The organism is Enterovibrio norvegicus (genome assembly GCF_002876705.1).
Taxonomy (GTDB): Bacteria; Pseudomonadota; Gammaproteobacteria; order Enterobacterales; family Vibrionaceae; genus Enterovibrio; species Enterovibrio norvegicus_B.
Genome location: NZ_MDAG01000012.1, coordinates 1 through 57,671 on the forward strand (window position 1 = coordinate 1; position 57,671 = coordinate 57,671).

At 46.2% G+C, this 57,671-nt stretch carries 45 protein-coding genes and 1 tRNA gene (1 of these 46 running past the window's edge); 28 read left to right on the forward strand and 18 right to left on the reverse strand.

Going from position 1 to position 57,671, the window contains the following annotated elements; all coding sequences use genetic code 11:
• Positions 1–88 precede the first annotated feature (88 nt).
• Positions 89–1,585, reverse strand: coding sequence for an aldehyde dehydrogenase (locus tag BCT27_RS07010; RefSeq protein ID WP_102391867.1), 1,497 nt, complete (start codon positions 1,583–1,585; stop codon positions 89–91).
• A 199-nt stretch (positions 1,586–1,784) separates the two neighbouring features.
• Between BCT27_RS07010 and aptA the strand changes: the two genes are divergently transcribed.
• On the forward strand, positions 1,785–3,119 hold the full coding sequence (gene aptA / locus BCT27_RS07015; protein ID WP_102316672.1) for an omega-aminotransferase AptA: 1,335 nt from the start codon (positions 1,785–1,787) through the stop codon (positions 3,117–3,119).
• 29 nt (positions 3,120–3,148) lie between these two features.
• Complete coding sequence (locus BCT27_RS07020; protein WP_102395381.1) at positions 3,149–4,651, forward strand: CoA-acylating methylmalonate-semialdehyde dehydrogenase; 1,503 nt, start codon at positions 3,149–3,151, stop codon at positions 4,649–4,651.
• A gap of 110 nt (positions 4,652–4,761) precedes the next feature.
• Here the strand turns inward: BCT27_RS07020 and BCT27_RS07025 are convergent, their stop codons facing one another.
• The 3 genes from BCT27_RS07025 to BCT27_RS07035 all read right to left on the reverse strand — a co-directional run bounded on the left by BCT27_RS07025 (position 4,762) and on the right by BCT27_RS07035 (position 6,825).
• On the reverse strand, positions 4,762–5,394 hold the full coding sequence (locus BCT27_RS07025; RefSeq protein ID WP_102391864.1) for an EAL and HDOD domain-containing protein: 633 nt from the start codon (positions 5,392–5,394) through the stop codon (positions 4,762–4,764).
• Positions 5,395–5,563: 169 nt separating this feature from the next.
• Complete coding sequence (gene lpxH / locus BCT27_RS07030) at positions 5,564–6,286, reverse strand: UDP-2,3-diacylglucosamine diphosphatase (protein ID WP_102391863.1); 723 nt, start codon at positions 6,284–6,286, stop codon at positions 5,564–5,566.
• 41 nt (positions 6,287–6,327) lie between these two features.
• Positions 6,328–6,825: a peptidylprolyl isomerase gene (locus BCT27_RS07035; RefSeq protein WP_102316676.1), complete on the reverse strand. Its 498-nt coding sequence runs from the start codon at positions 6,823–6,825 to the stop codon at positions 6,328–6,330.
• A 361-nt stretch (positions 6,826–7,186) separates the two neighbouring features.
• Here BCT27_RS07035 and cysS point away from each other — a divergent pair, with 361 nt between their 5' ends.
• Together cysS and BCT27_RS07045 are read left to right on the forward strand one after the other, a co-directional pair.
• A complete protein-coding gene (cysS, locus tag BCT27_RS07040; protein ID WP_102316677.1) occupies positions 7,187–8,575 on the forward strand; it encodes a cysteine--tRNA ligase in 1,389 nt (462 codons plus the stop codon).
• 489 nt (positions 8,576–9,064) lie between these two features.
• The gene (locus BCT27_RS07045) at positions 9,065–10,030 is read left to right on the forward strand and encodes a porin (protein WP_102395382.1); all 966 of its coding nucleotides are present in this window, start codon (positions 9,065–9,067) and stop codon (positions 10,028–10,030) included.
• Positions 10,031–10,125: 95 nt separating this feature from the next.
• Here the strand turns inward: BCT27_RS07045 and BCT27_RS07050 are convergent, their stop codons facing one another.
• Positions 10,126–10,764 (reverse strand): YchE family NAAT transporter, encoded by a 639-nt coding sequence (locus BCT27_RS07050; RefSeq protein WP_102395383.1) that lies wholly within the window; start codon positions 10,762–10,764, stop codon positions 10,126–10,128.
• Positions 10,765–11,368: 604 nt separating this feature from the next.
• Between BCT27_RS07050 and adhE the strand changes: the two genes are divergently transcribed.
• Positions 11,369–14,071, forward strand: coding sequence for a bifunctional acetaldehyde-CoA/alcohol dehydrogenase (gene adhE / locus BCT27_RS07055; RefSeq protein ID WP_102316680.1), 2,703 nt, complete (start codon positions 11,369–11,371; stop codon positions 14,069–14,071).
• 140 nt (positions 14,072–14,211) lie between these two features.
• Here the strand turns inward: adhE and BCT27_RS07060 are convergent, their stop codons facing one another.
• From BCT27_RS07060 to BCT27_RS07080, 5 genes are all read right to left on the reverse strand, one after another.
• Positions 14,212–14,886: an SDR family oxidoreductase gene (locus tag BCT27_RS07060; protein ID WP_102316681.1), complete on the reverse strand. Its 675-nt coding sequence runs from the start codon at positions 14,884–14,886 to the stop codon at positions 14,212–14,214.
• Between the two features lie 267 nt (positions 14,887–15,153).
• Positions 15,154–15,663 (reverse strand): VC2046/SO_2500 family protein, encoded by a 510-nt coding sequence (locus BCT27_RS07065; RefSeq protein WP_102395384.1) that lies wholly within the window; start codon positions 15,661–15,663, stop codon positions 15,154–15,156.
• Positions 15,664–15,858: 195 nt separating this feature from the next.
• The gene (locus tag BCT27_RS07070) at positions 15,859–17,127 is read right to left on the reverse strand and encodes an O-acetylhomoserine aminocarboxypropyltransferase/cysteine synthase family protein (protein WP_102395385.1); all 1,269 of its coding nucleotides are present in this window, start codon (positions 17,125–17,127) and stop codon (positions 15,859–15,861) included.
• Positions 17,128–17,325: 198 nt separating this feature from the next.
• Positions 17,326–18,000 (reverse strand): YoaK family protein, encoded by a 675-nt coding sequence (locus BCT27_RS07075; RefSeq protein WP_102316699.1) that lies wholly within the window; start codon positions 17,998–18,000, stop codon positions 17,326–17,328.
• Positions 18,001–18,147: 147 nt separating this feature from the next.
• The gene (locus BCT27_RS07080; protein ID WP_017010201.1) at positions 18,148–18,432 is read right to left on the reverse strand and encodes a 2Fe-2S iron-sulfur cluster-binding protein; all 285 of its coding nucleotides are present in this window, start codon (positions 18,430–18,432) and stop codon (positions 18,148–18,150) included.
• A 284-nt stretch (positions 18,433–18,716) separates the two neighbouring features.
• On the opposite strand from BCT27_RS07080, the gene BCT27_RS07085 reads away from it, so the two are divergent.
• Both BCT27_RS07085 and BCT27_RS07090 read left to right on the forward strand, forming a co-directional pair.
• Entirely contained in the window at positions 18,717–19,823 is a 1,107-nt protein-coding gene (locus BCT27_RS07085; protein ID WP_102395386.1) for a sensor domain-containing diguanylate cyclase, read from the forward strand.
• A 108-nt stretch (positions 19,824–19,931) separates the two neighbouring features.
• Positions 19,932–21,005: a sensor domain-containing diguanylate cyclase gene (locus tag BCT27_RS07090; RefSeq protein ID WP_102391858.1), complete on the forward strand. Its 1,074-nt coding sequence runs from the start codon at positions 19,932–19,934 to the stop codon at positions 21,003–21,005.
• Between the two features lie 137 nt (positions 21,006–21,142).
• Here the strand turns inward: BCT27_RS07090 and BCT27_RS07095 are convergent, their stop codons facing one another.
• A complete protein-coding gene (locus BCT27_RS07095) occupies positions 21,143–21,658 on the reverse strand; it encodes a hypothetical protein (RefSeq protein ID WP_102395387.1) in 516 nt (171 codons plus the stop codon).
• A 390-nt stretch (positions 21,659–22,048) separates the two neighbouring features.
• Here BCT27_RS07095 and BCT27_RS07100 point away from each other — a divergent pair, with 390 nt between their 5' ends.
• The 5 genes from BCT27_RS07100 to BCT27_RS07120 all read left to right on the forward strand — a co-directional run bounded on the left by BCT27_RS07100 (position 22,049) and on the right by BCT27_RS07120 (position 27,010).
• Positions 22,049–23,089 (forward strand): substrate-binding domain-containing protein, encoded by a 1,041-nt coding sequence (locus BCT27_RS07100; RefSeq protein ID WP_017010196.1) that lies wholly within the window; start codon positions 22,049–22,051, stop codon positions 23,087–23,089.
• A 68-nt stretch (positions 23,090–23,157) separates the two neighbouring features.
• Positions 23,158–24,540: a phosphate ABC transporter permease subunit PstC gene (pstC, locus tag BCT27_RS07105; RefSeq protein ID WP_102395388.1), complete on the forward strand. Its 1,383-nt coding sequence runs from the start codon at positions 23,158–23,160 to the stop codon at positions 24,538–24,540.
• Entirely contained in the window at positions 24,533–25,834 is a 1,302-nt protein-coding gene (gene pstA, locus BCT27_RS07110; RefSeq protein ID WP_102395389.1) for a phosphate ABC transporter permease PstA, read from the forward strand. Before pstC ends, pstA begins: the two co-directional genes overlap by 8 nt.
• A gap of 127 nt (positions 25,835–25,961) precedes the next feature.
• Positions 25,962–26,714: a phosphate ABC transporter ATP-binding protein PstB gene (pstB, locus tag BCT27_RS07115; protein WP_208862545.1), complete on the forward strand. Its 753-nt coding sequence runs from the start codon at positions 25,962–25,964 to the stop codon at positions 26,712–26,714.
• 205 nt (positions 26,715–26,919) lie between these two features.
• Positions 26,920–27,010, forward strand: a tRNA-Ser gene (locus tag BCT27_RS07120).
• Positions 27,011–27,453: 443 nt separating this feature from the next.
• Here the strand turns inward: BCT27_RS07120 and BCT27_RS07125 are convergent.
• Together BCT27_RS07125 and BCT27_RS07130 are read right to left on the reverse strand one after the other, a co-directional pair.
• Entirely contained in the window at positions 27,454–30,672 is a 3,219-nt protein-coding gene (locus BCT27_RS07125) for a thrombospondin type 3 repeat-containing protein (protein ID WP_102395390.1), read from the reverse strand.
• 683 nt (positions 30,673–31,355) lie between these two features.
• Positions 31,356–34,220 carry a hypothetical protein gene (locus BCT27_RS07130; protein WP_102395391.1) on the reverse strand — a complete coding sequence of 955 codons (2,865 nt, stop codon included), beginning with the start codon at positions 34,218–34,220 and terminating at the stop codon, positions 31,356–31,358.
• Positions 34,221–34,407: 187 nt separating this feature from the next.
• Between BCT27_RS07130 and BCT27_RS07135 the strand changes: the two genes are divergently transcribed.
• Entirely contained in the window at positions 34,408–36,252 is a 1,845-nt protein-coding gene (locus BCT27_RS07135) for a sensor histidine kinase (protein ID WP_102395392.1), read from the forward strand.
• Here the strand turns inward: BCT27_RS07135 and BCT27_RS07140 are convergent.
• Complete coding sequence (locus BCT27_RS07140) at positions 36,244–36,882, reverse strand: LuxR C-terminal-related transcriptional regulator (RefSeq protein ID WP_102395393.1); 639 nt, start codon at positions 36,880–36,882, stop codon at positions 36,244–36,246. The two genes, BCT27_RS07135 and BCT27_RS07140, sit on opposite strands and share 9 nt — an antisense overlap.
• A 435-nt stretch (positions 36,883–37,317) precedes the next feature.
• Between BCT27_RS07140 and BCT27_RS07145 the strand changes: the two genes are divergently transcribed.
• Complete coding sequence (locus BCT27_RS07145; RefSeq protein WP_102395394.1) at positions 37,318–38,730, forward strand: MBL fold metallo-hydrolase RNA specificity domain-containing protein; 1,413 nt, start codon at positions 37,318–37,320, stop codon at positions 38,728–38,730.
• A gap of 165 nt (positions 38,731–38,895) precedes the next feature.
• Here BCT27_RS07145 and BCT27_RS07150 read toward each other — a convergent pair whose 3' ends face one another.
• From BCT27_RS07150 to BCT27_RS07165, 4 genes are all read right to left on the reverse strand, one after another.
• Positions 38,896–41,064, reverse strand: a complete 2,169-nt coding sequence (locus BCT27_RS07150; protein ID WP_102395395.1) for a YjbH domain-containing protein — start codon at positions 41,062–41,064, stop codon at positions 38,896–38,898.
• 2 nt (positions 41,065–41,066) lie between these two features.
• Positions 41,067–41,939, reverse strand: a complete 873-nt coding sequence (locus BCT27_RS07155; protein WP_102395396.1) for a capsule biosynthesis GfcC family protein — start codon at positions 41,937–41,939, stop codon at positions 41,067–41,069.
• A gap of 1 nt (position 41,940) precedes the next feature.
• Positions 41,941–42,654: a YjbF family lipoprotein gene (locus BCT27_RS07160; protein ID WP_102395397.1), complete on the reverse strand. Its 714-nt coding sequence runs from the start codon at positions 42,652–42,654 to the stop codon at positions 41,941–41,943.
• A 228-nt stretch (positions 42,655–42,882) separates the two neighbouring features.
• Positions 42,883–43,131, reverse strand: coding sequence for a hypothetical protein (locus BCT27_RS07165; protein WP_102395398.1), 249 nt, complete (start codon positions 43,129–43,131; stop codon positions 42,883–42,885).
• Between the two features lie 227 nt (positions 43,132–43,358).
• On the opposite strand from BCT27_RS07165, the gene BCT27_RS25815 reads away from it, so the two are divergent.
• The 14 genes from BCT27_RS25815 to BCT27_RS07235 all read left to right on the forward strand — a co-directional run.
• A complete protein-coding gene (locus BCT27_RS25815) occupies positions 43,359–43,715 on the forward strand; it encodes a hypothetical protein (protein ID WP_241908524.1) in 357 nt (118 codons plus the stop codon).
• A gap of 556 nt (positions 43,716–44,271) precedes the next feature.
• A complete protein-coding gene (locus tag BCT27_RS07175) occupies positions 44,272–44,793 on the forward strand; it encodes an outer membrane beta-barrel protein (RefSeq protein WP_102395399.1) in 522 nt (173 codons plus the stop codon).
• A gap of 43 nt (positions 44,794–44,836) precedes the next feature.
• Positions 44,837–47,485 (forward strand): SLBB domain-containing protein, encoded by a 2,649-nt coding sequence (locus BCT27_RS07180; RefSeq protein WP_102395400.1) that lies wholly within the window; start codon positions 44,837–44,839, stop codon positions 47,483–47,485.
• Positions 47,486–47,614: 129 nt separating this feature from the next.
• Positions 47,615–47,992, forward strand: coding sequence for a four helix bundle protein (locus tag BCT27_RS07185; RefSeq protein WP_102395401.1), 378 nt, complete (start codon positions 47,615–47,617; stop codon positions 47,990–47,992).
• Between the two features lie 110 nt (positions 47,993–48,102).
• Positions 48,103–49,071, forward strand: coding sequence for a Wzz/FepE/Etk N-terminal domain-containing protein (locus BCT27_RS07190; protein ID WP_102395402.1), 969 nt, complete (start codon positions 48,103–48,105; stop codon positions 49,069–49,071).
• A gap of 72 nt (positions 49,072–49,143) precedes the next feature.
• Positions 49,144–50,184 (forward strand): Gfo/Idh/MocA family protein, encoded by a 1,041-nt coding sequence (locus BCT27_RS07195; RefSeq protein WP_102395403.1) that lies wholly within the window; start codon positions 49,144–49,146, stop codon positions 50,182–50,184.
• Between the two features lie 15 nt (positions 50,185–50,199).
• Positions 50,200–51,474, forward strand: a complete 1,275-nt coding sequence (tviB, locus tag BCT27_RS07200; RefSeq protein WP_102395404.1) for a Vi polysaccharide biosynthesis UDP-N-acetylglucosamine C-6 dehydrogenase TviB — start codon at positions 50,200–50,202, stop codon at positions 51,472–51,474.
• Between the two features lie 45 nt (positions 51,475–51,519).
• Complete coding sequence (locus tag BCT27_RS07205; protein WP_102395405.1) at positions 51,520–52,101, forward strand: acyltransferase; 582 nt, start codon at positions 51,520–51,522, stop codon at positions 52,099–52,101.
• Positions 52,102–52,109: 8 nt separating this feature from the next.
• The gene (locus BCT27_RS07210; RefSeq protein WP_102395406.1) at positions 52,110–53,192 is read left to right on the forward strand and encodes a DegT/DnrJ/EryC1/StrS family aminotransferase; all 1,083 of its coding nucleotides are present in this window, start codon (positions 52,110–52,112) and stop codon (positions 53,190–53,192) included.
• A complete protein-coding gene (locus BCT27_RS07215; RefSeq protein ID WP_102395407.1) occupies positions 53,185–54,429 on the forward strand; it encodes a lipopolysaccharide biosynthesis protein in 1,245 nt (414 codons plus the stop codon). The genes BCT27_RS07210 and BCT27_RS07215 overlap by 8 nt, the downstream gene beginning before the upstream one ends.
• A gap of 21 nt (positions 54,430–54,450) precedes the next feature.
• Positions 54,451–55,617, forward strand: coding sequence for a hypothetical protein (locus tag BCT27_RS07220; RefSeq protein ID WP_102395408.1), 1,167 nt, complete (start codon positions 54,451–54,453; stop codon positions 55,615–55,617).
• Positions 55,602–56,096 (forward strand): DapH/DapD/GlmU-related protein, encoded by a 495-nt coding sequence (locus tag BCT27_RS07225; RefSeq protein ID WP_102395409.1) that lies wholly within the window; start codon positions 55,602–55,604, stop codon positions 56,094–56,096. The genes BCT27_RS07220 and BCT27_RS07225 overlap by 16 nt, the downstream gene beginning before the upstream one ends.
• Positions 56,093–57,436: a polysaccharide deacetylase family protein gene (locus BCT27_RS07230; protein WP_102395410.1), complete on the forward strand. Its 1,344-nt coding sequence runs from the start codon at positions 56,093–56,095 to the stop codon at positions 57,434–57,436. Before BCT27_RS07225 ends, BCT27_RS07230 begins: the two co-directional genes overlap by 4 nt.
• Positions 57,437–57,671, forward strand: partial view of a glycosyltransferase family protein gene (locus BCT27_RS07235; RefSeq protein ID WP_102395411.1) — the start only. The gene runs 848 nt beyond the window's last position; only the first 235 of its 1,083 coding nucleotides appear in the window; its start codon is at positions 57,437–57,439; the stop codon falls past the right edge of the window.

The following is a 57,671-nucleotide window of genomic DNA, read 5'->3' on the forward strand; positions in this document are numbered from 1 at the left end:
TACCTCGTACCTCGTACCTCTTCCCCCCAAACAAAAACGGGCAGTGAATCCACTGCCCGTTTTTATTCCCGTACGATTTCTACTATCGCTACAACGCAATCCACGTTGCTTTCACTTCCGTGTATTTCTCAAACGCATGGAGTGATTTGTCGCGGCCGTTGCCGGATTGTTTATAGCCGCCGAACGGTGCGGTCATGTCGCCGCCGTCGTAGTGGTTGATCCACACCATGCCAGTGCGCAGGGCTTTTGCGGTTTTGTGTGCTTTGCTGATGTCCGACGTCCACACCGCCGAAGCGAGGCCGTAGTCGGTATCGTTGGCGATCGCGATGGCTTGCTCTGGGGTATCGAAGGTAATCACAGACAGCACGGGGCCGAAGATTTCTTCACGCGCGATGCTCATGTCATTGTTCACGTTATCGAACACAGTGGGTTCAACAAACAAGCCGCCAGATGCTTCCATCACTCTCGCACCACCGCAAACAAGGTTTGCGCCTGCGTCTGTGCCTTTGCCGATATAGCCAAGCACCGTATCCAGTTGTTGTTGGTCCACCATGGCACCGACCTGCGTGTCAGGGTCGAGCGGGTGACCGGGTTGCCAGCCTTTTAGTGCCGCAACCACCTTTTCAACAAACACATCTTTAATAGAGGCTTCGACGAGAAGGCGAGATCCTGCGGTGCACACCTCGCCTTGGTTGAAGGCAATGGCTGAGGCGGCGGATTCTGCTGCCGCATCCAAATCCGGCGCATCAGCAAAAACAATGTTCGGGCTTTTACCGCCCGCTTCCAACCACACGCGTTTCATGTTGGATTCGCCCGCATAAATCATCAATTGCTTGGCGATGCGCGTCGAACCTGTAAAGACCAAGGTATCGACATCCATGTGCAGCGCGAGCGCTTTGCCTACGGTGTGCCCAAAGCCCGGCAATACGTTCAACACGCCTTTAGGCATGCCAGCGTCTAAGGCCAATTGGCCCAAACGCAGCGCGGTAAGGGGGGATTTCTCTGACGGTTTAAGGATCACAGAATTGCCAGAGGCAAGGGCAGGGCCGAGTTTCCAACACGCCATGAGCATGGGGAAGTTCCAAGGCACTATGGCCGCGACGACACCAATAGGTTCTCGGGTGATCATACCGATTTCATTGTGTGGCGTGGGCGCAACTTCGTCGTAAATCTTGTCGACCGCTTCCCCTGACCAACGAATAGCACGTGCAGCGCCATACACATCGACAGCTTTGGAATAGCGGATGGGTTTACCCATGTCGAGGGTTTCAAGCAGCGCCAATTCGTCACGGTTTTCTTCAATTAATTCCGCGAATCGAATAACGACTTTCTTTCGTTCAGCAGGGGGGAGTTGAGACCAAGCACCACTCTCAAAAACATGGCGTGCGCTGGCGACCGCATTATTCGCATCGTCAGTGTCACAGCTGGCGACATCAGACAGTAAACGTCCGTCAATGGGACTTAAACAGGGGAAAGTCTCTCCCGATACAGCATTGACGTACTCACCATCGATAAAAGCCTGACCGCGAATTTCAAGACGGTTGGCGTAAGATTCCCAATCATTGCGTGATGATAACGACGACATAATTGCCTCTCTAATCCATGTGTTTAACGCACTCTTCGCTCACTGTGCACCATTTCAAAATATTTTACAATTGGCCTGTTTTGTTCAATTTATAATCGATATGGCGTGTTTACTGTTCGTTATATTTGACATAGTATTGCAAATATTACTCGCCCAGCAACAACTCGTTAACAACGTAAAGCGGAAAGGACACCTGATTATGGCAGAGCAGAACCCGAACAATGCACATGCACAGTTAGATAACTTCTGGATGCCGTTTACGGCTAACCGTCAATTTAAGTCGACGCCCCGATTGTTAGCGAAAGCCGAGGGCATGTATTACACGGATGTAGACGGAAATTCAGTGCTTGATGGGACAGCAGGGCTTTGGTGCTGTAATGCAGGACATAGCCGTCGCGAAATCTCGGAGGCGGTCAGCCGACAAATTTCTGAGCTCGATTACGCCCCTACGTTTCAAATGGGTCATCCCCTTCCTTATGAGCTTGCTCAGCGTCTCGCAGAGATGTCTCCGGGGGATTTGAACCGCGTCTTTTTTACCAATTCGGGATCTGAGTCAGGTGATACGGCGTTAAAAATTGCACTGGCGTATCAGCGTGCAAGAGGGCAAGCAAACCGCACTCTATTTATTGGTCGAGAGCTGGGGTACCACGGCACAGGGTTTGGTGGTATCTCTGTCGGCGGCATGGCCAACAATCGCAATGCATTTAGCAGCCAATTGCTCCCACATGTCGATCACCTTCCGCACACCTTAGATATTGAACGCAACGCTTTCTCAAAAGGATTGCCAACGCACGGCATAGAAAAAGCCGATGTGTTGGAAACCCTCATCGAGAAACATGGTGCTGAAAACATCGCTGCAGTCATGGTTGAACCAATGTCTGGCTCCGGCGGAGTGGTATTGCCGCCTGTGGGTTACCTAAAACGCCTTCGTGAAATCACCACTAAACACGACATCTTGCTGATCTTTGATGAAGTGATCACAGGGTTTGGTCGTGTCGGCGATGCGTTCGCTGCACAGCGCTGGGATGTCACGCCAGACATTATTACGACCGCGAAAGCCCTTACCAACGGTGCGATTCCGATGGGGGCTGTGCTCGTGAGTGAAAAGATTTACCAAACCTGTATGCAAGCCCCTGAAGATACCATCGAGCTTTTCCACGGTTACACGTATTCAGGTCACCCTGTAGCGGCTGCCGCTGCGTTGGCCACACTTGATATTTACCGTGACGAGAAATTGTTCGAACGCTCTCGCCACATGGAGACTGAATGGGAAAGCGCGTTGCATTCTCTTGCTGGGCTAGATCATGTCATTGATGTGCGAAACACAGGGCTTATTGGCTGTGTGCAGTTCTCGCCAAGTGCTAAGGGTGCAGGGAAGCGCGGTTATGAGGTGTTTACTCAATGCTTCCAAGATGGCGTTTTAGTGCGCGCATCGGGCGACATTATTGCGCTGTCACCGCCGCTGATTTTGGAATCTAAACACATTGATCAAATCGTCACTACATTAGAAAAAGCCATTAAATCGGCATCTTGATTGTGCCCATTGCTGAGGGAAAGACGGACATGACATCAGTAACACACTATATCGACGGCAAATACACTGGCGCGAGCGAGAGAAGCCAATCATTGTATAACCCAGCGACCGGACAAGTGTCGGGAAGCGTTTCCCTTGCGTCTGCAAGTGAAACAGCTGCCGCAGTGGCGTCTGCGAAAGCGGCGTTTCCCGCGTGGTCTGAAACGCCGCCACTGCGACGTGCGCGCGTCATGTTCAAATTCAAAGCGCTGGTGGAAGAAAACATTGATGAGCTTGCCGCTTTGATCACCCAAGAGCACGGCAAAGTGATTGATGATGCAAAAGGCGAACTGACCCGTGGGCTAGAAGTGGTGGAGTTTGCCTGTGGTATTCCGCACCTATTAAAAGGCGAAATGACGGAACAAATTGGTGCCGGTATTGATGCATGGTCACTCAATCAATCTTTGGGTGTCGTTGCGGGTATTTCACCGTTTAACTTTCCCATCATGGTACCCATGTGGATGTTTCCTATCGCCATTGCGTGTGGCAACACCTTCGTGATGAAGCCTTCTGAAAAAGATCCGAGCTCGACGTTACGCATTGCGGAACTCCTTACAGAAGCGGGTTTGCCAGATGGTGTGTTTAACGTGGTGAATGGCGACAAAGAAGCGGTGGATGTGCTTTTGACACACCCAGATGTGCACGCTGTCAGCTTTGTCGGTTCAACGCCGATTGCAGAATATATCTACAGCACAGCGTCTGCGCACGGTAAGCGAGTTCAAGCGTTAGGCGGCGCGAAAAACCACATGGTGGTGATGCCCGATGCGGATCTTGACCAAGCGGTTGCTGCCTTAATGGGCGCGGCCTATGGCTCTGCGGGAGAACGTTGCATGGCAATTTCCGTGGCGGTCGCTGTTGGCAATGTTGCTGATGCACTCATTGAAAAACTGACACCGAAAGTTGAAGCGTTACGCGTGGGCAACGGCACTATCGACGGCATGGAAATGGGGCCTTTGGTCACCGCTGAACATTTGAAAAAAGTGGAAGGCTACGTAGCACAGGGTGTTCAAGAAGGCGCGACCTTGGTTGTCGATGGACGTGGCGTTAAGGCGGAAAATGTGGATGAAGATAACGCCGATGGCTTCTTCCTTGGCGGCTGCTTGTTCGATAATGTCACGTCAGACATGACGGTGTATCGTGATGAAATCTTCGGCCCTGTTCTTGCGATCGTGCGTGTGCCGGATTACGCCACAGCCGTAAAACTCATTAATGAACATGAATTTGGTAACGGCACGGCTATTTTCACTCAAAATGGCGATGCTGCGCGACAGTTCTGTCATGAGATTCAAGTCGGTATGGTCGGTGTGAACGTGCCAATTCCTGTGCCCATGGCATTCCATAGCTTTGGCGGTTGGAAGCGCTCCTTGTTTGGCCCACTGCACATGCATGGCCCTGATGGCGTGAGGTTTTATACGAGACGCAAGGCGATCACGGCGCGTTGGCCAACCGGCATTCGTGCCAATGCCGACTTTATTATGCCAACCATGAAGTAGCATTTAATGCGTGAAACAGCGTTTGATACCTGAAACAACGGCATTAAAAAAGGAGCCCATCTGATGTGGCTCCTTTTTTGTGTGTTCATATGGCTAACAGCCTGTGCTGCCTATGCCACGTGTTCTGCAACATGCTCGGCAACGTCGCTAAATGGAATCCGCTCAGGCTTACTCAGTTGGTAACCTTGGAAGAGGTCGAACCCGAGTTTACGCGCGAATAGCAACTCCTCAGCGGTTTCTATTTTTTCCGCAAGAAGCAGCAACTCAGGCGTTGATTTGTACTCTAAGACAAAGCGGCTGATGGTCTCATGGGAGAGCGCACGGAAGTCAATCTTCACAATGTCTGCCAACGGCAGGAAGGGACGCCAGGCATCGCAAGGGTTGAAATCGTCAAAGGCGATGCGATAACCGCGGTTTTTCAAATCAACCAACACATCGAATAGCACAGTATCAGGTACACAATTTTCCAGCACTTCAATCACCAGATCTTTCGGCGGGTAGTTGAGTGCAGTGCCATTGATTAGGCTTTGATAAGAGAAGTTAACGAAACAAGGCTGTCCGTCTGAGACGGTTTTGACGGATTTTTTCCCTGACACAAAGAGGTCGTTGAGCACTATCTCTGTGGCATATTCCGCGGCAACGAGAGGAAACGTATCACAGCGACCATCTCGAAAAAGCAACTCATACCCAATGCGTTGATTTTGTCGATTAAAAATAGCCTGTCGTGCAATGTTAGAACTCATATAAAGCCAAAATGCCTATGAATTAGGGACACCTGATAAGTGTATTTGATGTCTTAAAAGTGAGAGTGCCAATAAAGACTGATATTTCGCGTCGAAAATTAAATGATCAAATTCATACTTTTCTAAACACTATGAATTTGAGGGCATCTAATTTTGAGGGAGTTTTCGGCTAGAACGACCGTGTTTCTAACTTGCAGCCGTCTTTGGTGCAGGCAAGTACCGAGCCCTGAGTATACCAATCGCCTAAAACGATTCGTTGCGCGAGATCATTGCCGATTGAGAAGGTATGAATATCTGGGCGGTGTGTGTGACCATGAATCATTGTCATTACATTTTCTGACGCCATTACGCGTGAGACTTCGTCATGATCAACGTCCATGATGTCTTCGGCTTTTTGCTGGTTGCTCTCTGTGCTGCCTTTACGGATCTTACTGCCAATGTTTTTGCGGTAAGACAGAGGGAGACGCATGAATAGCCACTGCGCAAAAGGGTTATGCACTTTCTTTCGATAGCGCTGATACCCTTCATCCTGAATGCATAAGGTGTCGCCATGCAAAATCAGGGTGGGTTTTCCGAACAAATCAATCACGGTATGTTCAGGCAGTAAGGTCATGCCTGACGCTTTTGCGAAACGTTTACCTATCATGAAATCGCGATTTCCATGAATGAAGTAAATAGCAACGCCTTTGTCAGAAAGCACTTTCAGTGCGGCTGCCACTTCGTGATGAAGCGGAACGTCGTCGTCATCACCTACCCACACTTCAAACAAATCCCCAAGAATATAAAGGGCGGATGCGAGAGGCGCTTCATCGTTTAAAAAACGGTAAAAACAATCGGTGATTTCAGGATGAGAAGGACTGAGATGAAGATCTGATATAAAAAGTACTGTCATAGGAAAGAGGGCAGCAAGTAACCTTGCTGCCCCTCATTGTCTTATTCTTCGATGGTTACGCTGTTGATCAGCACTTCTTCAACAGGCACGTCTTGGTGTACGTAGCCCCATTTACCCGTTGCAACACCTTTGATCTTGTTAACAACGTCCATGCCTTCAACCACTTCACCGAACACACAGTAACCCCAGCCGTCCATAGACTCAGATTTGTGGTCTAGGAAGGTATTGTTACCCACGTTGATGAAGAATTGTGAGCTCGCTGAATGCGGTTCCATCGTACGCGCCATTGCAATGGTACCAATCGCGTTGCTTAGGCCATTGTTTGCTTCGTTCTTGATAGACGCGCCAGTTTCTTTCTCTTCCATGCCAGACGCCATACCGCCGCCTTGGATCATGAAACCGTCGATGACACGGTGGAAAAGCGTGCCGTTGTAGAAACCATCACGGCAGTACTGCAGGAAGTTTTCTGACGTAAGTGGCGCTTTTTCAGTGTTAAGTTGGATTTTGATGTCACCAAAATTGGTATGAAGCGTAACCATGTTTTGTTCCTAATTTAATTAGCTTTTCGCTTAGACGTTTGATTCTATCCCAACGGGCGCGACATTCAACTGATTACGACGAAAAAGCCCTTCCGATGGTGGCGTGGTCTTCATGTTGCTACGTAATTCTGTCTGATTCATCGCCCTTGTATATTTTCGTGAAGGTGTTGAGTACAAAAATAATCATAGACTGTGTTGGATCCTGTTGATTTGACCCTTCAAATCGAACACCTAACCACCTTTTGAAACCCTGTGTCTTGAGGTAATATGTATTCAAGTAACCTGCATTCAGTATCTTCAGGTTGCTTACGTATACATCTCTAGTGTTTAGCTAATAATTGTAATGGGTAACTCGACAACCATGTTAAAAATCTATAACTCTCTCACCAAACAGAAAGAAGAATTCAAACCGATTGAGCCAGGCAAAGTTGGCATGTATGTGTGTGGGGTTACCATTTACGATTTGTGTCATATCGGCCACGGTCGCACGTTCGTGTCTTTTGATGTGGTGTCTCGCTACTTGCGCTTTTTGGGTTATGACCTGAAGTTTGTCCGCAACATTACCGATATTGATGACAAGATCATCAAACGTGCTGCAGAAAACGGTGAAAGCTGTGATTCACTCACCAACCGTTTGATTGGCGAAATGCACGCAGATTTTGATGCATTGAACATGAAACGCCCAGACATCGAACCACGTGCGACTGAATTCATTGCTGAAATCATCGAGTTGGTTGAACGCCTGATTGAGCGTGGCTATGCCTACGTTGCGTCAAATGGTGATGTACTGTTTGAAGTCGCGAAATTTGATGATTACGGCAAGTTGTCTCGTCAAGATTTGGACCAGTTGCAAGCCGGTGCGCGCGTTAATATTGAAGAAGCGAAAAAGAGTCCACTGGATTTCGTGTTGTGGAAAATGTCTAAGCCGGGTGAGCCAACATGGGAATCTCCGTGGGGCGCTGGTCGTCCGGGCTGGCACATCGAATGTTCTGCGATGAACTCAGCAATCCTTGGTAATCATTTTGACATTCACGGTGGCGGCTCAGATTTAACCTTCCCACACCATGAAAACGAAATCGCACAATCTTGCTGCGCCCATGATACCCAGTATGTAAATACCTGGATGCATAGTGGCATGGTGATGGTTGACCGCGAGAAAATGTCAAAATCGCTGGGTAACTTCTTTACCATTCGCGATGTTTTGGGTCATTACGACGCTGAAACCGTGCGCTACTTCTTGATGTCAGGTCACTACCGCAGTCAGTTGAACTACAGCGAAGAAAACCTCAAACAAGCACGTGCTGCCGTTGAGCGTTTATACACCGCGTTACGTGGACTTGATTTGTCTGTTGTTGCCGAAGGCGGCGAGGCATTTGTTGAGCGCTTTAAAGCAGCAATGGATGATGACTTCAATACACCAGAAGCCTATTCCGTGCTGTTTGATATGGCGCGTGAAATCAACCGTCTAAAAGCGGAAGATGAAACTTCTGCTGCGAAACTGGCTGTGCGTATGCGTCAGTTGGCAGACGTGCTTGGTTTGTTGGGTCAAGAACCTGAAGCTTTCCTTCAAGGAAACGCTGCGGGTGGCGATGATGATGAAGTTGCGAAAATTGAAGGTCTAATTAAAGCGCGTAATGATGCGCGTGCAAGCAAAGATTGGGCTGCTGCTGATGCGGCGCGAGATGCACTGACCGACATGGGTATTGTGTTAGAAGATGGTGCCGCTGGCACAACGTGGCGTCGTAAGTAACCACGACCACTAAGTCGAAAAAAAACACGAAACGGAGCTTAGGCTCCGTTTTTTTATGTCCATTTTTTATTTTCATGCTTTTTGGAGGGGGTATGGGTTGTGTAAGAAGAACGGACAGTTGGTTGAGAACGTCGAAAAAGTGAAACATGCTGCATTAATAAATTTAACAATTCATTATCACCATGAATACATCCATTAAATCAGTGAAATCGGATGTATTTTCTAATCTGGTAGTGTTTTCATCTTTAAGTGTATGAATTTCTTGGGTTGACTAAAAAGCCAGATAATTTTCGTATGGAAAACATGTCATTTTCTCAAAGATAGAACAAGAAAAAATCCTGCATATCCCATGATGTCGGTAGTCAACGTGAAAGGTTTTTGAGCCCTGTCTTGTGGTCAGGTGGGGTTCGTCCGATTGAGCGGTACGGAAACTTTTGATGTTGCTCTCTAGGAAAAGAGATTAACGATAAGTCTTTAAGGACAGCAGCAATGAACAAAATTATTTTCTCTACAACACTACTGAGCACGCTCATTTCTACTTCGTCATTTGCCTTTGAGGTGTATTCCAATGACGATTCTTCTCTACTTTTAGGCGGCCGAGTCGAACCGCGTTTTAACGTTTCAGATGCAAACGAAGTTAACCCAGGTGATAGCTCTTTTGAGGATATCAGCCGAGCACGTATCTACATTGATGGCACAACCCGCGTCAATGAAGATGTCTCCGTGTTTGGTTTTTACGAAGGTGAACTTACCTCAGAGTCCAATACATCGGATATCGAAAACCGATACATGTACGCAGGTGTTGCGACAGGTTTCGGTGCGTTTTCCTATGGTAAACAGGACTCTGCTCAGGTCATTCTGACTGACGTGACTGACATCATGGAAACGTTCGGGGGCAGTGCCTCAGATCTTGTGGAAGGCAACCAAGACAAGCGTGAAAACAACTTTGTTTACCAGCTTGAAATTCCTTTTGGTGTGACAGCGACTGCTAACTACATTGCCTCTGATGAAGAGGACAATGACAGCGCGGGTCTTTCACTGATCTATGACGATCCGATTGGCTTTGCCTTTGGTGTAGGTTACGTAGATGGCAAGCAAGCGTTAGGTGTGAACAACGTTGATGCAAACCAAATGAACGTGGTTGCTTCTTACGCTGTGGGTGATTTCTACATGGGCGGTATATACGTCTCGGGCGAAATCGACAACGTGGATGTTGACGGTTATGAAATCGCAGCCGCTTACACGCTAGACGATTTCGTCTTCCGCTATGTCTACAACAACCGTGATGCGGACGATAAAGCGAAGATCTCTGATTACGAAGTTGATTACCATGCGATCGAAGGGGTTTATAACGTAACCAATAACTTCTTGGGTTATGCGGGTTACGAGTTCAATCGTCTTGATGGCAAACAAAACGATGATCAGTTCCAAGCCGGTATTCGTTACAACTTCTAACGGTTAGCTAACGGACAAACCAAATAAAAAAGGAGCCTTTACGGCTCCTTTTTGTGTTTAGAAAGGGAAGAGACGCATTCCGTGCCTGAAGCCGATTAGCTAAGACCGGGGAAGAGCGCTCGCATCCCATTCGCAATAAATTCAATACCCAGCGCACCAAGGATAAGACCCATGATACGGGTGATAACGTTGATGCCAGTTTGACCCAAGAACTTAACAATGGATGGGCCAAGGCGCAGCAGTACCCAAATACCCGCAGAGAAAAAACTAATGGTACCAATTAACCCCAAGGTATCTAACGAGCTCGGATAGCGGGAAGAATACACAATGGTGGAACTGATGGCTCCCGGCCCTGCCAATAGCGGCATTGCGAGGGGAACGACACCAATCTGCTCGCGGCTGATGGACTCTGATTGTTCTTGCTTGTTCTGTTTCACCTCGCCGAGCTTACCGCTCATCATGGTGAAGGCAATGCTGACTAACAGCATGCCGCCAGCAACACGGAACGAATCTAGCGAAATGCTGAAAAGATCCAACAACAATTGTCCCGCTAAAAGAGAAACAATCAAGATGGCGGCAACAGCAAGGCTTGCAGTGTAAGCCGTTTTGTTGCGTTCAGCAGGGTCTTGGTGCGCAGTCAAAGACACAAATATCGGCATGATGCCCAGTGGATTTACAGCGGCAAACAGACCAATGAAAAATTGAAAAAATATTACAAGCTCGATGCTATTCATTCCAATGACTCGATGGGTGACACGATAATCTGATTTCGATCGCAAATATCTCAATCATCGGCGCTAGTATAGCGTCGAATTATTAAATGCCAATTGCTAGATAGCGAGGGATCGTCTAGCAACGAATTTATTGAATAAGATATTCATGGATATAAGCAAAGGAAATAATTTAAATATATTTAAAACAGATAGATAGTGACATTGGAAAGCTGAGCTTACGCGGTTTGGCACTGGAATAAATATGACATTGATCACATTAAAATAACTTATTCAACAAATGTCACTGAAAGTAGTTATACATGTGTATGAGCCACGAAAGCAGTGTGTTACATTCCCGTGGTTTTGTTGTGGGAATTGGCAAATAAAGCCAATGATAGCCTACGATCTGTCTAGTAAACGTACAATAAACGAAAATATTTATGAAAGTTTACTACATATGATCCTGATCAATTTCCTGAGTTTGTGAAAATCTATAATCGGTTTTGAAAGTTATTTACTAAATGCTTGCCAAGGCTCACTGAGGAAGTGTGATGCTTAGGCCTCTAACAAAACGAGCATGTAGTTACTAAATAATTTTCAAACTTTAGGTATGTAGGAGACAACTATGCCTGTAACTAATGTAGCTGAACTCAACGCAATGGTTGAGCGCGTAAAAAAAGCGCAGAAAGAATTCGCAACTTACTCACAAGAGCAAGTTGATAAGATTTTCCGTGCTGCTTCTCTAGCTGCTAACAACGCCCGTATTCCTCTGGCACAACAAGCTGTCGAAGAATCTGGCATGGGTATTGTCGAAGACAAGGTTATTAAAAACCACTTCGCTTCTGAATTTATCTACAACAAATACAAAGACGAAAAAACCTGCGGCATCTTGGAAGAAAACGACGAGTTCGGTACTTTCACTATCGCTGAACCAGTAGGTATCATCTGCGGTATCGTTCCAACCACCAACCCAACCTCAACGGCTATCTTCAAATCTCTTATCTCTTTGAAGACACGTAACGGTATTATCTTCTCGCCACACCCACGTGCTAAAAACTCAACGAACGACGCTGCGAAGCTGGTTCTTGATGCTGCAGTTGCTGCTGGCGCACCAAAAGACATCATCGGTTGGATCGACGAGCCATCTGTAGAATTGTCTAACCTTCTTATGAAGCACGATGACATCAACCTTATCCTTGCAACTGGCGGTCCAGGCATGGTTAAAGCGGCTTACTCTTCAGGTAAACCTGCTATCGGTGTAGGCGCAGGTAACGTGCCAGTTGTTATCGATGAAACGGCTGACGTGAAACGCGCAGTGGCTTCTATTCTGATGTCTAAAACGTTCGATAACGGTGTTGTGTGTGCTTCTGAGCAAGCGGCAATCGTTGTTGATTCTGTTTACGACGAAGTGAAAGCACGTTTTGCTTCTCACAAAGGTCACGTACTAAGCAAAGACGACGCAGCGAAAGTGCGTAAAGTCCTGCTTATCGACGGTGCGCTTAACGCGAAGATCGTTGGCCAACCAGCAGTTAAGATCGCTGAAATGGCAGGCGTAACTGTACCAACTGACACCAAAGTACTTATCGGTGAAGGTCTAGGTAAAGTGTCTTATGACGACGAGTTCGCACATGAGAAACTGTCTCCAACACTGGGTCTGTTCCGCGCTGATGATTTCGAAGATGCTGTTGCTCAAGCAGTGACCATGGTTGAAATCGGCGGTATCGGCCACACGTCTGGTCTTTACACGAACCAAGACGTTAACCAAGACCGTATCCGTTACTTCGGTGACAAGATGAAAACGGCGCGTATCCTTGTCAACATCCCAACCACTCACGGTGGTATCGGTGACCTGTACAACTTTAATGTTGCACCATCACTGACGTTGGGTTGTGGTTCTTGGGGTGGTAACTCTATCTCTGAGAACGTAGGTCCTAAGCACCTTATCAACAAGAAGACTGTAGCGAAGCGAGCTGAAAACATGCTGTGGCACAAACTACCGAAATCAATCTACTTCCGCCGTGGTAGCCTACCAATCGCACTTGGCGATTTGGAAGGCAAGAAACGTGCGATGATCGTGACTGACCGCTTCCTGTTCAACAACGGTTACTCTGACGAAATCGTTGCGTTGCTGAAAGCACAAGGCATGGAAGTGCAGACGTTCTTCGAAGTAGAAGCCGATCCAACATTGTCTGTTGTAGAGAAAGGTGCTGCAGCAATGCAGAGCTTCCAACCTGACGTAATCATCGCATTGGGCGGCGGTTCACCGATGGATGCAGCGAAAATCATGTGGGTAATGTACGAGCACCCAGAAACGCATTTCGAAGAACTAGCAATGCGCTTCATGGACATCCGTAAACGTATCTACAAATTCCCTAAAATGGGTAAAAAAGCAGAATTGGTTTGTATCACAACCACTTCAGGTACGGGTTCAGAAGTCACACCTTTCGCGGTTGTTACTGATGACAAGACTGGCGCAAAATACCCACTGGCTGACTACGAATTGACACCACAAATGGCAATCGTAGATGCAAACCTAGTGATGAACATGCCTAAGTCGCTAACCGCATTCGGTGGTTACGATGCAGTGACTCACGCACTAGAAGCATACGTATCAGTTCTTGCGAACGAGTACTCTGATGGTCAAGCGCTTCAAGCTCTGAAGATGCTGAAAGAATACCTACCATCAAGCTACGCGAACGGCGCAACTGACCCAATCGCTCGTGAGAAAGTACACAATGCAGCGACCATCGCAGGTATCGCGTTTGCTAACGCATTCCTAGGTGTATGTCACTCAATGGCGCACAAAATTGGTGCTGAGTTCCACCTACCACACGGTCTGGCGAACGCACTACTGATTTCTAACGTGGTTCGTTACAACGCGAATGACAACCCAACAAAACAAACAGCATTCTCTCAGTACGACCGCCCACAAGCACGTCGTCGCTACGCAGAAGTTGCTGAGCACTTGGGTCTAGCGCAAATCGGTGACAGCACAGCACAGAAAATCGAGCGCCTACTTGCTTGGTTGGAAGAGTTGAAACTAAACCTAGATATCCCATTGTCTATCCAAGCGGCGGGTGTATCTGAGTCTGACTTCCTAGCGAAATTGGATGGACTAGCGGTAGAAGCGTTCGATGACCAATGTACTGGCGCAAACCCACGCTACCCATTGATCACCGAGCTGAAAGAAGTACTGGTTGCATCTTTCTACGGTAACGCATTTGTTGAAGGTGAGACTTTCGAAGGTACAACTGTTATCAAGAAGAAAGCAGACCAAGAAGCAGCGAAACCAGCAGCAAAAACAAAGAAAGAAGCAGCTAAAGCGTAATTCGCTGACTGACTCTTAGAAAAAAAGCCCGCATGATGCGGGCTTTTTTTATGGGAAACTTTCATTGAAGTGCATCGAATGCATTGAAATGAAGGATGAGACGCGTCTCTTTTATCTTTTCTTCTTACGTTGCGTTGCGTTCAACTGGCGGCTTCGAGAATACGACCTGTAAAGCTGTCGTTTTCTACGATATACGCAGCCCCATCAATCATGTCGTAGTTAATGGCAGGGTGATGATGAATGAGCCCTTTGTCGTTATGACGTAGACGAGGTAATACGCCCCCAACGCGAATATTCGCATGCTCAAGCTCTTGAGCCCAACTTCGTGTAAGCCCTCGGATCACCGCATTTGAACTGTCGAGTGTGATTTCTTCTTCCATGTCTGTCAGCACACCAGGAATATTAACAATCACACCTTTGCGTCCGGTATCGAGCATGTTGAACGCGGCACCGCGACCGAACAGGTATAAATTGGATGCAACATCTGCAATGGTTTGATTGACCGTATCGCTGCTTGCCAAGAGACAAGGTAGACCACCGGCTTGCCAATAGTTGATCAGAACATCAACCGCACCCATTTCGCGGTTTACCTCTTCAAACAGATAAGAAATGTTATCCACATCTCTGCTCTCCAGGAAGAAGGAATAACAACTGCCACCCGCCGTTAAACAGGATTCATAGGTTGCCTGAAGTTTTTGGCAATCCGTATCAACCAACGCCACGCGCGCTCTAAGTTTGCAGAAATGCTCGGCCATTGCGCGGCCTGTTGGTGTTCCTGCTGCTGTAATTACAATGACGGATTTGGCAATATCCATTGTCTGACCTTACTTATCTATTTACGACACATCCATTGTTATACTGCTTTCATTAACAACTTATACCCAGCTTTTTAAGAGGTGGATAACAATCTTGGACCATGATCCGTGAAAGTGGTATGAAGATGTGCAAAAAAGAGTGTGCAAACTGTGTGCAAAGTTGATTTTTTAGGAAGTGATCACAGTTATGTTTTATTTGGGAATCTAGCTTGAGGTGGAGATGGGAACGTGATAGGGCCTGATGCTTAGTGTTTAATAATCAATGCTTTAGGCGTGAGCGCTTAGCTCTTGGTAGCGTTTGGCGATAACGAGTTGATTATAAAGGTTTACCGGATCCAGTTCGGTAGTTGTGCGGTTTTCAGCAGCTAGCTTTCTACGCTGATGACCTGACAAGTTATGGTACACATCTTCGCCCAAATCATGTGTTCCAAATGCAGGAAAATGTAGTGCAGAAGGTGAAACGCAATGGTTAAAACGCGCACTGTCGATCCCTGATTGATGAAAGGCATCTGCTTGTTTTCCACAAAGATCGTAATCAATCTCCTCCGCTGAAAGACGAGCTGGCTCAGGAAGATTGAGCGCTTTTCGTAAATCGGCATCTGTCGATTTTTCTGGATAAGGAGGGTCGATAGGGGTGGTTTCTGTTGCATCCACAGAGAGCAGTGCAAGCATTAAGGCAAAATCCGAACGACGGCCTTGCGTCACAGCATGGCTAAGCTGATCGCCTAACTGAACATCTGTGATTAAATTGGCTTTGTCGAGTGCGTGAATTTGCATAATTCTCTACGGTCATATCGGATACCTTTTTTGTATCGGCATGAATGACCGTTGCTTTAGGCTTTATTTCACTCTTTTTTCATTTGGTTACGGGCGGTTAGAGAATATCCAAAAAACGGAAAAAGCCCGCAATACGGGCTTTTAAGATGCAACACGACAATGAAAGACGCCGTTGCTGATAGTTAAGCTGTCGCGCTACGCGTTCAGCGCTTGCTCTAAATCAGCAAGAATGTCATCAATGTGCTCAATACCCACAGACAAACGAATCATTTCTGGTGAAACACCCGCTTGTGCTTGTTCATCTTCGCTCATCTGACGGTGCGTGGTTGAAGCAGGGTGGCACGCCAGTGATTTAGCATCACCAATGTTAACCAAACGCTTAAACAACGCCAAGGCATCATAGAAACGCACACCCGCTTCATAACCGTCCTTCATGCCAAAGGAAAGAATCGCAGAAGGTTGCCCTTTCATGTATTTCTGCGCAAGTGCATGGTGCTCAGAATCTGGCAAACCTGCATAGCTAACCCAGCTCACTTTCTCGTGACCTTGAAGGTATTCAGCCACTTTCAACGCATTTTCTACATGACGTTCCATACGCAATGACAGCGTTTCCAACCCTTGCATCAACATAAATGCATTCATCGGAGAAAGTGCTGCACCTGTGTTTCGAAGCGGCACGGTACGGGCTCGGCCAATGAACGCGGCATCACCAAATGCTTCGGTATATACCACTCCGTGGTAAGCCGCTTCGGGCTGGTTAAACACAGGGAACCGCGTTTTGTGTTGAGCCCAAGGGAATTTACCGGAATCTACGATGACACCGCCCAGCGTTGTCCCGTGGCCCCCAATGTATTTGGTGAGTGAGTGAACAACGATATCAGCGCCATGTTCGATAGGTTTACATAACACAGGTGTAGCAACCGTGTTATCCACAATCACTGGCACGCCTTGCGCGTGCGCAAGTTCAGCCACTTTCGCTAAATCGACAATGTTACCCGCAGGGTTACCAATACTTTCGCAGTAAACCGCCTTTGTATTTTCATCGATCAAAGCCGCCAGGCTTTCTGGTTTATCGTCTTTTGCAAAGCGCACTTCAATCCCTTGTTTTGGCAGCATGTGTGCAAACAAGGTGTAAGTGCCGCCGTATAGCTGTGGCGTAGAAACGATGTTGTCACCAATTTCAGCCAAGGTTTGGATTGCGTAGTTGATTGCTGCGCTTCCCGCGCTCACAACCAAACCTGCAATGCCACCTTCCAATGCGGCCATACGTTGTTCAAGCACGTCATTGGTTGGGTTCATAATACGGGTATAGATGTTGCCGGGAACGGCGAGGTTAAACAGATCTGCACCGTGTTGGGCGCTGTCGAACTCATAAGCAACGGTCTGATAAATCGGTGTTGCAACAGACTTCGTCGTAGGGTCAGTTTGATATCCAGCGTGAATGGAGAGTGTTTCGTCTTTCATTTTTCGTCCTTGTAAATGGCACCACATCAGCCCTCCACTATGGCACAAAGAAAAAAAATGTAGTTTGTTTGTGCTCAAGTTTCTCATATCGGATAAAAGACAGACGCAATATACCCAAACAACTTGAAGATGCCTTGAATTGAGCACTCTGATGGCTTATGAAATCGAGCACCTTCAGGTTGTTTGGGTATAAACCTATCACGCCTTTGGAACGATGCGTTGTCGCCACATATGAACGCGATACACCCCGGCAAGCGCGACACAAATAAACGCGGGCGCAGCGAAAGAATACGCACCCATCATGGGAAAAATGATGGCGCTGATCGTACCGCCAAGAATGAAGCCTGCCACGATGACGCAAAACAACACCAACTTACGCTGATTTAACGGGTGCCCACGCATTAGCGCGCCAAACATCAAACCCAAATCCGTAATAATGCCGGTGATGTGTGTGGTTCTGACGATCGCGCCGCTGTAGCTGGTGACCAGTGCATTTTGAATCCCACACGCAGCCGCCGCAAAATATAAACCATACGCTGCGCCCTGTTGCATCGGATATATCGCTGCAACCAGCAGCAAAGCTTCAATGATTAACAGAAAATCATACCGACGACCGAGAATCAGCGTGCCGTCTTTTAACACCACGCCAGACAAGAACGCGCCGCCAAAAAAACCTGCCAATACACCCATCAAGTGAACAAACTTCACGGGATTATTATTAATGATGTCGGTGCCAATCAGTGTTGCTGTGCCTGATAGGTGAGAAATGGCTTGATGCTCAAACCCCAATAACCCTATCCCGTTTACACAGCCAGCCGTCATCGCAAGAACGAACGCACCGTACTCAACCCATTTGGGCAGTTTGGAAATCACGTAAAAACCTTTGTAGAAAATGTTAATCAGAAGGAGAGACAGCAAGGATTGCTGAAAGATCGTGAATTCTACACCAATCAAACTCAACGCGGGGGGTTGAGATCAAGACGGGCGTAGAAAGAAGCGAGAGAGGGAAGGCTGAAGGCGCTAACTTTGGGGATCGATGGTCACATCACCGTGGATGACACATTGGCAAGCTAGGCGGCGTTTCTCTCCATCGAGATCGAGCGTATCCAGCAAGTCTTGCTCGTCTTCGTTTTTCGGAGAGACGTTATGCATGCCAGACACCACATCAATCAAGCAGGTTCCACACGCGGCAGAGCGACAGCCAAACGGCACTTCATTGTCGCGGCTATCTTCGAGATCAATCAAAGAGCTGTTCGTCGGAAGATCGACACTGTTTCCGGTTCGAGAGAAGGTCACTCTTGGCATGAATTCGATCCTTACTGTCAAATGAAGAAAAATACAAAAGTGAGTGATGATTTCAAGTTGCTAATAATAAGCATAATTTATTTTTGACGAATTGCGCTTAAGATTATTTGTATAGAAAATTTACACATTATAGTGACAATTTATAGGCATCTTGGTTTCTTATTGTACAGATGATTGCAGCCACTAATTCAGTGGTGGTAACCCAAAAGCAGTACACGGAATAAAAACCGAATCAACACATTGTGCTATTTGTTTAATGAGTAAGAAAAAAGTAAGAGGCCGTTATGTCACAGGAACTCGCGCCACTAAATACCGTATTTCAACAACTTCCCTCTATTGTTCGTAGACGCGACGTTCCATTCTCTGTGTGGACTCAGGAAATGTTGCTTATCGGCCTCCATTACTTCTCCGCAAATGCCGCATGTTTGTCACGCATTGACAATAAAGAACTCCACAACGTTGAATGTATTTCAGAAGGCAGTGTGCCTGAACGGTTTTCGGGGCAGGTGGTGCCTGTCAGCAGTACGTTTTGCGGGATCACTGCAGGGTCAGAAAAAGCCATTCTCGCGCCGGATACCCAGCAGCATGAAAAGTTAGCAGGCCATCCCGTGATAAATTCTCTTCCTAGAGGATATTGGGGCGTGGCGATCTATTTTGGTGGTGCGGTATGGGGGACCTTGAGTTTTTCTCGTAACACCGCTGAGCCACGACACAACGACGCGCAAGATGAAGATGCCTTGGTACTCATGGCAGGGATGCTAGAAATGAAATTAGAGAATGAAGAATACAGCGCCGAACTTGAAGGGGCGAGGCAGTCTTATAGCGAATTGAGCCAACGACTTGAACACCTACAATTCGTCGATACGCTAACAGAGCTCCCAAGTCGCCGCGCCTTGTTTGATTACCTTCATCGCGAATTAAACCAGCTTATTCGTCGTGACGGCGAAGGCGCTGTGGCATTGGTGGATATCGATTTCCTGCGCATGACTAATGAAAAATACGGCCACGATGAAGGCGATCGCATCCTGAAAGGGGTCGCGACTGCGCTTCGCCACGCCATTCGAAATTATGACTATGTTGCGCGTTACAGTGGTGAGCAGTTCATCGTCTGGCTGCCAGACACCCTGCAATCCGAGGTGGCCAAAGTCTGTGAACGTATGGCAACCCATGTGAATAAGTGTCTATTGGACGGAAAACCCGTCACCATCAGTGTGGGGTATTGTGCGTTCAGAAGTGACAGTGAATACCCTATCCCTTATGCCCGCGCGTTAGATAAGTTGATTAACATGGCACACAATGCCTTGCTTGAAGCCAAAAATCAGGGAAGAAATTGCGCCGTCTCTGCGTCGAAAAAACCTATTACGATCACATCCTTAACCACACAGGGTTAGTCTATTTAGACTAACAACTGATTTCATTCGATATAAAGTGGTTGATAACACTGAAAAAGCCTAAGCTTTTAGTAGGTGTATCAATTATGGGAATGTGTTTCTGTGCAGATGTCCGAGAGCGAAAAGGTGATTCGACGCCTTTATCAAATCACGCATGATTATGATAAAGGGATCGACCATCAAATAGCCGAGTTGCTTCAAATGGGTTTGGAGCGCTTTAATCTTGATATTGGCATTCTTTCTCTGATCACCGAAGGCCGTTACATCATTCAACATGTGGTATGCCCTGACGATGTGCCGTTAAAAGCGGGTGATGAATTCTCTTACGATTTGTCTTACTGCTGGGTGACTGTAGATGCTGGTGGCCCTGTGGCTATCGAAAATGTAGGTGAATCCGACGTATTGGGTAAGCACCCAGCCTATTTAGAGTTTGGTTTGGAATCCTACATTGGTATTCCGATCAAACTTGCAGGTGAAGTGGTGGGTACCTTGAACTTTACCAGCCCGAATCCTTACCCGCGTGAATTCCGAGACATTGATATCGACTCGCTGAAACTGATGGCGACGTGGATTGAAGTAGAGTTAACCCGCCAACAACAACGCGAAGAGCTTGAGAGACTCAATCGAAAGCTTGAGAGCTTGGTACGCACCGATCCCCTCACGGAATTACCCAACAGACGCTTCTTGTTTGAACATATTGGGCAAAGTCTCAACATGCTCAATCGACGTAAGTCGCAAGGCGCGGTGGTGTTGGTCGATCTCGACCATTTCAAACTCGTGAATGATACCTATGGCCACCAACGGGGCGATCTTGTGCTGATGGAAGTGGCGGAAGTGCTCAGAAACGCGATTCGAAACTATGATTTTGTCGGGCGTTACGGCGGCGAAGAGTTCATGTTGTGGCTGCAAGATATCGAGCTTCATAAGGTTGACGCAGTGTGTGAGCGTATTCGACAAGGTCTTAGCAAGATGCCGCTGGACGGTATTACCGTGACAGCGAGTATGGGCGTGTGCCACTTCCATTGCGAAAATACGCCCTCGTTTAGCGCGGAAGAAACGATTGATCGCATCATTTACTTGGCTGATACCGCCATGTTTGATGCCAAACACGCGGGTCGTGACTGTTATGTCATCTACAAAAACACGTCATTGGCGGTAAGCCAATTGGAAGCGCTGGCGTAGCCTATTCTGAAAAATTTCGAGACAGCGAGACAGCGAGATTGTGAGATTACGAGATAGGAGAACGCTAACCTCTCGCTCTTATCTCTTATCTCTTATCTCGTATCTCGCTCCTCTAATCTCAAAGCCCGCTCTTCCCCCTACCTATACAAATAAACAGAAAGAAAATAATTCACCTGATCATTGATCGCCTTAATGATCATCGCCATCTCCGTGACGTCGCCACCGCTTGTGATATCCCAAGGAATAAACTTGCCATACGCGGGGAAAGGCTTTCCTGATTGCACGGCTGACGGTGTCAGAGCGACAACAAAATCAACGTGTTCGTCTGCGTAGTGCTCCAAGGGCTTTAAGTTCGTCGACGTACAATCAATGTTGTAACGGCGGAGTGTCCCGCACGCGGCATCTTCATTAAACACCTTCCCGGTAAACCCACTAATCCCGGTGTAATGAGTGTCTGCTTTATGGTTCAACACACTTTGTGCAATCAGCGATAGCCCCTCCCGCCCATCACACAGAAACAATACCCGTGGTTTTTTGTCCACGCGCTGCGTCTTGCGTTTGTCGGTCGGCGTAGGGTGTGCCTTATCGGTAGAAGTCGATTCGGAATTGCACGCGTTGGTGGTCAATGTTGAAGGTTGTATTGGCTGAGTCATCCTTTTCTCTCATGTTTTTTATATTACAAAGCCAAGTGCTGAAACTGCGCAAGCAAATGAGTGTGAGTGAGGTGCGTCTCGTTTTACGTCTTTTGTTCTTTGCGCCGGGCGGGCGTTTTGTCTCGCCGAGAAAACGCATTGATTGATTCAAACTCGCTTGAGCGCCGCGAAAACAGAGTATGTCGGATATGTGTCAGTGGTATGACGTATGGATGTCATTAATGTGGAGCTGTTTAGATGAATGGGTTGTAACTAAATTTTCACAATTCGGTCAGGGAAGTGTCACATAAGAAATCTAAATTTGTCCGCAGACATGAGGCAAAACTTAATAGCTCAACGGTAACAACGCCAGAGAGCGAGCATTTCAAAAATATCGACTTGGAGGTTGATGTGAAACTTAAGGCTCTGATTGCGGCATCTACAGTGTGCCTGTCAACGTTTGCAGCGGGCAATGCCGCGGCAGCAACACGTGATTACATTAGTATTGTTGGTTCTTCAACAGTGTACCCATTTGCGACAGTGGTAGCGGAACGCTTCGGTCGCACCTCAGAATTCTCGGTACCAAAAATCGAATCTACGGGTTCAGGCGGCGGTTTGAAGCTGTTCTGTGCAGGTGTTGGCGAAAACACGCCAGACATCACTAACGCATCACGCAAAATCAAAAGCTCTGAAGTGGCGCTTTGTGCCAAGAACGGCGTGAAAGATATCGTTGAAGTGAAAGTGGGCTATGACGGCATCGCCTTTGCAAACTCGAAGAAATCGCAGCAGTTCGACATCACCTTGAAAGACCTTTTCACTGCGCTCGCGAAAGTGGTACCGGATGCAAACGGCAACCTGATTGAAAACCCGAACAAAACGTGGAAAGACGTAAATGCGTCACTTCCAGCGCTGAAAATTGAAGTGCTTGGTCCACCACCAACGTCTGGTACTCGCGATGCATTCGTTGAGCTAGCAATGGAAGGTGGTTGTAAGCAGTACCCAGCATTGAAAGCGATGAAAAAAGCGGACAAGAAAAAGTTCAAAGCAGTGTGTCACGGTATTCGTGAAGACGGCGCATTCATTGAAGCAGGTGAGAACGACAACCTTATCGTTCAGAAGCTAGATGCAAACCCAAGTGCATTCGGCATCTTTGGTTACAGCTTCCTTGAGCAGAACTCTGACAAAGTACAAGGCGCGAAAATTGGCGGTGTAGTACCAACGTTTGATGCTATCGGCGACGGTTCTTACCCTGTGTCTCGCTCACTGTATTTCTACGTGAAAAAAGCACACGCAGACGTGATTCCAGGCCTTCAACAGTACGTTGCTGCCTTTACGTCTGAAGATGCAATTGGTGACGAAGGTTACCTGACAGACCGTGGTTTGATTCCACTGTCAGCACGTGATTGGAAACTGGTTCGCAACAGCGCAGTAGATTTAACACCAAATCTGTAAGTTGTAACCCTTGAGTGGTGCGTCGAAAGGCGCACCACTTTTGCTGTATCAGGGATTAAGGAATAGGGATGACGACATCCACATTGATGGTGACAGTAGCGCTGCTCGCGTTTAGTGCATACTTCCTCGCCAAAAAACGCTCCCGAGATGTGGCTACCGTAAGCGGTGGTTTAAACACACTTCATTCTCGGCCTGCCTATTACGGTTCGTTTGCTGCCATTCTTGCGGCAATTCCGAGCTTTCTCTTGCTGATCCTCTGGCAAGCGATTGAGCCAAGTACGGTGGAATCATTGGTCATGGCACAAGTGTCACAAGCAACCATTGACTCGCACCAGAATATTCAATTGCTCTATAGCCAAATTATCCATATTGCTAACGGTGTGCTTCAAACCGAAGACCCAAGCTTGTTGGCCGCAGCAGGACACTATCAACATCTGGAAGGCATTGGCCAAACCTTGCGTTTCGTCGCCGTGGCTGCCTTGTCTCTTGTCGGTGTAGCGTTGGGTTGGCGTATCGTTAAACCGAAGCTGAAAGCGCGACACTATGTGGAAAAATGCCTGCAATTTTTCCTCATGTTTTGTTCAACACTGGCGATTTTGACCACCCTTGGTATCGTCCTTTCCGTGTTGTTTGAAGCGATTCGCTTCTTCCAAATCATTCCAATGACCGACTTCTTGTTTGGAACATCTTGGTCGCCACAAATTGCCCTTCGTGCAGATCAACAAGGTGCAAGCGGTGCATTCGGCGCAATTCCACTTTTTACCGGTACCTTGATGATCTCGTTGATCGCCATGTGTATCGCCGCGCCAATTGGCTTGATGAGTGCGATTTACTTGGCGGAATACGCGTCTCCACGCGTGCGTAACATTGTTAAGCCCATTTTGGAGATCCTTGCGGGTATCCCAACCGTCGTTTATGGCTTCTTCGCAGCCTTGACTGCAGCGCCCTTTATTCGTGACATCGCACATGCGATGGGCCTGAGCGGTGCATCATCAGAAAGTGCATTGGCGGCAGGTGTCGTCATGGGCGTCATGATCATTCCGTTTGTGTCATCCCTGTCTGATGACGTCATAACCGCCGTACCTCAAGCACTGCGCGATGGCTCGTTAGGCCTAGGCGCAACACGGTCAGAAACCATTAAAAGCGTGGTGATTCCCGCTGCATTGCCGGGCATTGTGGGTGGTTTGTTGCTTGCGGTCTCGCGCGCCATTGGTGAAACCATGATCGTGGTAATGGCCGCTGGCCTGTCAGCGAACCTCACCGCCAACCCGCTCGATTCGGTTACCACAGTCACGGTGCAAATCGTCACCTTGCTGGTGGGCGACCAAGAATTCGATAGCCCGAAAACACTCGCTGCATTCGCGCTGGGTTTGACCCTGTTTGTCGTGACCTTGGTGCTTAACTTTGTCGCACTTCGTATCGTGAAGAAATATCGAGAGCAGTATGACTGATAGATTATTGAAAATCGCTGAAACCAAGCGAGAGAAAGTCAAAGCAGGCGTCGCACGCCGCCGCGCAAAGGAAAACCGCTTCCGTTTTTACGGTATTGCGTCGATTTCCATGGCGTTTGCTTTCCTTATCGTGCTGATGACCACCATTGTCTCTGACGGCTACACCGCGTTTTACACCACGGAAATCAAACTGACCGTGGATCTGTCTGAAAGTGCGCTCGGCATTGAAGGCGAAGACATCAATAAAAAGACCTTGATGAATGCCAGCTTCCGCAAAGTGGTGCGTAAAGCCATTCTTCAAGAAATCCCCGTGGATGGTCGTAAAAACAAGCGTGCGCTTTACGCGTTCTTATCGAACGGCGCGGAATACGACCTGCGCGACATGGTGATTGCCGACCCATCTTTGATTGGTCAGAAGATCGAATACTGGGCGCAAGCCGGCGACAACTTCAACCAATACAACAAAGGCAACATCAAAGCAGAAACGCCAGAAGATGGTCGGATGTTCAAGAACCAACACATTGCGTGGTATGACGAACTGGTACGTGAAGACAACGTTCGCACCGTGTTTAACTCGAACTTCTTCACCAACGGCGATAGCCGCGATGCAGAGCTTGCAGGCATTTGGGGCGCAACCGTTGGGTCGTTTTACACCCTATTAGTGACACTGGTTCTTAGCTTCCCGATTGGTATCTCTGCCGCGATTTACCTAGAAGAGTTTGCGCCGCGTAATCGCGCCACTGAGCTCATCGAAATCAACATCAACAACCTCGCGGCTGTGCCGTCGATCGTATTTGGTTTGTTGGGTCTAGCGGTGTTTCTTAACGTGGCAGATTTGCCGCGTTCCGCACCGGTTGTGGGTGGTTTGGTGCTCACATTGATGACGCTACCAACCATCATTATTTCAAGCCGCGCCGCGATTAAAGCTGTGCCGCCATCCGTGCGCGATGCTGCATTGGGTGTCGGCGCATCAAAAATGCAAATGGTCATGCACCACGTATTGCCATTGGCAATGCCCGGTATGCTAACTGGCACCATCATTGGTATGGCCCAAGCCTTGGGCGAAACCGCGCCGCTGCTGATGATTGGTATGGTTGCCTTCATCGTAGAAGTGCCATCAGGCCCGTTGGACGCAGCAACCGCGCTGCCAGTACAAATTTATCTCTGGGCAGAAAACCCAGAAAAAGGTTTTGTTGAGAATACTTCAGGCGCAATTATGGTGCTGCTGGCGTTCTTGGCATTTATGAACGCATGTGCCGTCATCATGCGTAAGCGCTTAGAGCGCAGATGGTAGGAGTATGAATATGACAACCACAATGACACACGTCGGCGAATTCCCGCAAAGCAAAAAAATGGACGCTGCAGAACATACTGCCGCCCCGAAAGAAACCTGTGGCGTTCCGTTTGTAGACGCACCAAGAATGACGGCAAGAAACGTCAGCGTGAGCTACGAAGCAGGCGCAAAATCCGCCATTCGCAACATCAATCTCGACATTGGCGAGAAGCAAGTGCTTGCCATGATTGGTCCTTCAGGTTGTGGTAAATCAACGTTCCTGCGTTGTTTGAACCGCATGAACGACACAGTGCCAGGTTGTGAGGTGAAAGGGGAGATCTTACTCGATGGCCATAACATCTATGCCAAAGAGCAAGAGATCGTCGAGCTGCGTTCACAAGTCGGCATGGTATTCCAACGCCCGAACCCGTTCCCGAAATCCATCTACGACAACGTCGCTTATGGCCCTCGCATCCATGGCTTGGTTGATAACAAAGACGAGCTAGACGGCGTGATTGAAGAATCGCTGCGTCGTGCAGGTTTGTGGGATGAAGTGGCATCACGTTTGGATCAGCCTGCAACCGGATTGTCAGGCGGTCAGCAGCAGCGTCTTTGTATCGCACGCAGCATCGCGATTGCACCCGAAGTTATCTTGATGGACGAACCGTGTTCAGCGCTTGACCCCATCGCAACGGGCATCATCGAAGATCTTATTGAAGAACTAAAAGAAAACTTCAGCATCGTGATGGTCACGCACTCAATGTCACAAGCAAAGCGCGTGTCAGATCGCACCGCGTACTTCCATTTGGGCGATTTGGTGGAGTTGAATACCACAGAAAACGTATTCAACAACCCAGAGCACAAACTCACACGCGATTACATCAGCGGCCGTTTCGGATAATCACCGACAAGAGCACTAAAAAATAGGCGAGCTCAGTGCTCGCTTTTTTTGTTTCCCCCCGAGCAGCGACTGTTTTTCTCTCGCAGTTATTGCACGAATTGATCGTGTCACACCCACTTTGTTCAAACCCTGTGCAAACGCACCGTTTTCATCAAATTCTTGCTTTACAAGACCCTGAAGCCCCTATAATATTCGCGACAACAACGGAGAGATGGCTGAGTGGTTTAAAGCACCGGTCTTGAAAACCGGCGAGGGTTTATAGCCCTCCTAGGGTTCAAATCCCTATTTCTCCGCCAAATTAGAAAAGGCTGCTGGCTCTTATAAACAAGAGGCAGCGGCCTTTTTGCATTTTAAACCTTGAAAAAGATAGGGATGCAGGACCCTAGCCAGGGTTCAGCCGAGCGAAGCGAGACAACGTTGCCCCGACGAAGTCGGAAAAGGCGACGGCCCGAAGGGAAGGACGCGGAGCGGCCGCATAAATCTCGCTGTTGTTTTTCTCTTGGCTCCGCCAAATTAGAAAAGGCCGCTGGCTCTTATAAACAAGAGGCAGCGGCCTTTTTCGTATCTGTAATAAACCGATGGGAATAGGGGGTATAACCCTAGCCAGAGGTCTTCAGCAGACGCTTCACTGCCCACCATGTTCCGGCTTCAATGTTTGAACCGGTTATCAGCTAAACAAATCCGAGAGTATGTGCACTCTCGGATTGTGCCTATGGGTAGGCATATTTGGCGAAGATCATTACAGCGCGGTTGGAGGCCAAGCCGATAGATCACAAGCAAGGTTCAACGGCGAACGGTAATATTCATCCGTTGCATCGTCATACCACACAGCTTGCAAGCTTCCGTCAACGCACTCGACTAAGGGTGTCAGCCCTGTTTCTGGCGGGATCACTGTGCCACTTGCTGCACTTACGCTAGCCAAAATCGGACTGGGTTTCGCGGGAAGTGAAAAGCCGCCTCCGCACCACCCAGTGCCCGTGCTGATATCTTCTGCATCACAAATCGCGTCAGTGACATCAAAAACAACGGAACCACCACCTTGATTGTCTTCTACTATCGCAATATCGCCAACGCTGATTGCAATATCATCAACAACCAATGGTCGAGGCCAAGTGGTATCAACACCGCCATCCACCTCATCCATCGAGGTGCAGGCGCCTAAGTGGCCAACGAATGCCAATGAACCTTGAACCGCGCCACCGCTTGGGCCGCTATAGTTTTTCACGCCAAACTCAAGTGTGTAGTCAACGGCTGAACCGTTGCCCGACGCTTGCCATACGCCACTTTCTACCGGGCCCCATGAGGCCATCGTGACTTGGCTATGTCCCGCTGTGCGCGACACTAAGCGATTCATCAATCCCGTTTGTGGATCAGTATTGATGATATCGATGTACCCTTCGTTATCCGATTTCATGTCGTCGATGGTGACTTTGACATCACCACAGGCACAGAAATCGTTTTGTAGTACATGGGTTGTGTTCGGCGCGGAACCGAAATTAAACCATGTGTCATTCGGGCCAAAGTTAACGCCGTCATCGTCCATATCACCATCCCAAATCACGCCTGCCCAAGCGGGGTTTGGGGGATAAGTCGTAAACGCATTGCCTACGTTAGGCGGCGTATTCGTACCCGCAAATACCCAGTTTGCCGCTTCATGGAGTGCGAGTGTGTATTCGGTGTTGCATGACTCGGGATAAACAACATCGACGGTGCAATCGATATTTACGTCTGGATCAGTGGGGTTACAGTCTATGTTATTTGGATAGCCATCACCGTCTAGATCGTCAGGCGTAGAATGAGGATTGCTTGGGTCACTGCCGATTTCTTTTTCTTCCTCGTCACAGTAACCATCACCATCCGTATCGATACAGTTCTGGCCCAAGCACAGCATCAGTAACGTGCCGTCCACTTCCGTTTGATCGCCAACAATCACATCGAAATCCGTGGCACCTGAGTTGAGCATGTCGAGCATATTCAAAGAAACACCGGGTTGCGACGCATCATTAAACGGCTGTGATTCATTCACGATGCGCAGCGTGCCATTGTTTGACGTTGCCGTGCCCCCAGGTTGAACAGAAGCAACAAACGGACTATTGGTTGGCACACCTGATGTAAAATCGCCAAAGGCAATCACATCATTTGCCGCGCCAGGCGCGCTAGGGCGTGTATTAATCGCAAACGTTGCATGAGTCACCGTGCTGTTTGGGAAGGCAATATCCAAACTGTCGGCAAAGGTGTGTTGTTTTGCGATGGCGGTGTCGTATTCAATTTGTGCAAAGCTGTTTAAATACGCGCCCGCGGTGTGAGGATCTGCGCCGCCGGTGAAATCATCAAAATCGCCGCCCACGATCTCCATATATTGCTCATTGGCAGCACATTCAAATCCATTCTTCACTTCTTCCAGTAGGTCTGATACTGGCTGCCCTGAAGGCTCTGGTGCATCTTCACAGGCTGCAATGGCAATGAAATCGACATTGAGCAATGTTCCGGCCATCACATCTGTTTGTTGACCCGATTGAAGTTGAGCAAGCAAGTTATGGCCATATCCCTGTGACATTGTTGTCGATAACGGGCTGGCATAAACATCATCGCCGTAACTGGTCCATGTGTTAATAATGGTTTGACCGAGCTCGCCAAACCAGGCGTTGTTTTGGAGGCTGCCAAAAATCACCGAACTATTGAAAATGGGGGTATCAGATAAAGATAAGCTATTCTCTCTGAGGCCGATAATGACACGTCCAGCGTTAATGGAAGTTGGAATGCCTGAGAGGGTTTCAATGAGCGTAGCTTGTGTGTGTTGCGTTGCATTGAAATCATAATCTGATACTGCTAAACCATAACTTGGCAGCAATGATGCGTACACAGCCGCCTGGCCTAAGGGGTTTGTTACTTCAGTATTACTGGTGCCAAAGTTGTCGTTAAGGCCATATAAGTAGAGGTTTTTAATCTCGTTATCATTGCACTGCAATGCCGTTACTGCATGATCCATCGTATTGGTTTTACCTGACTTATCACGCGCATGACTGGCAATCTCTGCAGCATCGTTTTTGCTAAACTGCAAGGCATTTGAAAATATCACTGTGCTAGGCATTGGCCCGACCCATTCAACGCAATTACCATATTCATATCTAACACAGTCTGCGGGTGTGACTGTTGCCTCAGGAAGAGGCGTTATTGACGAGAGATCAATGGGCGGGTAGGTGTCATCAGGGTTACCTGCGCAATATTCAGGGTAGCGTTCGCAAATACTTTGCGACTGAACCGTTAAATTGACCACGCTTTCTGCCATTGCTTTGATATTCGCAGGCAGCGCCTCACCTAACCCCAGCCCTTGCTCTCCTAAGCGTTCCAAATTCATATTGAGCGCTTGAAGAATGGCTTCGTTTTGAACCTCAGTGCCATCCAACGAAAAGGTATTTTTCAGTACGTTGAGCGCATCTTCATGAGAATGGATGGGGTGTTTTCCAAAGTAAATTCGAAGGCCACTCACGTTGGTTTCACCCAGTGCTCTCAATGTCACGCCGGAGGATTGGTCTTCTGGATTCTGGTACGTCTGCGCCAACAAGTGCAAGCCATGGGCTAACGCATCTAGCGGGCTCGTTGACAAGGATTTAGCAGGTGTCACCATCGTGCGCACGCCGTTATACGCCTGATAGACACCGCTACCAATATCTGCTGGTGGGGAAAGCTTCGTGAGTATCTGCGCTCTGTCACCCACATCGGATGAAACCGTTAATTTGTCGAGCGGGACCTCCTGAGTATCACATGAGTAATCACCATCGTTATCAATGCATCCCGTCACGTCATAGCCTGAGGGAATGCCCTTCACCTCAATTTTTTGTGTGCCATTTGAGGCACTGTCTTCCCCTCCCGTGGAGGCATCTTTCTCTCCACCACAACCCGTTAGCAAAAAGAATATACCCACACTTAGGGCAAAGATTTTATTATTCGCTATCATTTCCCGTTCCTCTTTAAAATAGCGTTGGGAGTGATAGCTTGCAAAATATTATGCCAATATATAACTGGCGTGAACGACAGGGTTAAAAATAGATATGGACGATAAAATAGAAGCGGTAGAAATATAGAGGTTGTAAAAATAGAAATCGTGATCACAAGAAGCGGGAATATAATGAACAGGAATATAAGAAATGAAAATGTAAGAAATGGAAATATAAGGCGCAGAAATAGAAGTAGAAAAAGCGCTAATATACTCAAACTCTCTGAACCCCGCATCTTCAGGTCGTTTATACCCAAACAACTTGAAGATGCCGGATTCAGCGAGCTTTACTGACGTTATGGTCAAGGCGTCCCTTTGCCGATGTAGTGCGCTCCATCAAGAAGGGACTATACCCAAATAACCTCAAGATGCAGGATTCAGAGCTTCTCATTTCGTTCAATTTGAGGAAAAAAACCACAGTAATGGTGAGCCATTTCGAGGTTTTTTGACAAAAAAGTGAGTGAAATGAGAGGCTCCCAAAGGGCGAGTTTTGTTGGCTGCCATGCTTTGTTGCTGAGTTTTAACGTAGAACAACTATGTTTTCAATTCAGCGCCGCGTCTGCCAGCCAACAAACTCTCGCTGAACAAGCACCTTGAGGTTGTTTGGGTATATAGGTATAACATAGCGCTATTCGTGAATAACATTAATCTCTCAGGACATAATCATACATATAATCAATGCCCATTTTAGAATCATGGTCTTTTAATAAATGATAGTGACGCTTCCATTTTATTTGCTCATGGTAATGCCAAATAATACGAGGTTTCCACCACTGGCCATTTAAAAACCAAAGGCGTGGTAAATAAAACCCCCATGTTTTTTTCCGTACCCATTCTCTTGTTAGGTCGCCAAAGTCGGGATGAAGTAAGCCTTGGGAATACAATGCTGAATTAAACACGATACTGCTTTCTTCATTATTTCGATCGTGAAATTTCGCATAACCATAGTTAGCACCATTCCTAAAAACGTCATTGACAGTATCAAGGTGGTCACCGGTTGTTTGTAGGACAGTGTGGTGGTTCGCCACATTTTGGTTCGGCAAATCAACGAGCGCTTTGACACTTTGATGTTGGAGCATGCCTGTTACACCTAGGGTGGGTGACATAACGTAGTTTCGATAGCCAGCACCTGATGCCTTCTTGGTATCGGCAATGATGCGGTTTCGTTTCTTCTTACCCATAGATTTATCTTTGAGTAACTTTCTATTTGTCACTTCAAACCGCGGCCTTTTCACCACATTATTGGCCTGTGAGGTGGGAAATAACACCGCATCGTCAAACCCTTTTGTAATACCTTGGATCATACCAAGCGGCCCGCTCTCGGCAGTTTTCCCCGCAATGGCGCTGACCAAGGTCAAGGTGGGGATCGTGCTTTCCATCCAAGGTCGCCATTTCGTGCTGGCATTGCTTGGTACTAAGTCAACCAATATTGAGTTGTACCATATGTTCAAGTTCACTAGCCCCGCAGGGTTAATAAAATCGATGTGATCCTCTAGTGCCGTCGTTAATAAAGGTGAGAGGGAAATGTCCGAGAGTAAACCTAGCGCAAATTCAGCCACATCACTCCCGCCGTAGGCGGCATTAATGCCAACCTGAGCATCGATTTTCTCAGTGATAAATCGAACATCGCCGTAAAAATTATTCACCGCTGGGTCACTATGTGATTTCTCTGCCAACCCAAACATAGCGCTCGCCGCGAGGCCACCCGTTGAGTGTGTGACGACCACAATGCCACTGTCACCAAAGCAGCGACTGCCTTGATAAGCGACCTCAGATTGCACAACACCATCATTAACGCCCCCCATGGCATCTTTGATTTGTGACAGCACAGCATGAATGCCGATGTCTAGTCGTTGATTAGCAGAATACGTCACGACCAGATAGGAGTTTGAGGGCCGACCCACTGGGGTGTTTGGGTCGAACCCTAGCGCTTGTTTGATATGCAGATTCCAATAATTCGAAGTCGCTTCATCATGGAAAACCCCACCTTGGTAAAAGGCAGATGGGTCGGTGGGCCATTTTTCTTGGAACGTCGCAGGCAGGGTGACATTCCCCTTAAGCGCTGCCATTTGCAGGCCATGAATGTAAACAATATCTCGCCCAGAAAACGGCTTTTCTGGGTCTCTCGCCAACCAATCGGACGGCGAGCATTTCTTACTGTCGTTTGAAATGGGGGTGATTTGTGAGAACGGAGCCGCAAACAAATCGCGTGTTTGAGCTAGCACGTCAGCGATGGCATCGTCGATAAGTGTTGCATCGTCATCAAACTGAGCATCTTCCGTTTCGTATTCCGCGAGCAAATCTAGCTCTTCTTGGCTGTCTTTCTCGTTGTCTACCGACGCACACCCCAAAGGGGTGTCTCCAATGCCATCGTGATACCAGTTAATGGTTGAAGTATCGTGGTCGGGATAAAGCGCATCGACAGCACCCAGCAAGTATTCGAATTCGGTTTCGATGGGGCCTTGCGCGTCTGGGGCCGTAAAATCGACGATGTCATTGGTTGTGCCATCGTCATTGGTATTGTCACACGGTGATTGGTCGGTGCGACTTACGCACATTCGGTCAAGTAACACGACAGGGGGTTTCTCGTCATCGATTGGCACAACAGCGATGGCAATGGATTCAAAGTGATCGAAGGCCGTCCATGCCTCCAAAGGCACACGAAGCCAGTGATGCGTGTCGGGTAGGGTGCCTGTTAGGCCAATGACTGCCGTATGCGCATTCGGGTCAATACCAGAAAAATCATCATTGAATGCCAACACGTTAAGTTGAAACCCTGCGCCGGGTTCTAACGTTTTGAGTGACAGATTCACCTGATAGTTTTCACCTTGAATCAATGGCGCGTTGAGCTTCTGATAAATGACGAAGTGCTGATCCTTTAGCATCGCTGACATGTCATCATCGTGCCCTTCATCATACAAGACTGCTGCACTTTCATTGGCTGCATCCAGCGTGTTTTGTTGCCATTCACCCCGTTGATTTTTGCTGAGAAAACTGCCCTCTCTGACATGGTTTTCTTTACATTCAAAAGGGTTAACATTACCCCCAAGGTGTTGCTGGGCATAGATAATCCTATTCAGGGGCGACCGTTCTCCTGTTTCTTCATCCCTGAAATACCACGCATAACCGACATGTTCTTCTAGGGTTAAGTCTTCAAAACTCGCCTTATATTGGCACCCTAGGGGGATGTCCATTTGCCGACTAAACATCACTTTATGATGCGCAAACACCTCTTCCTCAGACGTAGCATCGCCTGTTTCGAGCACGGTCAGTGTCGTCTTATGGCTCGCAACGGGTGTGTTGCCATTACACGCCTTTTGCGTTGTTAACACATCACCAAGAGAAAACACAAAGGCAGGAGAATGGGTGTTAACGACTGACATATCAGAGGGTGAAAAAACGGAAAAGTCGCTTTTTTGTTGCTTCTCGTTAGCACTGCCACCAAACGCCGCCATCACTAATATGACGAAAAACGGAAATTTATACATCACTTCAAGCCCCTTAGTCATTCCAAGCCCCCTGATTATCCAAGCCGCAACTATGCGCCAATCAATCTGCGGTATATGTATCTGAGTCTCCAAGAATGAACCAAAACGCACGTTAATATCACTGGCGACAACGACAGGTACATTCTTCTTACTGATGCCGTATACTCAGCGCTCGACGTTCAGTAAAAAGAAAGTCTAGGGAAAGGGTATGTGGGGACTGATTCGCAGGGGAGTGTTGCTGGGAACGACGTTACTGGCTCTGCTTTTCAGTATACAAGTGTTCAGCGCACAGGGATTTGCCCAAGACACTTCCCTCAATGGACAGTGGCAGTTTATTCAAAGTCACACCTTGCTCTCACCTCAAGATCTCTCCAAGGTGCAAGCGTGGCGAACCGTTAACGTTCCAGGCTTACTTAATACCAATCCCACAAATGGCCTGTACGGTAATTACAGAACAAGATTCAATGCGCCAATGCGCATCACCCATTCCGAGCGCCCACAAACGCTTTATATTGCAGGTATACGTCATAATGACAGGGTCTACCTCAATGGTGAGCGTATCGGCCAAGTGGGTCAGTTCACGAAAAACTGGCAAATTATCTTAGACAATCCTAATAATCTGCCGCGGGCTTATCCCCTCCCAAACGCACTATTAAAGCCCACTAATAATGAGCTCATTATTCAGATTCAACTCGGCTTTGGTCAAGCGTGGGGGGCCATGCTACCTGGTGGGGTTGGGATCTCAGGTAATGTTGAAATAGTCGATGAACACACTGCCACCAAACAATATACCCAAGCCGTTACCACGATCCATATTATTGACAGCATCATCATTTTACTTGGTATTGTCGATTTAGCGCTTATCGTTCTTTTGTTTAAATCAACGCTCCACAAGTTTCCCGAATTTATCTGGTTATTACTCGGTAGCGGGTTACTTTTCTGCGGCAGCTTACTGTTAGATATCGGTCATCTACAAGGCATAACAAACGACGCAACCAAGTTAACGCTTCTCCTCTGTATTTTATTTACTCCTTTGGTTAACGCGATCTTTTTTAACGTACAACAACGTCTCGCCACACCCGCCATGCTGTGGTCAGTAACCTTTGGTGTGACTGTGTGTGCCTTCTTACTCTTGATGCCTTTTATCCCTAAGGAAATCAAACCTGCCGCCTGGCTAGTGTGGAGTGCGTTAACGGCACTGTTGTTTATCTTTTCATTGGTTTGCGCAGGGCTCAGCATCAAGCAAAAGCGTGTCGGCAGTGTCGCGATGTTGATGGGGTTGTGTATTTATATACTCTCTATTCGCACGCAGTGGCTACCGATTGAGGGGCTGTATAATCGCAATCTAGTCATCGGATCATTGTTCTTCCGCTATGCGCTTGTTTGGGCATATTTTTTGAAAATAAAAGATATTTCAGTGCGTTACCAAACCCTAACCCGACAAATGCTCTCAAGGCTAGAAGAACAGAAGAAATCGACTGCCCGAGATATTCACGATGAACTCGGGCAGTACTTATCGAGTGCCAAGCTACACCTTCAGCTCAGCGAAAAAACGGGACAACCACAGCATCACACCTTATTAAAAAGCGAGCTACAAAATGCCATCGTGTCTATGCGTAGAATCATTGAGGGGCTTCACCCCGTGGTGTTGGAGAAGAGGAGCCTAAAAGAGGCGATTGATATGGACGCTGAGCGGTTAACAAAACGGAATCAGATATGCATTGAGGCCGACGTCGCTGATATGACTGTGTCACTGTCCAACGCCGCGCACATCTATCGACTTGTTCAGGAGTTGTTGGGAAATATCACCAAACATAGCCAGGCAAAGTGCGCCTGGGTCAGTATTCGACAGAACAAACGATCTATCATCATCCGTGTTGAGGATGACGGTATTGGGGTGGACCACCATTCTGCCGCGTCAATGAGCGAGGGATTTGGCCACGTCAGCCTCAACGAACGCGTTCAATTACTTGGCGGTAATATCGAGTATGGAATACCGAAGAGCCGGCAGGGTACGTTTGTTAACATTACACTACCGATAGCCTCAGATTAATCTGCGAGCGCGTGCAACCGTCACCGCTTCCGTGCGACTTTGTGCCCCGAGCTTTTCACAACAGTTTCCTAAATGAAAACGTACCGTCCGCTCCGAGATATCCAGACGTTGTGCCACTTCTTTATTGCTTAAGCCTTGCGACACTTCTTTGAGCACACGCCCCTCCTGTGTGGTTAGATAGACAGTCTGCGCGTCGTTTTCAAGGAGCTTGATCTCTTGAACCAACCCAGATGACACAAACACATCCCCAGACACAACACACTCAATGGCATGCAATAAATCATCAAAGGCAGCATCTTTAAGCACATAGCCCGATAAGCCACGCTTCAATAATCGAAGCGCCAAGTGCTCATTCGCGTGCATCGTCAATGCGATCAAGCCCATTGACGCCTTATGCGCCAAAAGCGCGTCGATCAGCTCCTCGCTTGGTGGGCCGGGCATAGAGAGATCCAGCACCACAACATCCACCTGAGAAGCACTTGCTACACTACGCAGTAAGCTATCGCCATCAGGCACTTTGTCCACCAAGATGATATGACCCGCAGTCGCAAGTAGGCTTTCTACGCCTTTAATAAAGAGGGGATGATCATCGGCAATAACAACATGGATTTTTTTACATACCTCATTCATTGATAATCACGTATTCAATCCTTTGCCTAGGTAATGCTATCGAAAAACAAAGTACATCATATTCTTGCCATAAACTGTTCTGATAAGTGAGACATTTGCCTATCACGTATTTTCCATATGCAAGCTGTCACTTTTCAAGCAAGAAATACTCAAGTAAGGAAAAATTCAAGTAAGAAAACGCGTTGTCTGAATCCTGCCTTTTCATAGGGTTCGGATATAAACAGTGGCAGTCCAAATGTGAGTCTTATTTCGCTTGTGCGACTTACTCACGTTACTTCCCTCCAAAAGTGAAACGTCATCCCCTTTGGTTTAGGTGCGAATATGCAACAATGACATACCATCTAATGCACTGATTTTTATAATAATATCAATAAGAGATTACACGCAGACAATCACTGATGTATGTCAGAGTGACTGCGCTATCAAGGAAGAACAATGAACATCATCCACCACGGCGCCAAAGATGGCGTGACAGGTTCATGCCACCAACTCAATACAGACGAAGGGAAGCTCTTGATCGATTGCGGGTTATTCCAAGGGGACGAGAGTAAACCGCTTAATGTCGACTTTCCCGTCAAAGACATCGATGCTTTGCTCGTCACTCATACCCATATTGATCACATAGGCCGTATTCCTTGGCTGTTAGCCGCGGGCTTTCGCGCGCCGATTTACTGCACCGAAGCGACAGCACAACTGATGCCGATGATGCTTGATGACGGATTGCGCCTCCAACTCGGCATGAAGACTCGACAACGTAAGCGCGTGTTGAACCTGATTCGCTCGCTGATACGTCCCATCAAATACGACACATGGATTGACATAAAACGCGCTTCTACTGCTTCTACCCAGATCGCCTCCTCCTCCAAAAGCAGCGCCTCCGGCCCGATCACTTCCACCATCGCCAGCATTTGCTTTCAACCGGCGGGACACATTCTCGGATCCTCATACATCGAAGTGGCATTGCCAAATGGCGAGCGCGTTGTCTTTTCCGGCGATCTTGGTCCGAGTAATACGCCTTTACTGCCAGATCCCATCTCGCCAGAACGTGCAGATGTTCTCGTGATCGAAAGTACCTATGGTGACAAAACCCATGAGTCGATCGCTTCCCGTGCCGAACGCTTAAAGACGCTGATCAATCGTTCACTTAGTGATGGCGGTGTGATCATCATTCCCGCTTTCAGTGTTGGCAGAACCCAAGAACTCTTGTTCGATATTGAAAACCTGCTTGCCACATCCTTAACTGACGATGAAAAGCGCACATGGGCCACAATCCCCGTGATCCTCGATTCCCCAATGGCAACAAAAGTGACGGAGCAATACCGCGCTTTTAAATCCTTGTGGAGCCAAGAAGCCAAAACCACTTTGGATTCAGGGCGACACCCACTCGCGTTTGACCAATGCATCACCATCAATACCCATCGCGACCATATCGGCTTGGTCAACCGCCTCAAACAAACAGGCGAACCTGCCATCGTGATCGCCGCCAGTGGCATGTGTAACGGCGGGCGAGTGCTCAACTACCTCAAAGCTTTACTGCCGGATAAACGCACCGATGTAATTTTGGCCGGCTACCAAGCCAGAGGCACACTTGGGCGCAATATTCAGCGCGGCGATAAACGTATTCACATCGATGGAGAAAACATCGCCATCAACGCCCACATCCACACCATGTCTGGCTACTCGGCCCATGCAGACAGAGACGATTTGCTCGCCTTCATTGAAGGCATACCGCAAAAGCCCAAGGAAATTAGAATCGTGCATGGCGACAAAAAAGCACAGGAGGCGTTAGGGGAGGTGATTGAGGAGCGAGGATTGGCGGAGAAAGCGGTGCTTGCAGTTAAGGTATAGGTTCGTAAGAGCAGGGATCTAGGAAAAGAAGGTCCTAGATCCTAGGAAGAGCGAAAGCGAAAAGCTTGACGGCGTTTTAGGTTTTTGGAAAATCGTTGCAGAACCCAGAACCCAGAACCCAGAACCCAGAACCCAGAACCTAGGAACTAGGACCTTCTCTTAACCTTACCGATTCGTAAATTCACTGTTTGGATAGCGCCCATTCGTCATGTCATACAAATGGTATTTACGTCCCAGCATTTGGCCGCCATCACGTGAAAGCGGTGTCCAGCCGACCAAAGCACGGCTCGAACTTGGTTTCACGGTGAAGATGTCGAAAGGAATCGAAATGTAGAAGCCTTTGTTAAAGCTACCTTCACCGAATTCTTCCGCGGAAAGGTTCGTCTTCGCCAAGTAGGCCCCTGCGATCACGCCGCTATCGAATTGCTTCGACACGTCCAGCGTGACACCTTTATCTTCCGCCAAGTACTGACCGACACTCGCCTTGATCAACAAATCATCAAACCAGCTCCACTCAGGACGGTAGTAGGTGGTGAAATGCCCTGTCGGTGTGCCCGTTTGAACGCGGTAAGAGCGTTTAGTTGTTGGGTCGTAATGCACTTCTTCCGTGAAAATACCAAACTCAGAATTTGGGTCACGCTGGGCAACATAGTTCATGTCCATACCGAACGCCCAGTTGCTGTTAAGAGGGCGATACAAGACTTCAGCACCGACACCCGCAAACATGGTTTCCAAATAACCACCGTAAGCTTGAACGTAGAAATCGTCGCCAAACTTATCGAATGCCGTTAGCTGCAAGTTGCCCACACGCACACGGTTATCGGAAATGTATTGGCGCACCAAGGTACGCACACGTTTCAGATCAGTACCGTCTGGCGGCACGTCGTAAAGGAACTTGTCGTAGTTATCGTAAAGGTTTACGTAAACCCCGCCGCCAATTTCAATGTTATCGGTCAGCCAATAACTGGCACCCGCCGTTACACCAATATTGAACAGGTAGAAATCTTCTGAGCCACCAATCGATTGCTGAAGGCTCGGGTTCACGTTCACAGACCAAGGTTTACTGGTGTCAGCTTGCAACATTCCGCGTGCAGTACTTGGGTTTGTACGACGTGTAGTGTCTGAAACGTTCGCGCCGACATATTCTTGATTGGCCACCTTGCGGTATGCCGAGGCATCAATGTCAGTTTGTACCGTGGTTTGGTTTGCGCTTTGTTCGACCAAATGGAAGCTTGACGCCTTTGAACCGGTATTGGTCAAAATCATCGCTGCTTTTTCGTGTGCAAGGTCGCGATCACGGTATTTTGACTGGCCGCCCACCACAGTGATGCTTTCATCATCCGCATAGACTTTGGTTTGGCCATAACCGGCGATGGTTTCAAGGTCTGTTGCCACGCGATCCCAATCAATGTCATCCACGGATTCGCCCTGTTTTCCGTTGTAAGCAGGCGTTGGTGTGTCTGACCAGCTTTGTGACAGCGTGTTGAAATTGGTTTTCAGGGTGAAGCCCAGTGTCCAGGTGTTACCGCGCTCAAAGCTGGCGCGAATGTCGCCCCAATCGTCTAAGCGATATACCGCGCCGACGTTGAATGGCGAATCCTGTGGCATTTCTTTATCAGAACGCGTGACGACAAAATCGCTCTTGTAGTTATTGCCATCGTACTCGGCTTTAAAGCTTAACGGTGCCCAAGGGGTTTGGTATTCCATACCACCAAACACAGACATACAACCCGTAAACCAGCGGCTGTAATCAAAACTGCCGCCTTTACCTTTATAAGAGGTATCACGCCCGCAGTCATTACCAAGGCTGGTATCGCCTTTTAGGTTGGCACGGTTACCCATGTAACCCCAGCCAATACCGACAGTGAAATCGAACGGGCCCATGTGTTTACTTGCAGCAATAAACTCGCCATCAAACAAACCTGTACCGCCCATATCACGGATACCGATCGAGGTTTCAGGTAGCCAATAGCTTTCTTCCCAAAGGCGCAGTTTTACATCAATGCCCTTGTCGGTGTAATAGGTGTCGCCACTGAAGTTTTCGTAATTGCTGTAATACAAATCCGGTACTTGTGTGTAGCGAATGGTCGCTTCCAACCAAGGCATCAATTGCAACGAACTATGGTAATGACGGTAATCATCATTCACGGTGACACCGAGCGAAAACTCACCTTCAGGCGCGACGCGTCCGGTGGGCATTTGCATCAAGCCCACACCACCAAAATCACTTTGGGTCGGGCTAAATTTCGTGAAATTGAGATCGTTCGCGACAGCCGGAAGGGCATGTAACAAAGCCAGCGAAAGGGAAGACAGTTTAAATAAAGTACAACGCATGACTACATAACCCGATGTTGAAGAAGACGCGGAATATCGCGGTTAAGAGAGGAAAGCGCAGAAGGCAAACCTTGAAAAGGCACAAAAATCGTTGCGCCTGGGGCGAGGTTTTTAGGCATCTGGTTCCAATACGCAGTTTGATGAATTTCTAATTCGCCATCTGGCTGGATAACCGTCACATCGCTGATGCCAAAGGTGTTCAGCGTTTGTGCAATGTCTACATAATCATCGGCAACGTAGTCAGGCTGAAAATCGGCATCAGTGGTCTCTGTCACTGCGCCTATCACCCAAACATTATTCGGGCGTGATGGCAGCACTAACATCAGGTTGCCTTTCACTAATGGGTTTACCTTACTGCCAGACAGATAAAAATCTTCATCCAGTGGTACTTGAATACGGGATTGAAATTGTGATTCGGCGAAAAACGTTGAGAGCGCGGTGACAGACGCGTGTTTTTCAGCATCGTTCTGCCAAGCTTCTTGAAGTTTGTTCAGGTTGTCTGTTACCGCTTTTTTCAAAGAGGCTAATTCAGGTGTGTTCGCGGTATCAAAAAGCCCTGCACCCTGCCAATAAACAGTGTCGGTATTGTGGGCAAGAATGTTGTTGGCATTGGCTCTGATCACTGCGGCACCTTGTGATACCACTTGCGATACGCGTGGCGCGCCATTAAAGGCCACGTGATACATGCGCGTAGCGTCAGCAGAGTTGGTGACGGTTACCTTGGTTTGTTCTGCGGCAATGGCTTGGCCAGACACCGTTAAGCAAAACACAGATGCTGCAAAAAACAATGTCATGGTGCTCAGCGTGCGGTGCGTGTCGAGCAGGCTTATTTTGAGAAATTGGCTTGTCTGAGTACAAAGAAAAGGGCTTTTCATGTTACTGGCTCACTCCCGAAAAAGGCTTTAACACCGTCAGTTCAATGCGTGGCATCCCCGGTGCAGGGGTTTGAATGCTGGCAATGACATGCCCTGTTTTTGGGTGCAACCAAAATTCATTTTCGAAGGCGATATCTAACTGAGGCGCATGCACATACTCGATGACATGCACTGTGCTTACGGGCTTCTCATTCACCATCAAGGTGTTTTCACCTTGTAGCTGAAAGCGTGATTCTAAGGTGTAACCCGCATGGTAGCCCGGTTGCCAATCCACTTTGCGTGTCCACACGTGAGGCGTGGCACCTTTTAGCAAGCCAAGGGCAAGCGGGTCGGCTTGGTGGGAATAGCTGGCAGAGAGGTTACCACCGAGAAGGTTGATGGTTTTTACTATGCGACCGTGTTCAGTGACCAGCATTTCGCCCGTCGCTGACAACCATTTCAGCTGAAAATGATTCGTAGGGTCCGCGAGGTTCGACATACTCGGGTTAGCATAACCCAACACCATGAATGCCTGACCGCCATTGTTGGTTTTGGCATAAAGGCTCGCGTAAGGGAGATCGTTAACTTTATCGGCAGAGACCACCACATCGTCGATTCCAAACAATGCGAGCGACATCGTGTCTTGCACATCTTGAAATTTTTGGCTGCAGCCGGAAAGGGTAAACAGTGCCCCCGTCAGCGCAAGGGCCTTCAGGCCTATGTTACAATTTTTCATAGTACTACAACTGTGTCGCCAACCGAAGCGAACCGAGATTCACCCATCATGGTGGCGTAAAATAATGTCAAACCTATCAATCAATACCTTGGCGATGAGTGGTGTTGTTCGTCTTTTTTCAACAGCGCTAACGAGATCTAACAGAGCCGCCAAGCACATTGACTGGGTATCAATACGAAGAAAACCGAACAGCTTGCGCTGTTCGGTTTTTTTTACACAACTTACTGATTAACCTTGGGTGGTAACAGAAGTTGAAGTGGTTGTTGCAGTGTCGTTGTTTGATGCATCAACAGCAACAACGGCTACAGCAACAACGGCTACGCCAACTGCGATTGCCGTTGCGCTAACACCGCCAGCAGCAGCAGTAGATGCAGAAGCACCGCCCGCAGAACCACCAGTGGTTGATGCTTCTTCAGCTGCCATTGCTGGTGCTGCCATCATCATCGCAACAAGTGCTGCAATTGCTGATTTTTTCATGTGAAACTCCATAACTTAATGAGATGCCTGTTTCTATTATTAGACAGGCTTCTAAAATGCTAAACATAATTAGGAGTTAAGTAAACATATAAACAATGTCAATCCCCACTTGTTTGGCATTTATTGGGTTTTCAATGCTTAAAATCACGTCTTATGGCTGACTATTGAGTCAATCGTCTCAGTAAAGTACACTTCTGGCCGAAATAATTTACCTAGTAGGTGTAGTCATGAAAGTATTTGTTTTGTTCTTGCTCATTTTTTCATCTCTCACCATTGCTGGATGCGCTACATCAAGTAATGCCATTCAAGCGAATGGCACCATTCTGTGGAGCAACGGCGTCGTAGAGAAAGTGCGCGTTTCTCCTTCCAATGAACACTTTGTGTTTCTCCATCAGCGCATGTATTCAAGTCAAGTGATTGTTTATAGCCGTATATTTGGCGCTAGCACCTCAGAGTGTGAGTTTTATGTGAATGAGCCTAAACCAGAAGTGCGTTTAACAGTGTGCCACGAAGGTGAAGTGGAGTTATTAGAAAATGGCGCGGTGATTAATCTCGGCCAGTTAACGGTTTATGGCGATTTCTGAGCCTTTTTGATGTAACTAAATGTGTCAAAATATATAACATTTACGTTATTTCGATCGCATAAAGTGCACTGTTGAGATAGTTGCAATATATGCATCGTCCAAAAAAACATCATCTTATCAGTGGCAGCTCAATTTTGAGACAGTTAGATAAAAAATAACTGATTTGTAATTAATCCATGTGAGCTGTAAGTGATACACTTTCCGCCGCATTTATATCTTTGTGTACAAAAAACAATCGTAGATATAAAAGTACATTGCCTAGAAAGGCGATCAGAAAACAGGCTTTAGCGGGTGCACTCGTAAATGCCAATAACAAGGTCTATTGACGATCTACCTCCACAACCTATTTTACTGCGTACTTTGGGAACGACACCCAAGGGCGGTAGCGTAAGTGAAAGCCATCAACCGTGGCTAAAAACACGTTGGCGCGATACTTGATTCGCGTCAAAAATTTTAATCATTACAGACACTCAAGTTAACGAAACTCCCTAACAAAGTGCTTAAAACGCGGTGTGGAAGATTTCTGGTTTGAGAGTACGCCACGTTTGAGGAAAGTATGGTGAAGCGAACAACATCTTTTATTGCCGCAGGCTCTTTGCTCATTGCAATGCTGGTAGCACCAACAGCGACAGCCGACCTTTACACCGGGGCAATCGTTGGATATAGCAATGTGGAATACACAGAAGCCGCAACGAATCAGCTTTCAGAAGCAAGCCCAATCTTGCTTCAAGCCCAAGCAGGGTACTTTTTTAACGATTATCTCGCGGTGGAAGGACGTTTTGGTACGGGACTAAAGCGAACGGATGGCATTGCAGTCAACAGCTTAGCCTCGGCATATGTGAAAGGAAACATTCCAGTGACCAACCAAATCGCGATGTATGCGCTTGCGGGTTACGTGGCATCCGAGGTGGATAACAACGGAAACGGCAAGGTATCAGACAGCGGTTTCAGTTTTGGTTTGGGTATGCACTACGCACTCAGCAGTGAAACGGCAGTCACCGTCGAGTTTATCAATGCCTCTGCCAGTGACAACCTCGGACAGAGCGCCGTGAACCTTGGTTTTCAATACCGTTTCTAACCCCTTCTTAGCATTCATCGATTGACGTAACGAGTTTTAATTCATGATTTTTCGATTAAAAAATTTAGTCTGTGTTGGCGCCGTGTTGGTTTCTTCGTTCTTGCCGTATACGGCAGTGGCGCAAGCCCCAACGGCAGCACAAATGGAAATGTTTAAAAGCCTACCGGCTGATCAACAGCAGGCACTGGCAAAGCAATATGGTGTTAGCCTGCCTACAGGCGGACAGGCAACGCAAGCGTTTGAAACCAACGAAGTGGTCGCTCCACGTCCTGACGTGAGCCAAAAGGCAAAGCAAGCACAAAATAGCGCTAAACAAAGCAAACACGGACTTGAACGCTTTGGCCTTTCTTTGTTTGCAGGGTCACCAACCACGTTTGCACCGATGAGCGATGTGCCGGTGCCGTCGGATTATCAAATCGGACCGGGTGACGAAATCGTCATTCAGCTATTTGGTAAAGAAAACAATACCCACCGTTTACGCGTTACCCGTGAAGGCGTGGTGAATTTTCCTTCCCTTGGTCCTGTTCAAGTGGCAGGCATGAGCTTCACCGAAGTGCGTGAATCCCTCACTCAGCGCGTTAAAGAACAAATGATTGGGGTGCGCAGTGACATTTCCATGGGCGAAATGCGCAGCATGCAAATTTTCGTGATGGGTGATGCCTATAAACCAGGCGCGTATTCAGTCAGTGCACTTACCACCATTTCCCAAGCCATTTATTACAGCGGCGGCTTTAGCGAATCTGGTGCGCTGCGTAATGTGCAACTGAAACGAAACGGGCAACACATTCGCACGTTAGACATGTATGAATTGCTGTTAAAAGGCGATTCACGCAATGATGTCCGCCTACAGCCAGGGGACACCGTTTTCATTGGCCCAGTAGCTCAGACTGTGTCTATTCACGGTGAAGTAAACCGCCCTGCGATTTACGAAGTAAAACGCGGTGAAACCTATGAAGATATGCTGCACATGGCGGGTGGGTTAACCGCGAATGCGTTGAGCGAGTTTGTGCTGGTGAAGCGCCCTTCAGCAGAAGGCATGCGTGATGTGCTGACATTAGATTTAGCGTCACGTGCTGGCCTTTCAACCCGCCTTACAAACGGCGATGACATTGAAATCGCTAAACGCAGCAATGAACTCAAGCATTTTGTACAACTAGAAGGTGATGTGCTTCAGTCAGGTTACAAGCAGTGGACAAAAAACCTGCGCATCAGTGATCTTTTCACCTCCATTGATTCTGCGTTTAATGCAACCGCAGACCTGAATTACGCCTTGGTGGTGCGAGAAATTAATCCACAACGCGATATCCGCGTACTGCAATTCAACTTGGCTAATGCGATTTTGAACCCAGCAAGTGCCGATAACATCAAGCTGCAATCACGCGACCGTGTGCTGGTATTTAACCGTTTTGACGGCCAAGCGTTGGAAGCGGTGAACGACAAAACAGAAACCGCGAAGACCCTTGAAGAAGCCAAAGCGCAAGCAGCCAATGAACAGCGCGAAGAGCAACAAGCCATTGAAGGGGAAGAACAGCTTTCAACCCAGAAAGCCAAGCTGATTTATCAAGGGCAAGAAATTACCAAAGAGCACATTGAAAAAATCAAGGGCTCTACCCGAAACGTACTGTTGGCATCTGTGCTTCTGCAACTGCAACAACAATCCGTATATGGTTCGCCAGCGCTGATCGCGGAAGTGGTGGGTGAGGTGAAGAACCCTGGCCGTTACCCAATCACTGACAAAAACACGGTTAAAGATTTGGTAACAGCAGCGGGCGGTTTAACGGCAGAAGCCTATGTGCTGAACGCGGAATTGGCACGCACGCTAGTGAACAGTGAAAGCCAACGCGCAAGTGTACAGATCTCTCCGCTAAACCTTGGCAATGCCATTTTGGGTGATGCAAGTGAAAACCTGACCATCGCGCCGCGTGATCGTTTGAACGTGTTGCAACAACCGGGCGTGAAAGAGCAAAACACCGTGGTACTCAAAGGGGAAGTGCGCTTTCCTGGCACGTATGCGGTGAGCAAAGGCGACACCCTGCAAGACATCATTAAGCGTGCTGGAGGCTTAACCGAGTTTGCCAACCCGCAAGGTGCAATCTTCACCCGTGAAGCGCTGCGACTTCAAGAACAAAAACTGCTTGAAGACTACGCGGCAGATATTCGTAAAGAAACCGCGAAGAAAACCTTCCACCGTGACAGCAACATGGGTTCGATGATCACCAACCCAGATAAAACACTGGCGTTCGTGGAAGAAGCAAGTCAAAGCAAAGCGCTTGGCCGTATGGTCGTTCAGTTAGATGAAGTGATTGAAGGCAATCGTTCTGCAGACTTCATGCTAGAAGACGGCGACTTCCTGTTCGTGCCAACCTACCGCAACACAGTCTCTGTGATGGGCGAAGTGCAAGTAGCAATCACTTACCTGCGTGATGACAAGCTAGATGTGGATGACTACATCAACAAAGCCGGCGGCATGAAAAAACAAGCCGATGAAGATCGCATCTTTGTGGTTCGTGCCGACGGTTCAGTCTTCAAACCAAACAGCGGCTATTGGTTCGGTAACCAAGGCGAAGAGCTAAAAGCCGGCGACACCGTCGTTGTTCCGCTAGATACCGATTACCGCGATGCACTGAGTGTTTGGACTGCCGCAACGCAGATCCTTTACCAGACGGGTGTAGCAGTCAATGCGCTGAAATAAAAGAGCGGGACTACGGATTACAGGGAAGAGCCCTGAATACTGAAAGAGCGATTTTGTTGTTCTCTGTAATCATGCTTTTTCCAGTAACCCGTAATCCACAGTCAGTATTCGCTTTGGAAAAGGATTTCCATGAGATTTAAGCAGCTAAAGGTATGGCAACAAGCTTGTCGGCTTTCTTGTGATATCTATAAGTTGATGAAGGAATGTCGCGACTGGGGCTTCAGAGACCAAATCACACGTTCGGGTCTATCTATACCGTCCAATATTGCTGAGGGTGAAGATAGAGACTCGCCAAAAGACCAAATTCGATTTCTCAACATCGCTAAATCATCAACTGCAGAACTTATTACGCAAATTTATATAGGAATAGAAGTCGGATATATCGATAAAACGGAAGGCTTGAGACTAATCAATGAGGCTGAACCAATCGCCGGAAGCTTGGGAAAGCTCATTAAAACAAAGAAGTCACGAATTGGCGAAGACACACCAGACTACGATACCCAGTAATTAGCAATCCAAGCGCTTTGCTCTTACCAGTATTCCGTAATCAGTCTTCATTAATCCAGGCTCTTAGCCCTTACCTGTAATCAGTAATCCGTACTCAAAAACCACTAACTATGAATAAGAATATTCAAGACATACCGACCCAGTATCCAACCGACGCCCATTTTCAACCTCAGGCTCCCGACTCGGATGAAATCGACCTGCGCGAACTCTTCGCCGCCCTATGGAAAGGCAAATGGATCATCATCGCGACCACGTTCCTCTTCGCTGTTGCGGGTGTGTTTTACGCACTGAGCCTGCCAAATATTTACAAAGCTGATGCACTGCTAGCCCCTGCGGAATCCAGTAGCGGCGGCCTTTCTAAAATGGCGTCGCAATTTGGTGGTTTAGCTTCTTTGGCTGGTGTGAACTTAGGGGGCGGAGAAGCGTCACAAACCGATTTAGCGGCAGAAGTGATTAAGTCACGTCAGTTTGTGAATGCTTTCATTGCAAAGCACGAATTAATGGTGCCGCTTATGGCAGCCAAAGGGTGGGACTTAGGAAAGAACGAACTGATTCTCGATGAAGAAATCTACAACGCTGAAACAAATACCTGGTTACGTGAGCCCGAAGGATTGCGCGGTTCGGAGCCTTCTGAACAAGAAATGTATGAAGCGTTTGTGAAAGAAGTCCTTTCTGTAGGTTCAAATAAAATAAGTGGCTTTTATACACTTTCGATTAAACATTACTCGCCATATTTAGCGAAGCAATGGACGGATTGGCTCATTGCAGACATTAACAAAGTCATGCGTGAGCGCACCATAAAAGAAGCAACTCAAAACCTCGCATATTTAGAGAGCCAGTTAGAAAAAACGGCTATTGCGGATATGCAAAGCACGTTTTACTCACTCATTGAAGAACAAACGAAGAGCTTGATGCTGGCCGAAGTGCAAGATGAGTTTGTGTTTAAAGTTATTGACCAGGCCGTTGTTCCTGAGTTGAAAGTGACACCTAACCGCCCATTCACTGTGCTGCTAGCGTTAATGATGGGGTTTGGTTTAACTGTGATCTCTTTATTATTTAAAACGGTTATAAAGAAATAAAAAACTGAGGCTCTAAAATTTCATTTTCAAAGCTGTGTTTCTATTTGAACTAAAAATTTAAGTTGAAGGTAAATGGAAAATAAAAATAAATTGCGCATCGCAGTAGTTGGGTGTGGAAGAATTTCAAAAAATCATTTTGGCTCAATTGAACAGTTAAGTTCAGAGTTTGAGTTAGTAGCTGTATGTGATACGGATATGGATGTTCTGACAGAGCATAAAGCGAAGTACAAAGTTCCGGGTTATTTGTCTTTTGATGAATTATTAGTTGCCGAGAAATTAGACCTAGTGACTCTGTGCACACCAAGTGGACTTCATGCGTCTCAAGCTATAAAAGCTGCTAAGGCAAAAATACACGTTGTTACTGAGAAACCAATGGCAACGAAATGGCAAGACGGCCTTGACATGGTGCGCACCTGTGACGAAGAAGGTGTTCGTCTATTTGTTGTGAAACAAAACCGTCGTAACTCTACACTTCAACTGCTAAAACGCGCGGTTACCGAAAAGCGCTTCGGTCAAATTCATATGGTTCATCTCAATGTTTTTTGGACCCGTCCGCAAGAATATTACAATCGTGCTGCTTGGTCAGGCACTTGGGACATGGATGGTGGTGCCTTTATGAATCAAGCTACACACTATGTGGATTTAATGCATTGGTTAATTGGCCCGGTAGAGAAAGTCCACGCTATGACGTCTACTAACCGCGATATTGATGTTGAAGATACGGGTGTGGTCAATATTAAGTGGCGCAACGGTGCGCTGGGCTCTATGGCAGTGACCATGTGTACTTACCCCAAAAACCTTGAAGGTTCGATAACTATTCTTGGCGAAAAAGGCACGGTAAGAATCGGTGGCGTTGCGGTGAATGATATTCAAGAGTGGACGTTTGAAGATGAGCGTGGCTACGACAAAGATATTCATAGTGCGAACTATCAGACCACATCAGTCTATGGTTTTGGTCACCCACCTTACTTCCAAAATGTGGCTGACGTTTTGCGAGGTAAAGCAGAGCCAGAAACTGATGGTCGTGAAGGCTTGAAATCACTAGAACTGCTTATTAGCACTTATCGGTCCGCTCGTGATGGTAAAGAAATCGGTTTGCCACTGAATTTATAATACTTTGGATAACAAATGAAATTAGATGAATTGAATATCGGTATCGTCGGTCTAGGCTATGTAGGTTTACCGCTGGCCGTAGAATTTGGCAAGAAATATCAAACGTTGGGCTTTGATATCAATGAGGCTCGCGTTCAAGAGCTTGAGAGCGGTAAAGATTCTACGTTGGAGTGTTCGCCAGAAGAGTTAGCGAGTGCGCCTCATTTGCAGTACACACATCAGTTGAGAGACTTGTTAGTGTGTAACTTTTATGTGGTGACGGTGCCAACGCCAATCACGGAAGAAAATACGCCCGATTTGACCCCATTAAAGAAAGCGTCTGAAGCCCTTGCTCAAGTCATACGGAAAGGAGACATTGTTGTTTTCGAATCAACCGTGTATCCAGGTGCGACAGAAGAAGTGTGCCTCCCTATCATCGAAAAAATGTCAGGATTGATTTTTAACCAAGACTTTTTCGCTGGCTATAGCCCCGAACGAATCAATCCTGGTGATAAAGTGAACAGACTAACGACTATCACGAAAATCACATCAGGTTCGACAGACGCTGTTGCAGACTTTGTTGATGCGGTATACGCGTCTATTGTGACCGCTGGCACACACAAAGCTTCTTCTATTAAAGTTGCTGAAGCAGCTAAGGTCATTGAAAACACCCAACGTGATTTAAATATTGCCATCATTAATGAATTCGCGAAGATTTTTAACCGATTAGACATTGATACTGAAGAAGTGTTGAAAGCGGCAGGTACAAAGTGGAACTTCTTACCGTTTAAGCCGGGCTTGGTGGGGGGACACTGTATTAGTGTTGACCCGTACTATCTAACTCATAAAGCTCAAGAGGTGGGGTATCGTCCAGAAGTCATTTTGGCAGGGCGTCGTATCAATGATGGTATGGGCGAATATGTCGCGACACAACTGGTTAAAAAGCTATCGAGCAAGAAAATCCATATTGATGAAGCAAAAGTTCTGATATTAGGTTTCACCTTTAAAGGTGATTGCCCTGATGTTCGTAACACTAAAATCATCAATATCGTAAAAGAGTTGCAAGACTATAATATGTCGGTCGATGTACACGATAGCTGGGCTTCAAAAGACGAAGTTCGTCATGAGTATGGCATTGAACTAATTGATGAGCTGAACGAAGGTAGTTATGACGCTATCGTTTTAGCTGTTGATCATAGTGAGACGAAAGCGATGGGTGTTGAGGCACTCCGTCGTTTAGGAAAAGAAAATCACATTCTATACGATGTGAAACATGTCCTAAGTTTAGGCGAAGCCGACATCCGTCTTTAATTCATAACAAGGGGGCAAATGCTCCCTTTAATAATTGGGGTATCAATGAGTTTCTTTCAGCATGAAACTGCCATTGTTGATGATGGTGCGATTATAGGTGAAGGCTCTAGAGTGTGGCATTGGGCACATGTGTGCTCGGGCGCCCAGATTGGCCGTAAAGTCTCTCTTGGTCAGAATGTCTTTATTGGCAACAAGGTCACCATTGCGGACCAGTGTAAAATTCAAAACAACGTTTCTGTTTATGACAATGTCCACCTAGAAGTGGGGGTATTTTGTGGGCCAAGCATGGTGTTTACGAATGTTTATAACCCTCGCTCTCTTATTGAACGCAAAGACCAATACCGTGACACGATAGTCAAAAAGGGAGCCACTTTGGGTGCAAATTGTACAGTTGTGTGCGGTATTTCGATTGGTGAGTACGCGTTCATTGGTGCAGGTACTGTCGTGAACAAAGACGTTAAACCTTTTGCTTTAATGGTTGGCGTTCCAGCGAAACAAATTGGTTGGATGAGCCAATATGGTGAGCAACTTGATTTGCCATTAAAGGGTCACTTAACCATAACCTGCCCTCATACTCAAACTATTTATCAGCTCGATGGTTCAATATTAACGGTCGTTAAAGAGTAAAAGTAACAATGCAATTTATTGATTTAGCTGCGCAATACCAACATCTAAAAACTAAGATTGATGCTCGCATCCATAAAGTACTCGACCATGGTCATTACATTATGGGACCTGAAGTTTTAGAACTTGAGGAACAATTAGCCGAATATGTTGGCGTAAAACACGCCATTACTTGTGCCAATGGTACTGATGCTTTAACTCTAGCGATGATGGTATTAAACATAAAAGAGGGCGACGCGGTTTTCTGCCCTACATTTACATTCTTTGCCACAGCAGAGACTATAGCATTCGCAAACGCGACTCCTGTATTTGTTGATTCCGAAGAAAGTACCTTCAATATTTGTCCCGTCGACTTAGAAAAACGTATTCAACACGTAATTACAGAGGGGAAACTCGTTCCAAAAGCGATTGTATCTGTGGACTTGTTTGGTCTTCCTGCGAACTACGTGGAAATTGAAGCAATTGCCAAGAAGTACGGCTTAACGTTAATTGAAGATGCAGCTCAAGGTTTTGGTGGGACGTTGAATGGCAAGATGGCGGGTGCATTTGGTGATATTGCAACTACTAGTTTTTTCCCTGCCAAACCGTTAGGTTGCTATGGTGATGGGGGGGCTATTTTTACTAACAACGATGATTACGCAGCGCTACTGCGCTCGTTGAGAATTCATGGTAAAGGCTCAGATAAGTATGATAACGTCCGTATTGGTGTAAACAGCCGTCTTGACACTATTCAAGCTGCTATTCTACTAGAGAAATTGGCAGAATTTTCAGTGGAGCTAGGGGCAAGAGAAAGGTTAGCGGAAGCATATGCTAAAGAGTACGCAGAGCAATTTATTGTTCCTAAATTACCTCAAGGCTATACAAGTTCATGGGCACAATATACCCTTCGTAGCGATCGTCGTGAGGCGTCAATGAAAGGGTTCGAAAACCTAGGTATTCCAACGATGGTATATTACAGGACTTGTATGCATCAACAAACTGCCTTTGTTGATCTAGGTTATAACGATGGTGATTTTCCTATTGCGGAAAAACTTGCAAAGCAAGTATTTAGTTTACCTATGCATGGTTATGCAAGTTGTCTAGGATATGAATGACAAGTTTAATCGACATCTAATCACCTTATTATCAGGGACGATAATAGGGCAAGCCATTCCTATTGCAATAACTCCTATTCTGACACGCCTTTATACACCAGAAGACTTTGGTTTGTTGGCTATATTTGTAGGTATAACACTGACTATTGGCTCTATTGCAAATGCAAGGTATGAATTAGCAATAATGCTCCCGAAGAAAGATGAGGATGCATATAACGTAGCAGGATTATGCTTAATCATTGCTATTACCATATCTTTAGCTACTCTCCTGATAGTATGGTTGTTTAACGAAAAGATAGAATTATTACTAGGAAATAAAAGTATTGGATTATGGCTTTACCTAATTCCTTTAGTCGTTTTCTCTACAGGAATATATAATACTCTAAACTACCTAAATACAAGGAAATCTATTTATAAACCTATAGCTAGATCTAAAATTACTCAATCCACATCTATGTGCGCTACCCAGCTTTTGCTTTCCTATTACGCATCTAATTTTAATGGATTGATTGTTGGTCAAGTTGTAGGAAGTCTATTTGGTAATATTTCACTATTTAGAAGTGTGAAAAGAGATTATTCTTGTTATAAATTTAACCTACTAAAAATTAAGGCATTAGCTAAACGATATAAAAAATTTCCTCAATTTTCAATGTGGGCAATATTAGCTAATAACTTGGCAATTCACTTGAATAACATGCTAATTTCGGTTTTCTATTCCGTTGGTACTTTGGGTTTCTATGCATTAGCCCAAAGAATTTTAGGGTTACCATCTACTATAGTAGGAAGTTCGATAGGTCAGGTATATTTTCAGCAAGCAACAGAAGAAAAGAAGTGTACTGGATGTGCATGGGGTACTTACAAAGCGGCTTTGATCAAGCTACTTATGATGGCACTGATTTTTTTCACGCCTCTATTCTTCCTAGTGGAGGAAGTTTTCAAATTAGTATTTGGAAATGATTGGATGGTCGCTGGTTCATATGCAAAGATATTGATCCCATTTTTCGCTGTGAGGTTTATTGCTTCTTCTCTTAGTTGTACAAATAGTATATTTGAAAAACAACATATATCATTGATTTGGCAAGTTATCCTCTTAATTTCAAATGTCTTAGTAATGTATTGTTCTGATTATTTTGAATTATCATTTTTAAGTTTTTTATATATATTATCATCAACCAATTTTGTTTTATATTTAGTGTTGATTTTCATCACGATGAAATATGCAAGATTAGGGCGATAAACAATTTAAATAAGGTAGTCTATGCATAATAAAGTTTGTGGATTAGTATTAGGCGGACATGTCAATGGATATTCTATTGTATCCGAACTTTATGAAAGTGGTATAAAAGATCTGGTCTTATTTGATTATGGACGTTCTATTGCAAGATACAGTAACAAACTTGTATCGGTTTCATCTCTGTCACCATGTTTATCAGACCTTAAAGATAAAATCATTGGATTGAAAGATGATTATGATTACATAGTTATATTTCCAACAGATGATAAGCAATTGGAGATGTTAGCCGATATTTATAACGATATTTCTTCTTTTTGTTATATTCCTATCAATGAAAAAAGTCTAAAAAAAGCCCTAGATAAGAGCTATCAATATCAAGTATGTGAACACATCGGTGTACCTTACCCAAGAAGTAAAAATATAGAAGTTTCAATATCCGTTGATGATTTAGAAAAATTAACATTCCCAATTATTATTAAACCTGTTACTCGGCAAGATCTTTTTGTTCCCGTATTCAGGAACCTGTATTTAGAAGACTTAGAGGCTCTTAGTCAAAATCTAAGCCTGATTAATTCTCATTTGAAAAATGGGGTAGGGTTCTTAGCATCAGAATTTGTACCAGGAGATGATACAAATATTTATGCATATACCTGTTTCAAAGATAAAAACGGCGATATTAAAAATGAATGGGCAGGAAAAAAGCTTACACAATATCCGGACAATTATGGTGTAGTGTGTAGTGCGTCAAATGAAGTTACCAAAGAAGTGTTAGAGCAAGGTAGAAGGCTTGTTTTAGAACTGGATGTCTGTGGTGTTATAGAGCCTGAATTTAAATATGATAGCAGAGAAAAAAGTTTCAAATTGATGGAAGTCAATTTACGCTCCATGATGTGGAATAAAGTGGGTTCTTCAAGTGGCGTAAACCTGCATGTGTCACTTTTCAAGTCTGCTACTGAGGGGGATGTTGTTAAGTACGAACAAGATACAAAAGATATCATCCATACAGTCTTGATGCTTCATGAAATCCCCAACCTTCTTACTAGAAAAGGTTACTTAAAACATTTCAAACACAATGTTTTCGGTAGTAAAAGAAGAGTATGGATGATCTTTAACAAGGGAGATATAAAGCCATTTCTATATAGCTTGTTAGTTTTATTTAAGATGATAGGACGCTTATGCTTAAGGAAATAATTAGTAATATTGTAAAAAGAATTAGATATAGAATAATAAAAAACAAACTCGATGTTTCGATTGCTCCTAGTTCTGTTATTTATAATGTGGAATTTTCTGGCGGTGGTAAGATTGAAGACGATACTAGAGTGATTGGTGATAAACTAATTACAATTGGTAGTAATATATATATAAATGCTGGGTGTCACTTCTTGGGTAATATTAATATAGGCAATGATGTTATGATTGGCCCAAAGGTAACTATCTGGTCTAGAGATCACGGAATAGATGAAAATATATTAATGAGATTACAAGCGAATCTTGATAGTCCTATTAATATTGGGGATGATGTTTGGATTGGTGCTGGTGCTATTATTTTAAAAGGTGTATCAGTAAAAAATGGTGCTGTTGTTGGAGCCGGAAGTGTAGTCACTAAGGATGTTTGTGAAGGAACTATCGTCGCGGGCAATCCTGCTAGAGTTATTGGTGTTAGACGATGATAACAATTCATGTTCCTTTTATTTCGAACAAATTTACCTATGCGGTAAACTATGTTTTTCAAGAAAGATTGGGAATCGAATACGATATAAAAATTAGATACAACTCAGGAGAAGAATTATCTATTATAATTGAATATAATGGAGAGGAAGTTAGTTTCCCACTTTTTTTTTGGGATTCTGAGTCTGGTGATTTGAAAGTTGATAAAATACTCAGCCTAGATAAGGTGGATATTTTATTGAAAGGAAAAAAAGTTCCTGTTATTAACTCTTCCAATAGAAGAGTTAATGGAGTTACGGATGTAGATGTTTTTGGTTTTATTTTCTTTATGCTTTCTAGAATAGAGGAATTAAATGAAAGTAAACAACTTGATGACCATCAGAGATTTCCTGCTAAGGAATCTTTTGCTTTTAAACATGGTTTCTTAGAGTTTCCAGTTGTTGATTGGTATGTCGAGTTGGTGGCTGAGGAACTTAAATTAATAGGCGTTAACAAAAAAAACAAGGATAACTTCACAACAGTTGTTTCTTGTGATGTAGATTATCCAACTGAATACTATTTTCAGTCATATAAATCCTTTTTTAGAAAATTTATTACTTCTTTAGTAAAGGAAAGAAAATTCTCGCGATCTATAGGGCTTATAAAAAGATTTATTTTTTCGAGTTTGAATATAAATCAGAATGATATTTTCACTGAAAATGTTCGCTATATTATGGATGTAAATGAAAGGAATGATCGAAAGGTTATTTTTTATTTTATTCCTTACAATACATCAAAATTAGATTCTAATTTGAGTATCGAATCTAAATTGGTTACAAAGCTCGTAGAGGAGATAAGAGATAGAGGGCATCTAATAGGTATCCATCCATCATACGACTCTACGACTGACAAAGCCATTTTTGAGCTCAACGTTAATAAATTCAGAGACTCAGCAGCTTATTTTGAAGGTGAAGAATTACATAGCCGTACTCATTTCCTAAAATGGGACGCATTTAATACACCGGCATGGTTGGAATCTAGCAATATCAACGTAGACTCTAGTCTTGGTTACGCTGATCTTTCGGGATTTAGGTGCGGAACATGTCATCCATTTAAGTTATATGATTTGAAAAATGACAAATCTACTAATATTAGTGAGTTTCCTTTAGTTTGTATGGATGCTTCAATACTTTCAACTAAGTATGAAGGATTAAACAATTTTAACAGAGCCTTAGAAAGAGTTTCTTTTCTTAAAGAACAATGTAAACAGGTAAACGGTGTTTTTACTCTACTCTGGCATAACAGTAGCTTTGAAGAGAAGTTTGAAAAAAAACTCTATGAAAATGTAACGAAGGTGGAGTGAATGAGCTTTATTAGTAATGTATTGATAGTTAATTATTACGGAGAAAATGGTAATAATCCAGGAGGTAAAAGAAGTTTACTATGGAAAGAGTTTTTTAAGGACCATAACGTTGATATTTCATCTCCTAAATCTGGTAAAAATAAAGGGCTCTTTCAAAAGGTTTTTCATAGGTTAATAAATTTTGCTCTAGGTCATTATCCTCAACTACCTCAAGATTGGGTTGTGGAAGTTAGTG

What these genes read in the sequence shown, in the direction of transcription:
- BCT27_RS07180 (WP_102395400.1), top strand. Translation starts at nt 44,837, where the DNA reads ATGATTTTTCGATTAAAAAATTTAGTCTGTGTTGGCGCCGTGTTGGTT.
- BCT27_RS25815 (WP_241908524.1), top strand. Translation starts at nt 43,359, where the DNA reads ATGAAAGTATTTGTTTTGTTCTTGCTCATTTTTTCATCTCTCACCATT.
- BCT27_RS07155 (WP_102395396.1), bottom strand. Translation starts at nt 41,939, where the DNA reads ATGAAAAGCCCTTTTCTTTGTACTCAGACAAGCCAATTTCTCAAAATA.
- BCT27_RS07210 (WP_102395406.1), top strand. Translation starts at nt 52,110, where the DNA reads ATGCAATTTATTGATTTAGCTGCGCAATACCAACATCTAAAAACTAAG.
- BCT27_RS07205 (WP_102395405.1), top strand. Translation starts at nt 51,520, where the DNA reads ATGAGTTTCTTTCAGCATGAAACTGCCATTGTTGATGATGGTGCGATT.
- adhE (WP_102316680.1), top strand. Translation starts at nt 11,369, where the DNA reads ATGCCTGTAACTAATGTAGCTGAACTCAACGCAATGGTTGAGCGCGTA.
- BCT27_RS07230 (WP_102395410.1), top strand. Translation starts at nt 56,093, where the DNA reads ATGATAACAATTCATGTTCCTTTTATTTCGAACAAATTTACCTATGCG.
- BCT27_RS07020 (WP_102395381.1), top strand. Translation starts at nt 3,149, where the DNA reads ATGACATCAGTAACACACTATATCGACGGCAAATACACTGGCGCGAGC.
- BCT27_RS07195 (WP_102395403.1), top strand. Translation starts at nt 49,144, where the DNA reads ATGGAAAATAAAAATAAATTGCGCATCGCAGTAGTTGGGTGTGGAAGA.
- BCT27_RS07175 (WP_102395399.1), top strand. Translation starts at nt 44,272, where the DNA reads ATGGTGAAGCGAACAACATCTTTTATTGCCGCAGGCTCTTTGCTCATT.
- lpxH (WP_102391863.1), bottom strand. Translation starts at nt 6,286, where the DNA reads ATGACAGTACTTTTTATATCAGATCTTCATCTCAGTCCTTCTCATCCT.
- BCT27_RS07220 (WP_102395408.1), top strand. Translation starts at nt 54,451, where the DNA reads ATGCATAATAAAGTTTGTGGATTAGTATTAGGCGGACATGTCAATGGA.
- BCT27_RS07070 (WP_102395385.1), bottom strand. Translation starts at nt 17,127, where the DNA reads ATGAAAGACGAAACACTCTCCATTCACGCTGGATATCAAACTGACCCT.
- BCT27_RS07090 (WP_102391858.1), top strand. Translation starts at nt 19,932, where the DNA reads ATGTCCGAGAGCGAAAAGGTGATTCGACGCCTTTATCAAATCACGCAT.
- tviB (WP_102395404.1), top strand. Translation starts at nt 50,200, where the DNA reads ATGAAATTAGATGAATTGAATATCGGTATCGTCGGTCTAGGCTATGTA.
- BCT27_RS07080 (WP_017010201.1), bottom strand. Translation starts at nt 18,432, where the DNA reads ATGCCAAGAGTGACCTTCTCTCGAACCGGAAACAGTGTCGATCTTCCG.
- BCT27_RS07095 (WP_102395387.1), bottom strand. Translation starts at nt 21,658, where the DNA reads ATGACTCAGCCAATACAACCTTCAACATTGACCACCAACGCGTGCAAT.
- aptA (WP_102316672.1), top strand. Translation starts at nt 1,785, where the DNA reads ATGGCAGAGCAGAACCCGAACAATGCACATGCACAGTTAGATAACTTC.
- BCT27_RS07135 (WP_102395392.1), top strand. Translation starts at nt 34,408, where the DNA reads ATGTGGGGACTGATTCGCAGGGGAGTGTTGCTGGGAACGACGTTACTG.
- BCT27_RS07085 (WP_102395386.1), top strand. Translation starts at nt 18,717, where the DNA reads ATGTCACAGGAACTCGCGCCACTAAATACCGTATTTCAACAACTTCCC.
- BCT27_RS07060 (WP_102316681.1), bottom strand. Translation starts at nt 14,886, where the DNA reads ATGGATATTGCCAAATCCGTCATTGTAATTACAGCAGCAGGAACACCA.
- BCT27_RS07145 (WP_102395394.1), top strand. Translation starts at nt 37,318, where the DNA reads ATGAACATCATCCACCACGGCGCCAAAGATGGCGTGACAGGTTCATGC.
- BCT27_RS07160 (WP_102395397.1), bottom strand. Translation starts at nt 42,654, where the DNA reads ATGAAAAATTGTAACATAGGCCTGAAGGCCCTTGCGCTGACGGGGGCA.
- BCT27_RS07225 (WP_102395409.1), top strand. Translation starts at nt 55,602, where the DNA reads ATGCTTAAGGAAATAATTAGTAATATTGTAAAAAGAATTAGATATAGA.
- cysS (WP_102316677.1), top strand. Translation starts at nt 7,187, where the DNA reads ATGTTAAAAATCTATAACTCTCTCACCAAACAGAAAGAAGAATTCAAA.
- BCT27_RS07190 (WP_102395402.1), top strand. Translation starts at nt 48,103, where the DNA reads ATGAATAAGAATATTCAAGACATACCGACCCAGTATCCAACCGACGCC.
- BCT27_RS07130 (WP_102395391.1), bottom strand. Translation starts at nt 34,220, where the DNA reads ATGACTAAGGGGCTTGAAGTGATGTATAAATTTCCGTTTTTCGTCATA.
- BCT27_RS07010 (WP_102391867.1), bottom strand. Translation starts at nt 1,585, where the DNA reads ATGTCGTCGTTATCATCACGCAATGATTGGGAATCTTACGCCAACCGT.
- BCT27_RS07025 (WP_102391864.1), bottom strand. Translation starts at nt 5,394, where the DNA reads ATGAGTTCTAACATTGCACGACAGGCTATTTTTAATCGACAAAATCAA.
- BCT27_RS07045 (WP_102395382.1), top strand. Translation starts at nt 9,065, where the DNA reads ATGAACAAAATTATTTTCTCTACAACACTACTGAGCACGCTCATTTCT.
- BCT27_RS07050 (WP_102395383.1), bottom strand. Translation starts at nt 10,764, where the DNA reads ATGAATAGCATCGAGCTTGTAATATTTTTTCAATTTTTCATTGGTCTG.
- pstA (WP_102395389.1), top strand. Translation starts at nt 24,533, where the DNA reads ATGACTGATAGATTATTGAAAATCGCTGAAACCAAGCGAGAGAAAGTC.
- BCT27_RS07150 (WP_102395395.1), bottom strand. Translation starts at nt 41,064, where the DNA reads ATGCGTTGTACTTTATTTAAACTGTCTTCCCTTTCGCTGGCTTTGTTA.
- pstB (WP_208862545.1), top strand. Translation starts at nt 25,962, where the DNA reads ATGACGGCAAGAAACGTCAGCGTGAGCTACGAAGCAGGCGCAAAATCC.
- pstC (WP_102395388.1), top strand. Translation starts at nt 23,158, where the DNA reads ATGACGACATCCACATTGATGGTGACAGTAGCGCTGCTCGCGTTTAGT.
- BCT27_RS07215 (WP_102395407.1), top strand. Translation starts at nt 53,185, where the DNA reads ATGAATGACAAGTTTAATCGACATCTAATCACCTTATTATCAGGGACG.
- BCT27_RS07140 (WP_102395393.1), bottom strand. Translation starts at nt 36,882, where the DNA reads ATGAATGAGGTATGTAAAAAAATCCATGTTGTTATTGCCGATGATCAT.
- BCT27_RS07065 (WP_102395384.1), bottom strand. Translation starts at nt 15,663, where the DNA reads ATGCAAATTCACGCACTCGACAAAGCCAATTTAATCACAGATGTTCAG.
- BCT27_RS07165 (WP_102395398.1), bottom strand. Translation starts at nt 43,131, where the DNA reads ATGAAAAAATCAGCAATTGCAGCACTTGTTGCGATGATGATGGCAGCA.
- BCT27_RS07185 (WP_102395401.1), top strand. Translation starts at nt 47,615, where the DNA reads ATGAGATTTAAGCAGCTAAAGGTATGGCAACAAGCTTGTCGGCTTTCT.
- BCT27_RS07035 (WP_102316676.1), bottom strand. Translation starts at nt 6,825, where the DNA reads ATGGTTACGCTTCATACCAATTTTGGTGACATCAAAATCCAACTTAAC.
- BCT27_RS07125 (WP_102395390.1), bottom strand. Translation starts at nt 30,672, where the DNA reads ATGATAGCGAATAATAAAATCTTTGCCCTAAGTGTGGGTATATTCTTT.